General features: G+C 70.2%; 35 protein-coding genes, 2 tRNA genes and 1 riboswitch (1 of these 38 running past the window's edge). Of the genes, 25 read left to right on the top strand and 12 right to left on the bottom strand.

Features of this window, described 5'->3' with window-relative positions; all coding sequences use genetic code 11:
* From CS062_RS08910 to CS062_RS08895, 4 genes are all read right to left on the bottom strand, one after another.
* Positions 1-718: the 5' portion of a transporter substrate-binding domain-containing protein gene (locus CS062_RS08910; protein ID WP_099861297.1), read on the bottom strand. The gene continues 74 nt to the left of window position 1, outside the view; only the first 718 of its 792 coding nucleotides appear in the window; it begins with the start codon at positions 716-718; its stop codon lies beyond the left edge, outside the window.
* A gap of 105 nt (positions 719-823) precedes the next feature.
* Positions 824-1921, bottom strand: coding sequence for a porin (locus CS062_RS08905; protein ID WP_099861296.1), 1098 nt, complete (start codon positions 1919-1921; stop codon positions 824-826).
* A 28-nt stretch (positions 1922-1949) separates the two neighbouring features.
* Positions 1950-3290 (bottom strand): CPBP family intramembrane glutamic endopeptidase, encoded by a 1341-nt coding sequence (locus CS062_RS08900; protein WP_233217992.1) that lies wholly within the window; start codon positions 3288-3290, stop codon positions 1950-1952.
* A 421-nt stretch (positions 3291-3711) separates the two neighbouring features.
* Entirely contained in the window at positions 3712-4770 is a 1059-nt protein-coding gene (locus CS062_RS08895; protein ID WP_099861294.1) for a response regulator, read from the bottom strand.
* A 198-nt stretch (positions 4771-4968) separates the two neighbouring features.
* Here CS062_RS08895 and CS062_RS08890 point away from each other — a divergent pair, with 198 nt between their 5' ends.
* From CS062_RS08890 to CS062_RS08880, 3 genes are all read left to right on the top strand, one after another.
* Entirely contained in the window at positions 4969-5676 is a 708-nt protein-coding gene (locus CS062_RS08890; protein WP_099861293.1) for a SapC family protein, read from the top strand.
* A gap of 77 nt (positions 5677-5753) precedes the next feature.
* Complete coding sequence (locus CS062_RS08885) at positions 5754-26087, top strand: leukotoxin LktA family filamentous adhesin (RefSeq protein ID WP_099861292.1); 20334 nt, start codon at positions 5754-5756, stop codon at positions 26085-26087.
* A gap of 38 nt (positions 26088-26125) precedes the next feature.
* Positions 26126-27775, top strand: coding sequence for a ShlB/FhaC/HecB family hemolysin secretion/activation protein (locus CS062_RS08880; RefSeq protein WP_099861291.1), 1650 nt, complete (start codon positions 26126-26128; stop codon positions 27773-27775).
* Here CS062_RS08880 and CS062_RS25750 read toward each other — a convergent pair.
* Complete coding sequence (locus tag CS062_RS25750) at positions 27759-28151, bottom strand: response regulator (protein ID WP_143742295.1); 393 nt, start codon at positions 28149-28151, stop codon at positions 27759-27761. The two genes, CS062_RS08880 and CS062_RS25750, sit on opposite strands and share 17 nt — an antisense overlap.
* A 165-nt stretch (positions 28152-28316) precedes the next feature.
* Here CS062_RS25750 and CS062_RS08875 point away from each other — a divergent pair, with 165 nt between their 5' ends.
* Complete coding sequence (locus CS062_RS08875; protein ID WP_158238717.1) at positions 28317-30689, top strand: hybrid sensor histidine kinase/response regulator; 2373 nt, start codon at positions 28317-28319, stop codon at positions 30687-30689.
* Positions 30690-30720: 31 nt separating this feature from the next.
* Here the strand turns inward: CS062_RS08875 and CS062_RS08870 are convergent, their stop codons facing one another.
* On the bottom strand, positions 30721-31242 hold the full coding sequence (locus CS062_RS08870) for an SH3 domain-containing protein (RefSeq protein WP_099861289.1): 522 nt from the start codon (positions 31240-31242) through the stop codon (positions 30721-30723).
* A gap of 127 nt (positions 31243-31369) precedes the next feature.
* Positions 31370-32323, bottom strand: a complete 954-nt coding sequence (locus CS062_RS25745) for a hypothetical protein (RefSeq protein ID WP_143742292.1) — start codon at positions 32321-32323, stop codon at positions 31370-31372.
* A gap of 387 nt (positions 32324-32710) precedes the next feature.
* On the opposite strand from CS062_RS25745, the gene CS062_RS08860 reads away from it, so the two are divergent.
* Both CS062_RS08860 and CS062_RS08855 read left to right on the top strand, forming a co-directional pair.
* Positions 32711-33583 (top strand): restriction endonuclease, encoded by an 873-nt coding sequence (locus tag CS062_RS08860; protein WP_099861287.1) that lies wholly within the window; start codon positions 32711-32713, stop codon positions 33581-33583.
* 103 nt (positions 33584-33686) lie between these two features.
* The gene (locus CS062_RS08855) at positions 33687-34640 is read left to right on the top strand and encodes an HNH endonuclease (protein ID WP_099861286.1); all 954 of its coding nucleotides are present in this window, start codon (positions 33687-33689) and stop codon (positions 34638-34640) included.
* A gap of 50 nt (positions 34641-34690) precedes the next feature.
* Here the strand turns inward: CS062_RS08855 and CS062_RS08850 are convergent.
* Positions 34691-34767 (bottom strand) — tRNA-Ile (locus CS062_RS08850).
* Positions 34768-34875: 108 nt separating this feature from the next.
* Positions 34876-35889 carry a heat-inducible transcriptional repressor HrcA gene (hrcA, locus tag CS062_RS08845; protein ID WP_099861285.1) on the bottom strand — a complete coding sequence of 338 codons (1014 nt, stop codon included), beginning with the start codon at positions 35887-35889 and terminating at the stop codon, positions 34876-34878.
* An 82-nt stretch (positions 35890-35971) separates the two neighbouring features.
* On the opposite strand from hrcA, the gene CS062_RS08840 reads away from it, so the two are divergent.
* Genes CS062_RS08840 through rapZ form a run of 3 tightly spaced genes read left to right on the top strand, consistent with a single transcriptional unit; the run spans position 35972 to position 39467 of the window.
* The gene (locus tag CS062_RS08840; protein ID WP_099861284.1) at positions 35972-36847 is read left to right on the top strand and encodes an NAD kinase; all 876 of its coding nucleotides are present in this window, start codon (positions 35972-35974) and stop codon (positions 36845-36847) included.
* The gene (gene recN / locus CS062_RS08835; protein WP_199174203.1) at positions 36847-38544 is read left to right on the top strand and encodes a DNA repair protein RecN; all 1698 of its coding nucleotides are present in this window, start codon (positions 36847-36849) and stop codon (positions 38542-38544) included. The genes CS062_RS08840 and recN overlap by 1 nt, the downstream gene beginning before the upstream one ends.
* Positions 38541-39467 (top strand): RNase adapter RapZ, encoded by a 927-nt coding sequence (gene rapZ / locus CS062_RS08830; RefSeq protein WP_099861283.1) that lies wholly within the window; start codon positions 38541-38543, stop codon positions 39465-39467. The genes recN and rapZ overlap by 4 nt, the downstream gene beginning before the upstream one ends.
* Positions 39468-39503: 36 nt before the next feature.
* Here the strand turns inward: rapZ and CS062_RS08825 are convergent, their stop codons facing one another.
* The 3 genes from CS062_RS08825 to mutM all read right to left on the bottom strand — a co-directional run bounded on the left by CS062_RS08825 (position 39504) and on the right by mutM (position 42161).
* The gene (locus CS062_RS08825) at positions 39504-39863 is read right to left on the bottom strand and encodes a hypothetical protein (protein WP_099861282.1); all 360 of its coding nucleotides are present in this window, start codon (positions 39861-39863) and stop codon (positions 39504-39506) included.
* 220 nt (positions 39864-40083) lie between these two features.
* On the bottom strand, positions 40084-41139 hold the full coding sequence (mutY, locus tag CS062_RS08820; protein WP_099861281.1) for an A/G-specific adenine glycosylase: 1056 nt from the start codon (positions 41137-41139) through the stop codon (positions 40084-40086).
* A gap of 170 nt (positions 41140-41309) precedes the next feature.
* Positions 41310-42161 (bottom strand): bifunctional DNA-formamidopyrimidine glycosylase/DNA-(apurinic or apyrimidinic site) lyase, encoded by an 852-nt coding sequence (gene mutM / locus CS062_RS08815; protein WP_099861280.1) that lies wholly within the window; start codon positions 42159-42161, stop codon positions 41310-41312.
* 91 nt (positions 42162-42252) lie between these two features.
* On the opposite strand from mutM, the gene CS062_RS08810 reads away from it, so the two are divergent.
* From CS062_RS08810 to CS062_RS08730, 16 genes are all read left to right on the top strand, one after another.
* Positions 42253-44067 carry a tetratricopeptide repeat protein gene (locus CS062_RS08810; RefSeq protein WP_099861279.1) on the top strand — a complete coding sequence of 605 codons (1815 nt, stop codon included), beginning with the start codon at positions 42253-42255 and terminating at the stop codon, positions 44065-44067.
* Positions 44067-44651, top strand: a complete 585-nt coding sequence (locus tag CS062_RS08805; RefSeq protein ID WP_099861278.1) for an outer membrane lipoprotein LolB — start codon at positions 44067-44069, stop codon at positions 44649-44651. The genes CS062_RS08810 and CS062_RS08805 overlap by 1 nt, the downstream gene beginning before the upstream one ends.
* Positions 44652-44762: 111 nt before the next feature.
* The gene (gene ispE / locus CS062_RS27420) at positions 44763-45857 is read left to right on the top strand and encodes a 4-(cytidine 5'-diphospho)-2-C-methyl-D-erythritol kinase (RefSeq protein ID WP_438270468.1); all 1095 of its coding nucleotides are present in this window, start codon (positions 44763-44765) and stop codon (positions 45855-45857) included.
* 38 nt (positions 45858-45895) lie between these two features.
* Positions 45896-45972 (top strand) — tRNA-Gln (locus CS062_RS08795).
* A gap of 67 nt (positions 45973-46039) precedes the next feature.
* Positions 46040-47002 (top strand): ribose-phosphate pyrophosphokinase, encoded by a 963-nt coding sequence (locus tag CS062_RS08790; protein WP_091721334.1) that lies wholly within the window; start codon positions 46040-46042, stop codon positions 47000-47002.
* A gap of 116 nt (positions 47003-47118) precedes the next feature.
* On the top strand, positions 47119-47736 hold the full coding sequence (locus CS062_RS08785; protein WP_091721331.1) for a 50S ribosomal protein L25/general stress protein Ctc: 618 nt from the start codon (positions 47119-47121) through the stop codon (positions 47734-47736).
* 112 nt (positions 47737-47848) lie between these two features.
* Complete coding sequence (gene pth, locus CS062_RS08780; RefSeq protein WP_099861277.1) at positions 47849-48589, top strand: aminoacyl-tRNA hydrolase; 741 nt, start codon at positions 47849-47851, stop codon at positions 48587-48589.
* A gap of 1 nt (position 48590) precedes the next feature.
* Positions 48591-49169 carry a hypothetical protein gene (locus tag CS062_RS08775; protein ID WP_099861276.1) on the top strand — a complete coding sequence of 193 codons (579 nt, stop codon included), beginning with the start codon at positions 48591-48593 and terminating at the stop codon, positions 49167-49169.
* Positions 49165-49431, top strand: a riboswitch (cobalamin riboswitch). Its footprint overlaps the gene before it by 5 nt.
* A gap of 109 nt (positions 49432-49540) precedes the next feature.
* A complete protein-coding gene (locus tag CS062_RS08765) occupies positions 49541-51544 on the top strand; it encodes a TonB-dependent receptor plug domain-containing protein (RefSeq protein ID WP_143742291.1) in 2004 nt (667 codons plus the stop codon).
* A gap of 99 nt (positions 51545-51643) precedes the next feature.
* Complete coding sequence (cobU, locus tag CS062_RS08760) at positions 51644-52312, top strand: bifunctional adenosylcobinamide kinase/adenosylcobinamide-phosphate guanylyltransferase (protein WP_099861273.1); 669 nt, start codon at positions 51644-51646, stop codon at positions 52310-52312.
* Positions 52309-53262, top strand: a complete 954-nt coding sequence (locus CS062_RS08755; RefSeq protein WP_099861272.1) for an ABC transporter substrate-binding protein — start codon at positions 52309-52311, stop codon at positions 53260-53262. The genes cobU and CS062_RS08755 overlap by 4 nt, the downstream gene beginning before the upstream one ends.
* Entirely contained in the window at positions 53262-54311 is a 1050-nt protein-coding gene (locus CS062_RS08750) for a FecCD family ABC transporter permease (RefSeq protein WP_099861271.1), read from the top strand. The genes CS062_RS08755 and CS062_RS08750 overlap by 1 nt, the downstream gene beginning before the upstream one ends.
* Before the next feature lie 89 nt (positions 54312-54400).
* Positions 54401-55204, top strand: a complete 804-nt coding sequence (locus CS062_RS08745; RefSeq protein WP_099861270.1) for an ABC transporter ATP-binding protein — start codon at positions 54401-54403, stop codon at positions 55202-55204.
* 118 nt (positions 55205-55322) lie between these two features.
* Positions 55323-56852, top strand: coding sequence for a cobyrinic acid a,c-diamide synthase CobB (locus tag CS062_RS08740; protein WP_099861269.1), 1530 nt, complete (start codon positions 55323-55325; stop codon positions 56850-56852).
* A gap of 7 nt (positions 56853-56859) precedes the next feature.
* Positions 56860-57321 (top strand): hypothetical protein, encoded by a 462-nt coding sequence (locus CS062_RS08735; RefSeq protein ID WP_099861268.1) that lies wholly within the window; start codon positions 56860-56862, stop codon positions 57319-57321.
* Positions 57318-57671: DUF2149 domain-containing protein (locus CS062_RS08730; protein WP_099861267.1), on the top strand; the 354-nt coding region annotated here is incomplete at its 3' end. The genes CS062_RS08735 and CS062_RS08730, both read left to right, overlap by 4 nt.

Here is a 57671-nt window from a genome sequence, read left to right as displayed (position 1 = left end):
CCTGGAGATCGGCGATCGCCTTGTCGATGGCGGCCTGGAACTTCGGGCTGCCCTTGCGGAACGGGATCGCATTGGTGGCGGGCTTGCCGATGGCGGCGCCGGCCTTGATCGGCAGCTTGGTCTTTTCCTTCAGGTAGGGGATCAGCAGGCTGTCGTTGAGGGCGGCGTCGATGCGGCCGGTGGCCAGGTCCTGGAGGTACTCGGTGGCGCCGGGATAGGTGCGCACCTCGGCGCCTTCCCAGGTCTTGGCCAGGTCGGCGAAGTTGCTGCCCTGGCCGACGCCGATCTTCTTGCCCTTGAGGTCGGCCGGCGACTGCAGCGGACGGGACTCATTGGCGCGGACGATCAGCTGCGGATAGGAGGTGACGTAGGGCGCGCTGAAGTCGAAGGTCTTGCGGCGCTCGTCGGTGGCGGCCACCTGGTTGACGATGACGTCGTACTTGCCCGCCTGCAGGCCGGCGAGGATGCCGCTCCATTCGGTGGTGGTGAATTCCGGCTTCACGCCGAGCTTGGCGGCGATCGCCTTGGCGATGTCGACATCGAAGCCGTCGAGCTGGCCCTTGGCGTCCTTGAAGTTGAACGGCGGGTAGGTGCCCTCGACAGCGACACGCAGCGTGCCGCGCGACTTCACATCGTCGAGCAGGTCGGCGGCCTGGGCCGCGAGGGAGGCACCGGCGAGCAGCGCGGCGGCGATCAGGGAGGTGCGGAAGGCTTTCATGAGGCCCCTCGTTGTTCGTAGGAAGGGGCATGTTGCCACCAGTCGCGTGCCGTCCCTCGCATATGGATATGCCTGGCTGCAATGAGGGACAGCGATCGCGAAGCCTCAGAAGCTGTGCCGCATCCCCAGCGCGACGACGGTCGGCGTCTCGCCGGCGCCGACGCCGAGCGGGTTGATGGCGAAGTCGTAAGCGGCGCGCGCCTGGTTGTCGATGCGCGAGACATACGCATAGAGGCCGGTGCGCGGCGACAGCGTGTAATCCGTGCCCAGCGTCCACTGCCGCGCGCCGGTCGCGTCGCCCGCCGAGACGAATCCGACCCGAGCGCCCGCCGGGCCGTGGCCCTGATCGGCATCGGTGAAGCTCGCACGCAGGTTGAAGCGAGCGATCTGCCAGGTGGCCGCGATGAAGAACGCGTTGCGCGTCAAGGCGCCGAGCGGCGTTTCATAGCGCAGGTGTTCGATGGCGCCCGTCAGACGGGCCGGGCCGGCGCGGTAGGCGGCGCCCAGCTTGGTCGCGGTGTCGGTGAGCCCCGGGCCCTGGTAGCCGCGGTGCGCCTCGTGCGCGAGCGAGAGACTCCATGGGCCGCCCTCCCAGCTGAGCGACGCGGACCACAGATCGGGCCTCGAGCCGTTCGGCCCAGTCTCGCCGTCGTTCAGCGCGTAGGCCACACGGCCGGCGAAGCCTTGCCAGGCGGGCGTCCAGTACTGGACCACGTTCTGCTGGCGTCGGTCGAAAGATGCGGTGTTGCCGAGGTGGTTGGTGCTGGGCGCCGAGCCGTTGGCCATCAGCGCCATGTAGCCGGCGGTGGTGGGGTACCAGGGGTCGAGGGTGCTGGTCGACAGCAGGTAGGGGGTGCCCCAATGACCGACGAAGACGAGCCCCGCAGGCGTCTGCAGTCCCACGCGGGTGTCGCGGTTGGCGAGCGACGGACCGGTGCCGGTGTCCAGCGCCAGCGAGCCCTCGATCTGAAACACGGCCTGGTAGCCGTCGCCGAGGTGCTCGGCGCCGCGGAAGCCGATGACGGAGCGGTTGTTGGATTCACGGCTGACGGCGCGATCGCGCGGGGCGCCACTCGCTTCGGCATGCTCGAGCGAGACGTTGAGGCGGCCATAGATCGTGGCGGTGGATTGCGCTTGGGCGGCCGAGATGGTGGCTACGGTGAGCGCCGCCAGCGTGAGCGGTGGGAGTCGTCGGTACTGCATGGCATCGGCGTGACTGGAATCCCGGCGATCATGGCGCGAGGGACGCCGGAGCGGCTCTCTCGTTCGGGAGACCGGCCGGGCCGCGCCGGTGGGCCGACCATCGCCAGACGCCTTCGAATGCGGCCGTGAGGACCAGGATCAATCCGCCGACGGCGATGCGCTTGGCATCGCTGTTGTCCGGCGACAGGAACAACGAGCGCATGGACTCCGCGGTGTGGAGCAGGTGCGTTGCGATGTTCAGGGTGAGATGCAGCAGCGTCGTGCACACGATGGATCGCGTGCGCATGAAGACGAGACCAAAGAGCAGCCCGCCTGGCAGGACGAATACCGCGCTCTCCAATGGATGAAACGCCGCGAAGTGCAAGGCGCCGAGCACCAGCCCCACCCATTCACTCCGGAACAGCCGGCTGAGCAGCGATTGCACCAGCGCTCGATGCACCAGTTCCTCCTGCAACGCAGCCACAACGAGCGGCAGCGCCGCGCCCAACCAGGCTCGCGGGTTCGCCGTCAAGGGACTCAAGGAGGTGAAGGCGCCGACGCGAAAAGCGTCCGGTATCGCGATCGCCGCGGCGATCGCCGGTATCCAGGCGGCCACGCCGACCAGCCCCAGACTCGCCACCGGCCAAAGGGCCAGGAGCTCGCGCAGCGATGGACCTCGCCGCAGCCAGGCCAACGCCATCACCGGCACGGCGGCCGAGACGAGAAGGGCCATGCGAACGACCGCCGATTCCTTCATCCATTCGCCGCGGCCGATCACTGCTTGCCAGAGGGGCGCCAGCAGGATCGCTGTGAGTTTGTAGAGCGCATAGGCGAACGCCATCAGCAACAGCGTCCTGGCCACCGCCTTGATCGACTGGAGCAGCCGAGGCGACCGCCGGTACCAGAGCTCCACGGCGACGGCGAGTGACAACAACCCGAGGAGCAGCGGCGGCTTCATCAGCAGGAAGTCGCCGCGTGCGAGGAGGCCCTCGGACGCCAGCGGGCCGCCTTGGAGCATGCCCAGCGGCAGGCCCACCGTCAGACTCACGGCGGTGGTGGACAACACCGATCGCGTGCGGATGAAGACGACGCCGAGAAGCACCGCCGAACATAGCGCGAAGCCTTGCTGGCCCGACGGCTGCAGGCTGCTGATCAGCACAGCCGTGGAGGCGAGTCCGAGCCACCGGTTTCCCCATAGGCGAGACAGCGCCGATTGAAGGAGTGCGCGCTGCCAGATCTCTTGCTGAAAGCTGAAGGCCAGCACCGGAAACACGGCATTGACCCAGATGGAAGGGGTCTGGATCGAATCGGGCCGATGGAAGGGCCACCGCAGCTTGTCTCCGTGGATCCCGAGTGCAATGCCAGCAATGAGCGCCACGGTGGCGATCATCAAGGGAATAGTGATCCGAAACGACGGACGAAATAGTTTCCGATTCGATGGAAGCGCTCGAACGCCAATCAACATCCAAAGAAGTGCCAGCCCAGACACCGCCCATTCCGCGATTCGCCATGGCGGGATTCCCGCCAGACCTTCCGGCTCGTAAATGCCAAGCCCGCGTCCGACTCCAAGAATCAACAGAAGACACGGCACCCCACGGCGTAGCCGATTCAACCTTCCAACAATGAATCGGGGCCGGAAATTGGGGGCGCGGTGGTCGAGCATGAAGCTGATGGGGAGCCGATTGGAATCGCCCATCGTTCAGCGCCGGTAGGCCCACCGACACACGCAAGTTTCTGCCGACTTATAGAGGCGATCGTCAGGGATCGGCCTTGCCGAGAGCGATCGGCGGCGTGCAGTTTCCGCGCGGCGCTCAGCCGCCGCCCGGCAACTCCCGCCCCTGCTCGTCCACGAACCTCACCGCCACCTGCCTGAGGTGTTCCCTGAGGTCCGAGACCCGGCGGCGCACTTCCTCGGGCCCGAGTTGCGGCCCTTCGTGCTCCAGCCGATGGCAGGTCCGTGCGGCCTCGCTGAAGCCATACAGCGCGAAGCTCCCCGCCAGCCGATGCGCGATCCGGAACACCTCGTCCCGAGTGCTCCCGCCGATCGCCGCCTCCATCTCGTCAAGCGCCTGAAACCTTGAGGACAAGAACCCCGGCAGCCAGGGCTTCAACTCGCCCGGCACGCGCGCGATCAAGCCATTGGTCGCATCCGGCGCCGGCGCTTCCTGCGAGGTCTCCGGCCCGACCTCGAAGCGGTAGCCCTGCCCGTACACCGACCGGATCAGGTTGTGTTCCGGCAGCAACGCCGCCAGCTTCTTGCGAATGTTCTTGACGTGGCTGTCCACCGCGCGATCGAACACCCCCACCGCGTCGTCATATGCCAGATCCAGCAGCTGCGCCCGGCTGAACAGCCTCCCCGGGTGCTGCACCATCACGGACAGCAGCCGGTACTCCTGCGGCGTGAGCTCCAGTTCCTGCCCACGGCAGCGAATGCAGCGCCGCAGCGAATCGACCTGCACCAGCGCGTCCTCGTCGACCACCGGTGCCAGGCGTTGCGCGCCCCGTCGCGCCAGCACCTTCACCCGCGCCACCAGCTCCGCGGCGCTGAACGGCTTGCAGAGGTAGTCATCGGCGCCCGCATCGAAGCCGGCCAGCCGATCCGCCTCCTCCGCCTTGGACGTCACCATCAGCACCGGCGCCTGGCTGAAGCTCCTCAGCCGCCGGCAGACCTCGACGCCATCCAGCCCCGGCAGGACCACGTCCAGCATCACCACCGCCGGCGCGATCGCCCGCACCACCGACTCCGCGGCATCCCCCCGCTGCAGGTGCCGGACCTCGAATCCCGCCGCCTCCAGGTGGCGCCGGATCAGCTCAGCAATCGGGTCCTCGTCCTCGACGACGAGCACCAGCGGACGGGAAGGCGCGGACATGGGCAATGCAGGGGCTCGGAGCGGACCAGGAAGCCGAAGAAGTCTTCCAAAAGATTGTGTAGCAATTGGGGAGGCCCCCTCCCACCTCGGCCAATCGCATTTGCCCCCCATTCCCTCCCTAGACTCGCGCCCCCCGGCAATACATCCAGAACATCCGCACCGCAGTCGGGGCATCGCGGGCATCGAGGGAAAAGATCCATGGCTGAACTGCTCTTCTATCGCGAGCCGACCTTGCTCGACCGCGCCGGCCACGCCGCGCTCCGCTATACCCCCAGCCCCGACTTCGGGTTCTCCCGCGACGTCAACTCCGTCCCCCTCCTGGCGGTCGAGTTCTTCGAGGCCAGCCGCAGCCTCCCCGTGTTGTTCGCCGACGACGCCCAGGACCGCCGCTTCCCGCTCGCCCTCCTGTCCCTGGCCAACGACCACAACGCCCAGCTCGCCACCGACGGCCGCTGGACCGGCGGCTACACCCCCGCCTTCGTGCGCCGCTACCCCTTCGCGCTCGACGGCGACAAGAACGTCTGCTTCGACCGAGCCGCCACCCATTTCGCCGGCGAGGGCCAACCGCTCTTCGACGGCGGCGTCCCCTCCTCCACCCTCCAGGGAGTGATCGGCTTCCTGCAGGAATTCGACGCCGAACACGCCCGCACCCGCGAGTTCTGCGACGCCCTCCAGGCCAAGGACCTCTTCAAGCCCTTCGTGCTGCAGGTCATCACCGCCGACAAGCAGACCGCTCGCCTCGGCGGCCTCAGCGCCATCGACGAGACCCGGCTGCAGCAACTCGACGCCGCCACCGTGGACGAGTGGTTCCGCCGCGGCTGGCTGGCCTGGATCTACGCGCACCTGCACTCCCTCGGCGCGCTGAAGCGCCTGGGCGACCAGCTCGACACGCGCGCCGCGGCCTGACCGCCGCACCGCCGCCTCCCCTTCGTCTCGCCGGTCCCCGGCCTCCCGTCCCTCTGCCGCCTTCCGCAGGATCCGCCATGTCCAAGCGCCGCGCCCCCGCCTCCCGTCGTCCACAGCGCCGAGCCCCCGCCGCGCGCCAGGTGAGCCGGCCGCTGCGCTGGCTGCTGTCGGCGGCCTCGGTCAACGCGTGGGCAGCGGGACCGGCCCACAACATCGACCCGGTCAGCGGCTTCTCCACCGTCACCACCACCGGCACCAACGTCCAGCAGGTGGTGAACAACCACGCGACCGGCGGTGTCGCGGTCAACGTCTTCAACCACTTCATCGTCGGCGACGGCCACACGGTCAACCTGCAGGTGCCGACCGGCTCCAAGCTGGTCAACATCGTCCGCAGCAGCCGCCCCCAGGTCTGGGGCGTCCTCAACGCCTACCAGAACGGCACCCTCGGCGGTGACGTCACCTTCGCCAGCGCCGACGGCTTCCTCGTCGGCGCCACCGGCGTCGTCAACGTCGGCAAGCTGACGCTGCGCACACCCTCGCAAACCGACATCGACGACTTCGTCAGCGGCAACAAGCCGATCGGCGACCTCGCCACCGGCACCTACTCGCTGTCGGCCAGCGGCCTCGTCACGATCCAGGGCAAGGTCAACACGCGCGACGGCGTGGTCATCGACGCCGATCAGGTCAGCGTCGACGCCACCGGCGTGATCACCGCTGGCAACGCGAAGTCGGCCAGCTACGTCAGCGACGCCGCCGTCAACACCGGCGACCTCACCGCGCCGAAGACGCTGCAACAGGACGGCGGCACGATCTCGATCGTGGCCCAGGGCAAGTCCGGCACCGCGGTCGCCGTGTCCGGCCAGTTGCTGGCCGACGGCGGCATCACCATCGAAGCGCCGACGATCGCGCTCAACACCGGCTCCAGGCTCAACACCGAGCGCACCAACGGCGCGGCGACCGGCGCCGTCACCCTGACCGCCACCTCGACCGAGAAGGTCGGCATGGGCCAGGCCACCGCCGCGACCTCGATCACGCTGGACGGCAATATCGTCGCCACCGACTTCAGCGCCACCGCCAGCTCGCAGGCCCGCTCGTCCTACAGCGAGGACTACGGCATCTGGGCCGCCACCATCGCCCTGGGCGCGGTCAGCGGCCTCAACGCCAACTGGGTCGGCGCCAATGCCGATGCGACCCTCACCGTCGGCAGCGGCGCCTCGGTCACCGCCTCCGGCAACCTGACCCTCGCCAGCCAGGCCCGCGCCCTGGCCGACGACCCCGCCATCACCCTCAACGGCAACTCGCTGATCGGCGCCGCCGTGGTCTACGGCAAGGCCACCTCCGACAGCACGACCAAGGTCACCAGCGGCGCCACCCTCAGCGCGGGCGGCAAGCTCTCGGTCACCGCGCACAACGAGAACACGCTCAGCGTCAGCGCCCTCACCTTCGTCGCCACCAACGACAACACCGCCGTGGCCTCCGTCGCCATCGGCGAAGCCAGCTCGCATTCGAAGGCGCTTGTCGAAACCGGCGCAACCGTCACCGCCGGCAGCCTGGCGGTGAACGCCGAGAACCAGAATTCCTTCTACGTCGGCGCCACCGCCTACGGTCTCGCGGGTACCGCGCTGGGCGCCACCGTCGCCTACGGCAACCTGGTGACCAGCGCGATCGCCGATCTCGGCGCCAGTGTCGGCACCCCGGCCGCCAAGGTCGGCGACGTCGAGGTCCTCGCGCTCGACCGCACCACCAAGCAGCGCGTGCACAGCAGCTCCACCGTCGGCAAGAGCCTGCTGTTCCGCACGCTGGGCGCCGCGCCGCTGGCCGCGATCGGCGCAGCGCAGAGCTTCGTCAACAGCGCGATGTCGCGCGTCGTGCCCGTCAACGCCGCGGCCGACCTGGCGCGCAACGCCGACGGCTCGATGGACTTCCGCGTCGGCGCGGCCTTCACGCTGTCCGAGTACGACCACCAGGCCGTCGCCCATGTCGGCAACAACGTCGCCGGCAAGAGCGCGCCCACGCTCGTGTCGTCCGGCAACGTCGTGGTCGGCGCGCGCGCCGACGTGCGCGAGATGCGGACCACCAGCGAGAGCAGCGTCTCCGCCCGCACCAGCCAGGGCAGCGGCACCGCGTCCGACCCCGAAGTGGCCAACAGCGCCAGCGTCGCGATCAACCTGGCGATCGGCGACACGCGCGCCAGCGCCGAGATCGGCGACCACACCGACATCACCGCCGCGCGCATCGGCGTCGCGGCCGAGCAGTGGCAGCCGCTGGTCAGCACCTACAACCGGTGGGACAGCTTCAGCGACTACCTCGACCACCTCACCCCCACCGCCGGCCTGGGCACCAGCCTGCTATCCGGCTTCGCCAACGCCGCCGGCGAGGCCGAAGAGAACGCGATCGCCTTCTCCTTCAACCTGCAGGCGCAGACCCACGAGACCAAGGCGTGGGTGGGCAGCCGCGCCAAACTCACCAGCACCGCTGCCGCTGGCGGCTGGACCGCCAACCACACGCTGAAGGATCTCGGCGACTTCGCCGACGCCGCCACCAGCTTCACCTTCGGCGGCGCCACCGCCGTCTACGCCTACAGCCAGGCGCAGACCATCGACATCGCCGGCAACATGGGCGCGCTGCTGATCGGCGCCGCCGTCGGCGCGGGCGACGACGGCAGTTCCCTCGGCGCCTCGATCACCTACGTCGGCAGCCAGAGCACCACCGTGGCCGGCATCGGCAGCGCCGCCACCGTCAACGCCGGCGCGGGCGACCTGGCCGTCAAGGCCACCAACGACGACGCCCACATCGTCGTGGCGCCGACCTCCGGCATGGGCTCGGGCACCGCGTTCAACGGCATCCTCGGCGTGTTCTCGATGGCCAACGACACGCGCGCGTCGATCAGCAACAGCGCCCGGCTGACCGCCTCGGCCATCGGCGTGGAAGCGCACCAGTACGCCGGCAACTGGGCCGCGGCCGGCAGCTTCGCCTACACCGACTCCAAGGCCATCGGCGTCGCCATCGCGATCAACGACAGCGAGGGCACCACCCGCGCCCGCATCGGCGACAACAGCGACGACGACGCGCTCGTCACCGGCTACACCCCGGTCAGCACCGCCTACACCGGCAGCGCCCCCACCGCCGGCATCACGACGGACCGGCTCACCGTCCACGCGAGCACCGACGGCACCAGCAGCTCGATCGCCGCCGCCGGCGCCGCCACCACGCCCAAGACCGGCGAGCCGGGCTACGGCCAGCAGTTCGAGGACAAGTGGGCCGCGCTGCAAGGCAAGCTGACCTCCGCCTTCGGCGGTTCCCAGTCGCAGATCAGCAGCCAGTCCAAGAGCGGCCAGCAGGACAGCGGCTCGGGCGACAGCGTGGCCCAGAACCCCGATGCCGGCCTCGGCATCTCGGGCAGCCTCGCCGCCAACCTCACTGACCTTGACACCCAGGCTCAGGTGACCGGCGTGACGGTCAGCGCCCGCACCACGCGCAGCGCGATCGACGTGCAGGCGCTCGAGAAGACGGTGCAGGTCGGCGCCGCCGGCTCGGCCGCGTTCATCATGGCCGCCAAGGACCCGGCCGCCAGCAGCACCACCGCCTTCTCCGGTGCCGCCGCCTACCTGCTGAGCAACAACGACGCCGAAGCCGTGCTCACCGGCGTGACGGCGCTGAACGCCGGCGACGTGACGGTGCAGGCCGCGCAAGCCGGACAGCGGCTGGGCATCGGCCTGGGCTTCTCCGTCAACACCAACAACGCCAGCGGCAAGAACTACAGCGTCGGCGTGTCGGCCTCCGCCGCCCAGGTCAACGACAGCGCCAGCGCCCGCATCGAGGACAGCACGCTGGACGCGCAGGACACCAGCCGGACCCTGGACGTGCAGGCCTACACCCGCACCGACATCGGCGTCGGCGGCGGCTCGCTGTTCGGCGGCGGCAAGGGCGGCGTCGGCCTGGCCATCACCTATGCCGAGATCGGCAACGGCGAACGCGACGCCACCGAGGCGCTGATCTCCGGGTCCGTTCTCACCGACTTCAACAAGCTCACCCTGAGCGCCACCAACGCCAGCCGCATCGCCTCCGGCGCGGCCAGCCTGGGTGGTGGCAACGACGCGCTGGGCTTCGCCGGCAGCTTCGTCATCAACAAGGTCGGCGGCACGCACGGCGCCAGGCTGGTCAGCTCGACGGCGGCCAACACCGGCACTGTCAGCCTCGATGTGCGCGGCGCCGTGAATACGGCGCTCGACACCACGCTCGATGGCCTGGGCAGCGGCAGCGAGAACGGCAACTTCGACTTCAGCGGCGCGCTCGTCGCCGACTTCGCCAGCCCGGGCGGCAGCTTCGACGGCACCGGTTCGCGCGTGCTCGGCGTCGCCGGCTTCCTGCAGTACGGCAAGTCCAACGTCGGCATCGCCTACGCCCACAACGACATCCAGCAGACGCATGAGGCCGCGATCACCGGCTCCACCGTCACGGCCACGTCCGTGAAGGTGAACGCGCAGGACGAGAGCGCCGCCATCGCCGTCTCCGCCGGCGTGGGCGTCTCCACCGGCACACTGTCGGGCGTCGGCTCGGTCGCGGTCAACGAGGTCAACAACACGCTGTCGGCCCGCATCGGCGACTGGAACGCCACCACCGCCAGCGGCGCCATCACCGCCAGCACCATCAGCGTGACGGCGCAGAACCGCGCCGACATCGTGGCCGGCGCCGGCGCGCTGGCCGTCTCCAAGGGCAGCTCCGGCGGCCTGGCGCTGGCGCTCAACCTCATCGGGACGCGCGAGCACGCCACCACGGCGCAGATCGGCTGGACCGATCTCTACACCAACGGCACCGTCGACGTCTCCGCCGCCAGCGGCACCAGCGGCGACCCGAACACGCTGATCGCCTTCTCCGCCGGCGTTGCGCTGTCGCAGGGCGGCCTGGCCTTCGCGGGCGCGCTCGGCATCAACAACGTCGACCAATCCGTCGACGCCGGCCTGCGGGCCGTCAACACCGTCGGCGGCAACACCACCTACCGCCCGGTCAGCCTCTCGGTGAAGGCCTCCGACGACACCGAGAACCAGGCCTTCGGCGTGATGGGCGCCGGCTCCGAGAACGGCATCGCCGCCGCCATCGGCGTCGGCACCAACCGCATCGACAGCGACGTCACCGCGCAAGTGCTGGGCGGGCGCTCGACGACGATCTACACGCAGAGCCTGCTGGTCGACGCCAGCCGTCGCAACGACCTGTACACGTTCGACGTCGGCGTCTCCGGCGCCAGCGGGCTGTCCGGCGCGGCCTCCATCGGCACGAGCGTCACCGACGGCCATGTGCTCGCGCAGATCGCCGGCGCGGCCAAGGTGGACGCCACCAACAACGTGCGCGTGTCCGCGCAGGCGGACACCTTCCATGCTGTCGGCAGCGGCGCCATCGGCCTGGGCACCGGCGCCGCCGCCGGCGCGCTGGCCGTGAGCACCGCGGTCGACACCGGCATCACCGAAGCGCTGGTCGACAACGCCGAGGTCAAGGCCCTGGGCCGCAGCGGCAGCGTCGCGATCCGCAGCGGTCAACTCGCCAACGGCCCGGTCTCGCCCGACCTCTCCACCGCCGGCGACAGCGTCGACACCGGCGCGCTGAGCCAGTCCTTCCAGGACCAGAGCCTCACCGAAGGCAGCACCACCGTCAGCGGCCTCGCGGTCAACGCCACCAGCGCGCAGAAGATGCGCACCGTCGATGTGGCCGGGTCCGGCAGCACCGGCGCGGCCGCGGTGACGATCAACGTCACCACCAACGACTTCGAAGGCCGCACCAGCGCCCGCGTCACCAACAGCACCGTCAACGCCGGGGTCAGCGGCGAAGCCGGTGCCGACGTCACCGTGCGCGCCAGCGGCCACAGCTTCGGCCTGGGCATCGCGGCCGGCCTGGCCGGTGCCAGCCAGGGCGCCGGCATCGCCGGCCTGGCAATGAACCTGCAGACGCACGATGTCGACGCGCGCGTCGAGGGCAGCACCGTGAAGGCGGATGCGTTGACGCTCGATGCGGCCGCCACGCAGACGGCCCAGGCCGTCGCGGCCGGCGGCGCTGGCGGCGGCACCGGCGCCGGTGCCGCGTCGATGGTGGTCACCACGCAGTACGGCGACGTGACCGCCTGGCTCAAGGGCGGCACCACCACCGCCAACACGCTGACGGTGAACGCCGATCGGCAGCAGGAGAGCGACGTCGCCGCTGGCGCGGTGGCCGGGGCCGGCAAGGTCGGCGTGGGCTTTGGCCTTTCCGTCAGCCGCATCGGCGGCGAGACCCGCGCGACCATCGGCCGCGATCCCGACGACGACAACGCCACCACGGTCACCACGGTGAACGCCGGCACGGTCAGCGTGGACGCCGCACGCGCCACCGTGATCAACAGCTACGCCTTCGGCGCCGGCATCGGCGTGGCTGCCACCGGCATCGCGGGCATGGTGAACGTCAGCGACCAGACCGGCGACACACGCGCCGGCATGTACGACACGGTGCTGCGCGCCGCTGACGGCAGCAGCGCTGCCACCTCGCTGGCCATCACGGCCCAGGACATCTACAGCGCCAACCAGCACGCGGCCGGCGCCGGCATCGGCCTCGTGGGCATCGGCGCCACCTTCAACGTGGCGCTGTCGAGCGCCTCGACCGTCGCCGAACTTGTCGGCAGCGACGTGAAGGCGGGCAGCATCGACGTCCAGGGCTATGCCGATCGCGAAGTCGGCATGAGCAGCGTCGCGGGCGGTGCCGGCAAGTTTGCCGGCGCGGTCAGCCTGGGCTTCATCAAGTTCGGCTCCGGCGATGCCGGCGGCGCGGACGGCGAGCTGACCGACACCGCCGCCGCGGCGGATGCCGCGGTCAACCAGAGCCACGCACAGCAGAACAGCCAGCTCACCAGCGCCGAGCAGAGCCGGCTCAACGCGCAGAGCGGCGGGCTGAGCCTGTCCAGCGGCGTTCAGAACACGTCGGCCGCCGCGAACGCGACGACCAACACCGGCGATGGCACCGCGCTGAAGGTGGCCGACGCCAGCCTGCTCGCGGCCCGTGTCTCGGGGGGCACCGTCGTCGCCGACTCGCTCGATGTCGCCACCGATGGCCGCACCCACACCTACACGCTGGCCGGCGCGGTGCAGGGCTCCATCGCAGGCCTGTCGGGCGGCTTGGGCATCACGCGCCAGTACTTCGTCAACAGCGCCGTCGTGGACGGCAACGTGCAGGCCCATGCCGTGACCGTGAGCGCCCTCGAGCGCGACGGCGCCGGCGGCGCGGCCGGCGAGATCGAGGCCTTCACCGCCGGTGCCGGGGGCCTGGTGATCGGCGTCGCCTACTCCGACGTGCTGGTCCAGAACCGTGTCGTCGCGGGCGTGAACCGCGCGGTGGGCAACGACACCGGCGCGCTCGTCGTCAGCGCGCGCGACACCACGACCGTCAAGGTCGGCGGCGACAACGAGAACAGCCCCGAGAACGTCAGCGTGGGCGTCGGCGTGATCGGCGCCAGCGTCGTGCGCGCGGAGAAGAACAGCGACATCGACGCCTGGATCGGCAAGACTGGCTACACGCTGGACGGCTACGGCGCCATGACCGTCGGCGCCAGCGTCAGCGGGCTGGTCCGCGCCACCGGCTTCTCGGTGAGCGCCGGCGTCCTCAACGTCACCGGCGTCAGCGCGAACGCGGAGGACAACTCCAGCGCCGATGCGCAGCTGTTCGGCACCGTCGATACCGGCACCACCGGCACCGTGACCGTCAATGCCAGCGCGCGGCCGGAGACCTACGCCCGCGCCTACGGCGTTCAGGCGGCGCTGGGCGCCTCGGTCGGCGGCTCGTTCGCGTTCGCCACCGCCAATACCAGCGCCACCGCGGCCGTCGCCAACAACACGGTGTTCACCGGCAGCGGCCAGGTCAAGGTGACCGCCACCACCGGCGAGACCAGCGCGGCCCTGCAGGGCAGCTACTTCAGCGCCGACGCCAAGGCGGTCGCCGCATCCGGCGGCCTGCTGCTCGGCCTGGCCGGGACCGAGGTCACCGCCTCCAACAGCAGCAAGACCGTCGCCCAGGTGGGCGACCATGTGACGCTGCCGCTCGGCGACCTCAGCGTCAGCGCCAGCGGCTACTCCGGCCAACGCGCGCAGGGCGATGCCTACTTCGGCGGCATCCTGGCCTTCGGCGGCAACGTGTCCACCGCATCGTCCAGCACCTCGACGCAGGTGCTGCTGGGCGTCGACCCGATCGCCGGCGTCAGCCGCACGGGCGACCTGACGCTCAGCGCCGTCGGCCTCGACCGCAACGAGGCCTTCGCCATCGGCGGCAGCGGCGGCGTCGTGAGCGGCGGCGCGGCGGAAGCGGTGGTCAAGGCCACCGACACCGACGACCGCCCCGCCGTGCTCGTGCAGGTGAAGGACTGGACCAGCGGCCGCAACATCGTCGGCACCGGCGGGCTCAAGCTGCTGGCCGAGCACACGACGCAGTTCTTCGGTGGCGCCGACACCACCGCCGTCTCGGTGATCGGCGGCGCCGCGGCCAACTCGACCACCACGATCGACGTCGACGCGAAGGTGAAGCTCGGCACCTACGCCGCCTTCGAATCGCAAGCCATCGACATCGCCGCGGTGAACGCCGTCGAGCAGCTCACCACCCCATCCGTCTCGGGCTGGGAGGCGTCGGTGAACGCCGGCGCGGGCGGCGGCATCAACGGCTACGCGGCCGGCTCCACCGTCAACGTGACCCAGGGCTCGCAGATCAGCCTGGGCAACAACGCCAGCCTCGACGTGTTCGCGCTGTCGGCGCACGAGACGCTGGGCAACCGGCTGCGGCTGGACGCGTACAGCACGCTCAGCCTCTTCGACAAGGCCCAGATCTCCACCGGCGGCGCGATCCAGCGCGCCGATGCCGGCTCCACCATCACCAGCACCGCCAACAACGCCATCACCCTGGGCAACGCGGTGACGCTGGAGAACGAGGTCGACACGGTGCAGCTCGGCACCTACGCGCTGCAGAACGTGTGGGCCACCGCCAACGCCAAGACCTACGGCGCGGTGGGCGGCGCCGGCGGCACCGCCGTCATCAACGCCACCGTCAACAACACCGTCACGCTGGGCACCGGCGACCTCATCACCGGCTACGGCAGCGTCAGCCTCTACGCGGGCCGCAGCGCGGACAGCATCACCGACAACACGATGTCGCTGAGCGCGGTCTCCGACGTCTACAACTGGACGCTCGCGTCCATCAGCACCAACGTGAAGGCCGACGCCAACGCGGTGGTCAACAACAACATCGACATCGGCAGCGGCGCCTCGGTCACCAGCGTGCGCAACATCTGGCTGCAGGCGGACGAAGGGCGCGTCGTCGTCAGCGGCACCGGCCGCGGCCACAACCCCTACCTGGAACTGCTGAGCACCGAGACCAAGGCCGGATCCGGCACCAGCACCACCAGCTCCACGGTCACCTTCCAGGGCACGGCCACGGTGGAGGCTGGCACCCGCCACAACCAGTCCGTCACCATCAACGCCGACGGCAGCTGGACCAAGGGCACCGGCACCCAGGCCACCGTCTACAACATGCCGAGCTTCAGCTCGCGCGACAGCCTGCAGGACTACATCGACCAGCTCAGCGCCGAGCGCAAGGTCACCGACGACTACGTCGCCACGCTGGACGCGACCGCGCGGGACGCCTACGTCTACTCGGCCCGCTACCAGGAGATCGAAAGCCAGCTGAGCTTCCTGACGCCGCTGCTGAGCGAGCTTGCCGCCGGCACGGTGAACGCCGTGGTGGTGTCGGGCATCACCGCCGCCGGCGGCGACGTGCACCTCGCCGCCGACAAAGTGACGGTGAAGGCCGGCGCGCCGACGATCACCGCCCACGGCGACCCGACGATCACCATCGTCAACAACAGCGCAAAGGCGCTGATCGTCGACACGCTCAGCATTCCCAACGACGCCGGCGGCCAGGTGCTGGTGACGGGCGGTGCCGCCAACAGCCTGCCCGCGGCGCTGAAGGTGTCCGAGGGCGGCAACGGCACCGGCAGCCAGATCACGATCTCGCACAACCCCGGCGTCGATGGCGCCGACCTGGTCGTGCAGGGCGACATCACCAACCTCGGCGGCAAGGTCACCGTCGACGTCGCCCGCGGCAGCATGCTGCAGACGGCCAGCATCTACGCCAAGGAACTGGACCTGACCGTCGCCGACGTCTACCTGGTCAACACCAGCGGCATGCAGAGCTACGGCTTCTCGCCGCTGTCGCTGTCGGGCTACGTGACCAGCGGCCGCGGCTGGAAGCCGGCCTCCGCCGAAGAGGCGGTGATGTGGTTCATCAGCGATCGCTACGAGAGCCAGATCAAGAGCAAGGGCATCACCGATTTCAACAAGTACTTCTACGGCACCGACTACGCCACCGCCTACGGCTCCGGGGCCACCGTCACCACCAACGTCTTCCTGAACTGGGGCTTCAACGACGCGGACGAGTGCAAGACCAACTGCACGACCTTCTCGTTCCGGAACGACGCGGGCGGCGACACCCGCGGCAACGGCACCTGGGGCTTCGACAACGTCGGCGACTACACCGGCAAGCTCACGCTGCGCGCCAGCTACGACACGATCAAGAACAGCGGCTTCCTCGGCACGGCGGTGACCAAGGATGCGCTCAACGCCTCGCTGATCGCGGTGAACGCCGGCACGATCGACATCAACGGCACCATCCGCGCAGGCAACTTCAACAACTGGTCGGTGAACATCGGCGCGAGCTTCGACACCGCGATCGCCACCTACATCGAGAAGAAGGGCCTGAAGGCCGGCGACACGGTCAGCATCACGCCGGGCCAGCCGCTGCAATACACCGAGAACGCCTATGTCTGCGTGTTCGGCAACGTCGGTTGCAGCTGGAGGCCCAAGACCTACAGCATCGACACCGGCGTGGCGCTGGCGAACGGCGGAGACGCCGGCATCGGCCTGACCTACGACGTGGCCACCGGCAAGCTGTCGCTGGCCGACGTGAACGCCAGCGGCAACGGCATGGTGATGCTGCGCGGCAAGATCGTCTCCACCGGCCAGGACGGCAAGATCCTGGTCGACGACGGCCTGGGCACGATCAAGGTCAACAACAGCTCGAGCAAGGCCCTGGTGGTCAACGACCTGAACGCCGGCAACCAGTCCACCGGCATCATCAGGATCACCGACACCAACTACGACAACCGCACCGACTGGTATGTCCATGAGGCGGGCCAGTCGATCAAGCATTACGTCACCGGCAGCAGCGCCACGACGTACAACAACGTCAACGGCCTTGTCGACGGCTGGTTCGAGGGCGGCAACGCCACCACCAGCTACCAGCCGATGCAAGGCCAGTGGTACACCTGGACCGAGAGCACCCGCGTCAAGCGCAGCTACTCGGGTCGCAGCACCAACGACCTGGCCACCATCTGGCCCACCGGCGACTGGAAGTTCGTCAACCAGGACACGCCGTGGACCGCGAGCAGCGGCCGCATCGTCACCTCCTGCGCCAGTTGCGGCAGCGACTACCTCACCGGCGTGTTCAGCGCCGGGTCGGTGCGCTCGGTCGACAGCTTCCACGTGGGGTGGTCGTACTCGCCGTACTACGGCGGCACCTTCGTCGATCGCTACTGGCAGTACTACGTGCCGTACGACCTGACGATGTCGATCGAGTACCACGTCAAGGCCGACCACGCGATCAAGATGCAGTTCGTCGGCGCGGCGCAGGGCACCGTCGCGATCGGCTCGAACACCAACGTCGCGCTCAACGGGACGATCAGCAATTCGCTGGGCAGCACCAGCATCAGCACCGCCGGCCATCTCACCGCCGACGCGGCGGCGGTCGTCAACAGCCAGAGCCTGAGCCTGACGGCCGGCGGCAACCTGGGCACGAGCGCGCAGGCGATCAACGCCATCACCAGCAACATCAGCGCCACCGCCGGCGGCCTAGTGAACCTGGACCTGACCGCGCAGTCCTCGTCGATCGCACTGCAGAAGATCAGCGGCGGCGGCGATGTGACCGTGGTCTCGGACAAGTCGCTGCTGCCGGTCGGCAACGGCACCCACCTGGCGGGTCGCAACGTCAACCTGACCAGCAGCTTCGGCGGCCTGGGCGACGTGTCGAGCAGCCAGGTCGTCAACACCGCCGTCACCGGCACGCTGACCGTCAACACCCGCGGCGACATCGCGCTGCGCCAGGCCAGCGGCGACCTGACGCTGAACACCCTGACGGCCGAAGGCGGCGACGTCAGCATCACGCTGGACAACGGCCGCCTGCTCAACGGCATCGGCAGCAGCCAGCGCAGCGCGGAAGAGACCGCCTACCTGTCGGCGCTCTGGCAGTCGCTCAACATGACCGGCGCCGACGCCGGCCAGGAGACCGTCAAGGCCTTCGAGAACCAGGTCAGCGCGCGCTACCAGCAGTACCACCTGATCAAGCAGCGCCTGAGCGACGCCAGCGATGCCGGCTTCGCGATCGCCCCCGCCTACCTGGAGGCGATGCGCACCCGCGTCGCGCTGCAGCAGGGCGTGAGCGCCGCCAGCCTGAGCGATGCCGCGGTGACCGCGGCGGTGAAGGCCGAGTACCAGGGCATCACCAGCTTCTTCAGCGCGCAGTTCGGCAACGCCTTGCCCTTCGACACGGCCGCGGCCTTCGACACCGGCTGGCGCTACACGCTGGACACGAACTCCGCGCTGTACGCGAGCCTGGTCGCGGGCGCGAAGTGGAAGCAGAGCCAGCTGGAGGTGGCGATCAGCGAGGCTGCGCTGACCCCGGTCACCTCGACCTACATCAGCAACCGCGCCGCCAACATCAGCGGCAACAACGTCACCCTCAAGACCACCGGCGGCAGCGTCGGCAAGGACGCCGCCAGCCTGGCCATCGCGATCGCCCGCGCCAACCCGGTGCTCAGCGACGCGGAGAAGGCCGCGCTGGTCAACGCCGGCCCGGGCGACCTCAGCTTCGTCACGACCGACGCGCAGGTGCTCGCCACCGTCAAGCAGCAGGATCCGCTGAAGGTCAACGCGTCGGGCGTGTTCAAGGCCACCAGCCGCGACGCGCTGTATGTGGAGTCCGACCAGGCGATGGCGCTGGGCGGCGTGCAGTCCACGCAAGGCGACGTGCGCCTGAGCGCGGGCGGCAGCCTCACCAGCACCACCGGCACGGGCACCACCATCACGGCCCACGGGCTGAACCTGGCGGTGTCGCAAGGCAGCATCGGCACGGCCGCCGCGCCGATCCGGCTGGCACTGAGCGACGCGCTGCGCGTGGCCAGCGCGCCGGGTGACGTCTACATCTCCCAAGGGGGCGGCAACCTGGCGCTGGGCAGCCTCGGCGCCGGCGGCATGCTCAGCGTCACCGCGGGCGGGTCGCTGACGAACTGGGCGTCCAACGGCAGCGGCCATCACCTGCTGGGCGACAGCATCAGCCTGCTGGCCGGTGGCGCCCTGGGCACCGCCGACCGCGCGCTGCGCCTGCGCCTGACCGGCGGCACGCTGACGCTGGCCGGCACCGCCGCCAACCTGGAAACGCAGAGCAGCAACCGCTGGCGCCTGGGCCAGGTGTCGTTGTCGGACGGTCTGGCGCTCGACGCCACCGGCGACGTGGAACTCGCGGGCACGCTCACCGCGGCCAGCGCCACGCTGCACAGCGCGGGCGCCGTGTCGGCAACCGCGGCGGCGAACTGGCTCACCAGCGGCGTCACCACCTTGACCGGCACCAGCCTGTCCCTGGAGAGCGGACGTTTCTCCGCCTCGGCACTGGCGCTGCAGGCCACGGCCGGCGGGCTGGAGGTCGGCGAGCTGAATGCAGGCGACGGCGGCATCGATCTGCTGGGCACCGCGGCGATCGGCCTGCGCGGTCCGATCTCGACTTCGGGCCAGCTGCTGGCCGACGGTCAGTCGCTGCTGATGGGCGCAGGAGCCGGCGCCTCGGCCGGCGGCAGCATCCGCTTCACGACCGCGGGCGCCATGGACCTGAGCTTCCTCGAGGCGGGCGGCGACCTGCGGCTCAATTCCAGCACGCTGAGCGTGTCGCAGCTGCTGCGCAGCGCGCGCATCGAGGTCGACGCCACCCGCATCGACCTCGCGGCCGGCAGCCTGTTGCAGGCCGGGCAGGACGCCCGCCTCGACGGCACGCAGCTGACGATGGGCGACGGCGCGCTGCTGTCGACCGGCGGCCGCCTGGCGGTCACCACCACCGGCGACCAGCAGCTCGCGCGCTTGAGCGTGGGCGGCGAGCTGGCCCTGACCGCCGCCGGCGCGCTGTCCCTGAACGGTGAGGCTTGGGCGCAAGGCCCGGCCACCCTGCAGGCGAGCAGCGCTTCCATGGCCGCGGGAGGCTCGCTCGGCACGGCCGGCGCGCTCACGGTCACCACGACCGGCGACCAGTCGCTGCGCTCGCTGCAGGCCGGCGAGTCGCTGGTGCTTCAGTCCGGCGGCGCGCTGAGCCTGGACGGCGTGTCGACCTCGGCGCTGGACACGCGCCTGACGGCGCAGCGCGCGATCCAGATCGCGTCCGGTGCCAGCATGCAGTCGAACGGCGCGCTGTCGCTGCAAGGTGCCAGCCTGAGCGCCGGCACCGGCGGTCTGCTGCAGTCGGCCAGCGACGCGTCGATCACGACGACCGGCGACCTGCAGCTCGCGCAGCTGATCGTGGGCGGTCGGCTGGACCTGCGCGCGGACGGCCAGGCCCGCCTGACCGAATCCGGCTGGGTCCAGGGCAATGCACTGCTGCAGGCCGACGGCCTGCGCCTGGACGGGGAGCTCGGCTCGTCCAACACCGTGGGCCTGATCGCCGCGCGGGATGTGGACCTCCATCACTGGGTGCGGGCGCGTGACATCACGGTCGATGCCGGCAAGCTGCTCGTCGCGAGCGGCGCTGGCCTGCAGGCGGCCGGCTCGCTGCGGGCCAGCGCCGGCAGCCTCGACATGGCCGCGGGCAGCGGCCTGGTCAGCGGGGGCGACCTCGGCCTCTTCGGCCGGTCCGACGTCTCGCTGGCCCAGGTGTCGGCCGGCGGCAGGCTGACGCTGCAGGCGGGTGGCACGCTGTCGCTCAAGGACGCCGTCCACGGCAGCCAGTCCATCGTGATGGCGGCCGACCGCCTGGCCATCGATGCCGGCGTGGCCGTGACCTCGGGCGGATCGCTGACGGCGCAGGCCGCCGAGATGACGGCGGGCGCGGGCAGCCAGCTGGCGGCGACGACCGACCTGCAACTGTCCAGCGACGGCCACCTGCAGCTGGCTCAGCTGACGGCGGGCCGCCATCTGCAACTGCAGGCGGCCGGCGATGCCCGGCTGACGGAGGCGACGCAGGCGACCGGTGATGCGACCTTGCGCGCGGCGCAGCTGACGATCGACGGCGGCCTCACCGCCGGCGGTGCCCTGCGCTTGCAAGGCGATCGGGACCTGACCATCGACAGCACGGTCTGGGGGGCGAGCACCACCGCGGCCGGGCAGGCCGTCACCTTGTCGGCGGCCGGCTCGCTGTACAGCGGTCGATCGCTGGCCGTGACGGCGGACACGCTGAGCATGGCGGCGGGCAGCCGCATCGACGCGGGCGCCACGCTGACGCTCACGACCACCGGCGCCCAGCAGCTGGCGCGTCTGCGTTCCGGCGGCGCGACGACGGTGCAGGCCGGCGGCGCCCTGTCGATCGGTGAATTCGCCACCGCCAATGCCGGCATGAGCCTGCGCGCTGGCGGCGCGCTGTCGCTGGCCGATGCCTCGCTGGTGCAGGCGCGCGGCGCGCTCGACCTGCAGGCGGGCAGCGTGACCGCGGGCCACGGCAACCGCCTGGTGTCGGGCGGAGACCTCCAGATCACCAGCCTCGGCGGCGCGGCCCTGGACGCGCTGCAGTCGGGCGGCCAGCTGCTGCTGAGCGCGGGCGGCGCGGCAAGCGTCGCTGGCATCACCTCGGTGCAGGGCCTGGGCCGTCTGCAGGCCGACAGCCTGAGACTCCAGAGCGCCTGGTATTCCGCCAACGACCTGCAACTCACCGCGACCCAGGGCGTGGCGATCGAGGCGCTGTTGAAGGCCCGGACGCTGAGCGTGACCGCCGACTCGCTGGACCTGGCCGACGGCGTGCATGCGACAGCCACCGGGTCCATCGCGGTGGACGCCGGACGCATCGGCATGGGCGCGCACAGCCAGCTGCAAAGCGGCAGCGACCTGCACCTCACCACGACCGGAGACCAGACACTCGCCACCCTCTACGCCGGCAACGACCTGGTGCTGGAGGCGGGCGGCGCGCTCACGCTGCGTGAAGCGGCCTATGCCAACGGCGCGGTGGCCCTCTCCGCCGGTGGCGCGATGCGCCTCGACGCGGCGGCCACCGTGCAGTCGGGCCGCGCGCTCAGCGTGCAGGCGGATGCGCTGCAGGCGGGCGCCGGCAGCCGCTTCCTGTCGGCGGGCGACATGGCCCTGTCCGCGCGCGGCGACCTCGGCCTCGCGCAGGCGGTGTCCGGTGGCGCGCTGGCGCTGTCGGCCGGCGGCGCGCTGCGCACCGACGAAGGACTGAGCAGCCAGGCCGGTGCCCGCGTCGACGCGGGCGAGCTGCAGGTTGCCGGCCGCTGGACGGTGAACGGCGATCTGGAAGCGCATGTGGCCCGCGGCGTCGCGCTCGACGCCGATGTCCAGGCCTTCAATGTGTCCCTGTTCGCCGACAGCCTCACGCTCGGCCATGGCGTGACGCTGACCAGCGGCGGCGCGCTGTCGGTGGACAGCGGCCGTCTGCTCATGGGCACCGGTAGCCTGCTGGACAGTGCCGGCGGTGCCCGCCTCGTCACGCTGGGCGACCAGACGCTGGCCCGGGTGAATGTCCTGGGCGACCTGCTGCTGCAGAGCGGCGGCGCGCTGCGGCTGGCGGAGTCGGCGGCGGTGCAGGGTCATGCGCAGGTGAATGCGCAATCGCTGGCCGTCGACGGCGGCTGGTTCTCCAGCGGTGACCTGCGTGCCTCGGCGACGCGGGGCCTGACGCTGAACAGCGGCCTGTATGCGGCGAACCTGACGCTGAACGCGAGCGACCTGAACTTGGCCGATGGCGTCGCGGCGAACGCCGCGGGCGCGCTGACGGTCAACGCCGGTGGCATCGCGATGGGCGCCGGCAGTGCGCTGGAAGCCGCCGGCGCGATGCAACTGATCTCGCAGGGCAGCCAGTCGATCGCACGACTGAAGGCCGGTTCCGACCTGCTGCTGCAGGCGGGCGGCGATCTGTCGCTGCGGGAGCAGGCGGTGGCCGGTCAGTCGCTGATCGGCATGGCCGGTGGTGCGATCGAGGTGGCCCCTGGCACGCTGGTTCAGGCGGGCGGTTCCCTGTCTCTGCAGGCGGCCAGCCTGCAAGCCGGCCTGGGCAGCCGCATCGCCTCGGGCGCGGACATGCAGCTCGTCAGCGACAACGGCGTCACGCTGGCATTGCTGGACGTGGGCGGCGCGCTCGCGCTGCAGGCGGGCGGCGCGGTGACGCTGACCGACCGCGTCGGCGTGAATGGCGACGCGCAGTTGCGCCTGCGGGACCTGAGCGTCGACGGCGACTGGAACTCGGCCGGAGCGCTGCGGGTGCGCGCGGACCGGACGGTGGCGCTGAACCGCGCGGTCCAGGCCGGCAGCGTGTCGGTCGACGCGGAGGCGGTGACGATCTCGGCGGATGTGCCGCTCTCGGCCGCCGGCGGCTTGAACATCGACGCGGGCTCGCTGGGCATGGCGACCGGCAGCCGCATCGCCGCGGACGGCGACCTGGTGCTGCGCACCCGCGGCGAGCAGGTCCTGGCGCAGGTGACGACCGGCGGCGCGCTGTCGCTGGCCGCGGGCGGCCGCGTCTCGTTGAACGGCGAGATGCTGGCTTCACGCGATATCGCCCTGGTGGCGGGCGATGCGCTCCTCCTCGCGCCGGGCGTGACCCTGGGCGCCGGTGGACGACTGGACGTTCAGGCCCGCACCCTGGAAGCCGGCGACGCGAGCCTGCTGCGATCGGGCGGCGACATGATGGTCGTCGCCGATGGCGATGTCCGGCTGGCGCGGCTGGAAAGTGGTGGCGGTCTCGCCTTGCAGGCACGAGGCGCGGTGCAAACGCGGGACGCCGTGTCGGTGCAGGGCTCGGCCTCGCTGCTGGGGGACCGCCTCGCGGTCGATGGCGGCTGGATCTCGCAAGGCGCGTTGACGGTGCAGGCATCGGGCGGGGTCGCGCTGAACAGCGGCATGCAGGCGGGCCAGGTGTCGATCGACGCTGGGGCCGTCCAACTCGCCGCCGGCGCGGCGCTGCGCAGTGGGGACACGATCACGCTCAACGCCGCCACCGTGACGATGGGCGTGGACAGCGCCATGACGGCGGGCGGTGCGACGCAGCTGAAGGCCGACTCGCTCACGATGGATGCAGGCAGCTCGATGACCACGGGTGGCGCGCTGTCGCTCTCCACCACGGGTGCGCAGACGCTCGCGGCGCTGAGCGCTGGCGGCGACCTGGCGATCAAGGCCGGCCATGGCGTGAGCCTCGACGGACAGGTGACGACGAAGGGCGAGCTCGCGCTGCAAGCCGGCGGCGACGTGCGCGTCAACGAGCAGGTCAACGCCAGTGGCGGCCTCGCGCTGCGAGCCGGCGGCGACGTGCACGTCAACAAGCAGGTCGACGTCGGCGGCGACCTCGCGCTGCAGGCCGGTGGCGACGTGCGCGTCAACGCGCAAGTCAATGCCGGTGGCAGCCTCGCGCTGCACGCCGGTGGCGACGTGCGCGTCAACGAGCAAGTCAATGTCGGTGGCGGCCTCGCCCTGCAAGCCGGTGGCGACGTGCGCCTCAACAAGCAGGTCGACATCGGCGGCGACCTCGCGCTGCAAGCCGGCGGCGACCTCCACATCGGCGAGCAGCTCACCGTCGGCGGCAACGCCGCGGTCGAGGCCGGGGGCGAGGCTCGCCTCGGCGCCGGCCGCGCGATGCGCGTGGGCGGTGCCTTGCAGCTCGGCGCCCACGCCGTGGTCATGGAAGCGGGCAGCCTGCTCGCGACCGGCCGCGATGCCAGCCTGCGGGCTGTGGGTGGGGCGCAGCTGGACCAGCTCCACGTCGGCGGCGACCTGTCTGTCGCTGCGGGCGAGGACCTCGCGCTGCAAGCCGGCGTGGCCGCGGGCGGCGACGTCGCCTTGAAGAGCGGCGGCGCGACGCAGCTCGCCGACGGCCGCGACCTCACCGCTGGCGGCGCGTTCAGCAGCGAGTCCGCGGCATGGCGGATGGGCCAGGGCAGCACCTTGCAGGTGGCAGGCGACCTGCGGCTGCAGGCCAGCGGCGACGTGCTGCTGGCGGCCGTCACCGGGCATGGCGATGCGCTGTCGGTCCAGGCCGGCGGCAAGCTGCTCGGCCGCCCCGATGCCGCGGTGCATCTGCGGACCTCCGCCGGCACCCGCACCGACCTCAAGGCCGGCCTGGGCATCGGCGATCCGCTGGTGGTCGACCTGCCGTGGCTGAGCGTGGCCACCGGCAGCGGCGACATCCACCTGGTCGTCGAGCGCGATCTGTACTCGCCGCTGATCAGCGCGGCCAATGGCACCGTCACGATGACGGTGAAGGGCAGCCTCAGCGTCGACCACCTGATCGGCAATCCGAACCTGTGGATCGACGGCCGTCTCGCGGCCGGCCAGATGACGCTGCGCGGCGGCTCGCTGAGCTCGCGCGACTCGCTCGAGGTCGGGGGCCTCACGCTGCTCGACGGCGGACCGCTGACGGTGGAAGCGCCACGCATCGCGCTGGGCGTGGACGGCGCCGGCGCGCCGGTCACCACGCTGTCGCTGACCGGCCGCGACGGCACCCGCGCCGAGGAGATCGCGCTGACCGTCACCGGCACGCAGAAGGTCGACATCACCCGGCTCTCCACCCGCGACGGCCAGCTGACGCTGCCCGCCGAGGTGGCGCTGCGCGATGCCAGTGCGAGCGGCGAGCTGAGGATCAAGACGCCGGCCGTGACCATCAGCCTGGACAACGTGAGCGCCGCCGCGCGTCCCGCCGACGCGCAGCTGATCACGCCCCAGGACCGGTTCTGGCTGCAGTTGCAGGGCAACGCGCTCTACACCGATGCCCTCGTCACGCGCTTCCAGTCCCCGCTGGCGCTCTACTTCCACCGCGCCACCGAAGACAAGCTGGTGGCCCAGCAGGCCTTCTACCGCATGAGCACCGAGCACCTGTCGCAGGAAGTCGCCGGCAACAGCTGGCGCGTGCCCGCGCCCTCGCTGCCGCCGGTCACCGGCATGCCGCTGTTGAGCTGGGGCGGCACGCTGGTGCCCGCGGTGAACCTCGAGGGCATGCCCGCCCTGGCGGCCGCCCTCGCGGCGGCACGCGCCGCCGATCGCCTCGCCGAGCGCACCGATCGCAACGCCACCGCCCGCGATGCCGGCGGAGACGCCGCGCGTGACGGCCACCGCGCCACCGAGAACCGCGACGAGATCGTGATCGGTGAACCGATCGCCTCGCGCTGATCCGGATGATTCAGATGTTTGGAAGAAGGCCCTTGCCCGTGTCGAAGTTCTCCCGTTCCTGGCCAGCGCTGGCGCTGGCCGGCGCCGCCCTGGCGCCCGCTGTCCTGCCGACGATCGCCCGCGCGCAATCCGCGCCGCCGGTGCTGCCGCCCGCCGCCGATCCGGCGCTGCAGGAGCAGGAGCGCCTGCGCCGCGAGCAACAGCTGCAGCAGCGCGAGGCCGCGCCGCCGGCGAAGCGCGACGGCAAGCCCGCCGCCGCGACCGACGACGGTCCCTCGTTCGTGCTGCAACGGGTGCGCTTCAGCGCCTCCCGCCATCTGCAGCGCGAGCAGCTGGCGACGCTGACCCAGCCGCTGCTGGGCAAGCCGATCCGCTGGAGCGATCTGCAGGCGCTGCTGGAGCGGGTGAACCAGCTCTATCGCGACCTGGGCATCTACACCGCCGCCGCGACGCTGCCGGAGCAGCAGGTGCAGGACGGCACGGTGGTGGTGCAGCTGGTCGAGGGGCGGGTCGGCCAGGTGCTGGTGGCGGAGAACCGCTACCTGTCGGACGGCTGGGTGCGCGGTTGGGTCGGCGGCGTCCAGCCCGGTGGCGACGTGGATGCGCGCCGGCTGGAGGCCGACCTCGCCCGCTTCAATCGCGTCAACGACGCGCGCCTGCAGGCCTCGCTGAAAGCGGGTCAGGCCTTCGGCGAGACCGACCTGGTCCTGGCGGTGCAGGAGCCGGCCCGCACCAGCGGCCAGGTCTTCGTCGACAACTACGGCTACGCCAGCACCGGCCGCGCCGAGGCCGGTGTCGTGCTGCGCCGCCAGGCGCTGCTCAGCGAAGGCGACCGGGCGGTGGGCCATGTCAGCGGCTCGCGCGGGACGCGGGCGCTGTCCCTGTCGTACTCGGCCCCGGCGGGCACCAGCGGCTGGCGCTTCGGCGGCTCCGCCTCGGCCAGTAGCACCCGCATGGTGGCCGGCGACTTCGCCGCGCTGAATGTCAAGGGCAGCGGCCACAGCGTCGGCCTGGACGCCAGCGTGCTGGCGCACTCCGCCGACACCTGGTGGTGGAGCGCCACCGGCAGCGTCCAGGTAGCCGACTCCGGCAACGACGTGGCCGGCGCCGCGGTGAGCCGCTACCAGGTGACGCGGCTGAACATCGGCGCGCCGCTGACCGTCACCGGCGCCGGCTGGCAATGGAACTTCAACCCGGTGCTGACGCAGGCGCGTGCCCGCAACAAGCTGCTGCCGGATCAATCGATCAACGCCACCCTGTTCACCGGCGACAGCACCCTCGCCTGGCGCTTCGCTCAGGATTGGTACGTGCTGGGGCAACTGAGCTGGCAGCTCAGCAACCGCAAGAGCCTGCCCGGCGCGCTGGCCTTCTCGGTGGGCGGGCCGGTATCGGTGCGCGGCTATGAGCCCGGCCAGATCAGCGGCGACGAGGGCTTCACCACAGGCTGGGAACTGCACGCCGACGGCTGGTCGCCGGGAGGCACGCGGGTGGATCTGTTCGCCTTCGTCGACACCAGCCGGGTGCGCTCGATCAATCCCAGCGTGCGTCCGACCGCCGCGGGCCTGGGCGCGAACTGGTCCGGCTGGCAGGGCCTGACGCTCAGCCTGACCGCCGGCCGCGAGCTCAGCACCGTGGTGCCGGAGCAGCGCGGCTGGCACGCCTACGTGCGCCTCAGCCGGTCCTTCTGAGCGCGGCGTCCACCTCGGCGTGGACGCGGGCGACGATGTCGCCCAGCGGCGCCTGCTTCGACTGCCCGGGATGGCCGTCGAGCGCATCGCCCCGGGCGCTGAACTCGGCCGGCGTGTAGGCGCCGGTCAGGAACATCAGCGCGACCGACGCGGTGTCCGGCGTCTGGGCGAGGGTGCGTGCCACGTCGCCGCCGTCCATGCCCGGCATCTCCAGGTCACAGACGATCAGGTCGGGCCGCTCGCGCCGCACGGCCGCCAGCGCCTGCTCCGGCTGATGCAGCACCGCCACGTCGTAGCGGCCGCCCAGCACGATGCACAGGCAGTCGGTGATGGCCTGGTCGTCGTCGATCAGCAGCAGCTTGCGGCGCGAGGTCATGGGGCTGGGCGGGAGGAGGCGCACGGCCGCAGTGTGGCGGCGAAGTGTGTAGGAATCGCGGAGAGCGCGGTCGTCGCGCTGCGCGCGGCGCGCCGCCGTTGCTATCCTGCCCGCGCCGCCTCCGCCTTCATCCGCCGCTTCGTCCGCTGTTTCGTCCGCCCGCCCGTGCACGCCCTCCTGCCATCTGTCGTCGCCCGCCTGCTGCCCTGGGTCCTGCTCCTGCTGGGCGCCCTGACGGCCCTGCCCGCGCGCGCGGACGCCGGCTTCTGCGCCGACTGGGTCGCCCAGGACCTCCCCGTCGCCGCCCTGCCGCCCGCCGGCACTGCCCTGACGCCCCTGGGCTGCGACGTAGCCGCCATACGCGCCACGCTGCCCGACCGCGATCGCGGCAGCTGGGTGCAACTGCGCTTCTCCTCCGCCATGCCGCAGGCGCCGGTGCTGATGGTGGAGACACCGCTGGCGCCCCGGGTAACGCTGGTGCTGCCCGACGGTCGTCGGCTGGTACGCAGCAAGCTGAAGGTGCCCGCGGACGGCGAGGCCTCGTCGCTGGCGCTGTCCTTTCCCCTACCCGCCACGCTGAAGGCGGGCGAGGTGCTGTGGCTGCATGTCGAGGACCGCCTGCCGACGCCGCTCACCCTGCGTCTGCTGGACGGCCCGACCTGGGAAGCGCGCGACCGCAACAAGCTGGTGCGGATGTCCGTGCTGTCGGCCTTGCTGGGCGCCTTCGCGCTGGTGGCGCTGGGCTACTGGGTCGTGCTGCGCCAGCGCATGTTTGGCTTCTACACGCTGCATGTGGTGACGCTGCTGCTGTTCATCGGGGCGAGCGTGGGCTTCCTCTATGCGTGGCCGGGCGCCGGCGTGCTGGCGCCCTTCGGGCACCGGACGCAGTGGGCGCTGGGCGCGTGGTCGGTCGGCTGCGTGGTGGCGTTCGCGCGGGACTTCCTCGGCCTGCGCGCCGCCTTGCCGCGCGTCGCCCGCGGCTTCGACCTGACCGCCGGGGTGCTGCTCGCCGGCGGCCTGCTGGTGCTGCCGCTGGACTGGGACTGGTTCGGCATGGCGCTGTCCGTGGTCAGCCTGAGCGTCAGCGTGCTGCTGCTGCCGGTGGCTGCGGCGGTGGCGCGGCGCGGCAGTCGCTACGCGTGGTACTTCCTCGTCGGCTGGGGGCCGCTGGCGGCGGCCGGCCTGATGCGTGCGCTGCAGGGGCTGGGCGTCAGCGTCCCGCCCGATGTGCCGCATCTCTACGCGGTGGGCGTCGTCTGCGAGGCGGTGGTGCTGACGTTGGGCCTGGCGGACCAGGTGCTCTCCATCCGGCGGGAGCGCGATCATGCCTTGCTGGCGGCGGCGCAGGCGCGTCAGCTCGAGCTGCAGAACGAGATGCTCAAGGAGAACGTGAAGCTGCGGGAGCAGGTCGACCGCATGAGCCGGCACGACCTGAAGACGCCGCTGATCAGCATCGTCTCGACACCGCGGCTGCTGCACGAGCTGGGTCCGCTGAGCCCCGAGCAGCAACTGCTGTTGCGGCGGGTGGAGCGTGCCGGCTATCGCGCGCTCAACATGGTGAACCTGTCGCTGGACCTGATGAAGATGGAGCAAGGCTGCTATGACTGGCAGCCCGGCCCGGTGGACCTGGCGGCGGTGCTGCAGCGGGTGCGCGCCGACCTGACCTCGCTGGAAGCGGCGCATGGGGTGCGGGTGAGCGTGCAGCGCCACGGGGGACTGTGGCCGGTAGCGCGGGCCGAGGAGACGCTGTGCTACTCGATCCTGGCCAACCTGCTGAAGAACGCGGTGGAGGCGGCGCCTTCGGGCAGCGAGGTGCGGGTGTGGTTCGACACCGTCGAGACCGGCTGGGTCGGCCTGCACATCCACAACGAAGGCGCGGTGCCGATCGAGGTGCGGGAGCGCTTCTTCGACAAGTACGTCAGCCACGGCAAGCGCGACGGCAGCGGCTTCGGCACCTACTCGGCGCGGCTGATGGCGCGCATGCAGCAGGGCGAGGTGCTGCTGCGCACCAGCGAGCGCGAGGGCACGACGCTGATCCTGCGCCTGAAGGCGGCGAGCGCGGAGGAGACGGAGTTCCTCGAGACCGGCCCGGCCTCGCTGGCGATGCCGCTGGCGCCGCTGCCCGAGCCCGAGGGGGCCTTGCCGCAGGTGAGCGTGCTGCTGGTGGACGACGACGAGTACAACCTGCTGGCGCTGCGCCGCTGCTTCCCGTTCCCGGGCGCGGAGGTGGTCACGGCGACGCAGGGGCGCGAGGCGCTGCAGGCGCTGTCCGAGCGGGCTTTCGATGCGGTGTTCCTGGACCTCGAGATGCCGGGCATGAGCGGGTTCGAGGTCGTGCAGGCGCTGCGGCGCCACGAGCAGCTGAGCGGCGAGCCGCCGTGCTTCGTGGTCGCGCTGTCGGCGCATGACGGCGCGGCGATGCGGGAGCAGGCGCTGGCGCAGGGGTTCGATCGGTATGCCACCAAGCCGGTGTCGCCGGAGGAGGTGCGGCAGTTGTTGAGGGTGGCGGCGAGAGGGATGGGGAGGGAGGCGGTGTGAGAGGGCTTGTGGCGACGCCGCCGCGGCGTCTCTACAAGCCGTCGCAGACCGTTTCCTGAGACCCGCAGATCTTGTCCACCCAGAGGCGGAAGCGACCTGGAGGCAGGCCGGCGCGGGCAGCGGGAGCGATGTTCAGCGCCTTCCGCTCTTCCGCGGGGAGCTTCGCATCGACGTACTCCACCTGCGCCCACGGCCCGTGGCACGCCGCGAGCGAACTGGCGCTGACCATCACGTCGCTGTCGAACATCTGCTCGTCGTCGAGCTTGAGCCAGACCGGTGCTTGAGCGTCGGGGCGAGCGCGGCCGACACGGGCCTGAGGCTTCACCACGAGCTTCTTGCCCGAGACCCAGCCTTCACCCGCGAATGTCGGCCGCGGTGGTTGGCCGGTCAGGTCCTCGTCATCCCGCGCATTTCGGATTCGGAACCAACCGGCGTCGCTCGCGGTGATCTCGACACGGATGCGGATCCAGCTGCCGGAGGCCTTGTCGACCCAGACGGGCGGCAGCGTGCCCAGCACGCGGGCTTTCGCATTCGGCGCGGCGCGGACGTTCAAGCCGGCAGGGTCGGTTTCCTCGACGAAGGCGACGATCGAGCACGGCGTGGCGGGCGGCGGTGCGTCGGCGTGAGAAGCACCGGCGAATGCAGCGAGTGAGAGCGTCGCGAGGACGCGCAGCGGGGATTCAGCGGCAGTCGACCAGGACATAGAAGAACTTGGGGCGTGCGCCGAGTGAGCCAAGGAAGCGAGGATAGTGGTTCTGAGGCACCGTCTGGCAGCCTGCCGACCAGGTGTTCACCGCCGGGTTGGTGGTTGGACCTCCCTGGTGGATGTACATGGTCCGTCCGACACCATGACGATCGATTCGATCACGGTCCGCCAAGGTGAAGCGCCCGTCTCCATCGGTATCGCGCTCGACCGTCTGATCCGTGGTGGCCCAGAAGGCGCGGTCCTTCAAGAAGATCCTGGGAAGCTCGGTGAAGAAGTAGGTGCCGGCGGCGAGCCGGCCCGCGTCACGGATGCCGTCCCTGTCCACGTCGGCACCGTGGGCCTCCTTGAATCGGACGTCCTTGTAGCGGGCATCGACGCGCGCTCCGCTGGCGGTGACCGATGCCCGCTGAGCGTATTGCGCGGTCGGCTCGGTGGTCGCCGGAAAGAGATGGGCATGACCTCGCTGCCCCCACGCGTTCAGGACCACGATGTAGTCGTCGTAAATGCCGCGCCCCTTGTTTGCGAGCGTCGACGTGTCTTGACGCAGTCCAAGCAAGACGACGCGCCCTTCCCTGATCGCGGCACTCGCGGCTGGCTTCCCGCGTTGACGAACGAGAGCCTCACAGAACGCGTAGGCCACAGACGATGAAAAGAACTGCGTTCGGGGGAACGCTGGGCGGTCCTGTCTGTCGAGGAACCAACGCAAGAGCAGCGCATTGCCGTCAGGCCGAGCGGTCAGCGTCGCGCGTGCCGAAGGCGAAAGCGACGGATCGGCGAAGCGACCGACTGTCGCTGAAAGAAGAGACGGAAGAGGCGCCACCTCGGTCCGCCACAGGTTCATGGCGGCCTCCGGCTCCTGCTGCGCGAGGGCAGTGAATCGAGCGGCAAGCGCTCGAAGATCGGGGGTATATCGGTTCGCGACAGCCATCGGCATCCATCCCTGTCCGTGTGCCATGTGGGCATGGCGTTGTTTGGGACGACTATAGGGACGAGGCTTTCGACGGCGGTGGACGAAGGTCATACGGGGCACGCGAGGCCTCCAGCCCTTCTCGCCGGGGCCGGCACGGGCAAGGCAATCCAAGGGTGGCGGCGGGAGGCGCTGCAAACGCCGCGGCCGCAGACAGGAATGCCTCATTGGCCGGGGTCGTCTGGACCTTGTTGCTTTGGACAGGCGCGTCGGGGAAGGGATTCCAGCCGACGGCCGGCGGCGAAGGTGTGCAGTCGATAACGGTTCGGGCGGCTTGTCGCGAAAGCCCGATGGTCCTCGGGAGAGGCGGTCACGATACTCGGCGGACATCTTCCGGGAGAGAGCCGAATGGCCAGAAGAAGAACGAAGTCCTCGGGAGAGGGCTGGATTGATCTGTTTGCGCTGATGCCGTGGTGGGTCTGCGTCGGGTTAGCCATTACCGCTTACGTCGCACTACACGCATGGGCGGAGCGGCCGGCGCCAAAGCTGCAACCTGGGGCACTCGCCCCGCAGCTCGATACGGTGATGATCGGCGCGACATTGAAGGGATTCGCCGCAGTTGGGCAGTACGTCTTACCGATCGCTTTGCTTGCGAGCGCGGTCGTGTCAGCCGTCCGCCGCAAGCAACGAAAAGAGCTGTTGGCCCAAGCCGCGGAGGGTCAGGACCTCTCAGCCGTCGATGGCATGAGTTGGCTTGAATTCGAGCTGCTCATCGGAGAGAGCTTTCGTCAGAAGGGCTATGTCGTGATCGAAACCGGCGGTGGCGGTGCCGACGGCGGAGTCGACCTCGTGCTGCGCCGACCCGCGTCCAATGGCAGCGAAACCTACCTGGTTCAGTGCAAGCACTGGCGCGCCTACAAGGTTGGCGTCGACGTTGTGCGTGAGCTTTACGGCGTGATGGCCGCACGAGGGGCCGCTGGCGGGTTCGTGGTGACCGCGGGGAGGTTCACGAAGGAGGCAATGGCCTTCGCCTCGGGACGGAACGTGCGGTTGATCGACGGGGCGAAATTGAAGGGGATGCTCGCCGAGGTGCCGGCGTCTTTGGCGAAGCCCGAGCGGCAGCCAGAGGCAACGGACGCCTCGGCGCTCACAACGATGGTGGTCTGCCCGTCCTGCTCGCAACCAATGGTCAAGCGCTTGGCCAAGCGTGGACCAAATGCGGGACAGGCTTTTTATGGTTGCTCGGCGTATCCCGTGTGCAAAAGCACAAGGCCGATGTGATCGTGCGGAGCGGTGTCCCTGCGGCTCCGCACGATCAAACGCCCTACCGCTGACACATTGGTGCTAGTTGGAGGCTACATTCCGCTCCCAAGGGAGCAAAGGAATGTCAGCAAAATCAAGTGCGCATTGGTGGGTCAATCACAAGCAGACCTTCCAGCAAGAATTCGAAGGCGGCTACCTCTGGAGTCCGAAAACTTCAGCCTCCGGTGCCAACAATGAGTTCTATAACAACATGCGCCGCGCCCAGCCTGGCGACACCGTGGTGTCGTATGCCGACGGACGCATTCGCGCAGTGGGTGTCGTTAGCGACACAGCCACCACAGCACCAAAGCCGACAAGCTTCCGTTCCGTCGGATCGAATTGGTCCGAATGGGGATGGCTTCTGCCTGTGCAATGGCAGCCCGTTCAAGTCGAAGCGCGCCCAACGGATGATCTTGCGCGGCTATTACCTGCTCTGCCACGAAAATACTCCCCGCTGAGGACATCAACGGGAAAGGGTAATCAGGGCGCTTATCTGTCCGAGATTGGCGCCGATCTCATGGCACTGGTAATGGAATGGACGCAGGGACTTCGCGGACTGCCTCAGCCGCCTTGTGACACTGCTGTGATCCTGGAACAGGTCGAAGAGAAAGAATGCGAAGAGATTCAGAGCGATTCTTCGCTGTCGCAGTCGGAGAGGGCCACGCTGATCCTTGCCAGAAAGGGCCAAGGGGCGTTTCGGGATCAAGTGATCCGCCTTCACGAAAGATGCGTCGTGACTGGCGTCAGAGATCTCCGTCTACTCCGAGCAAGCCACATTAAACCTTGGCGACTGTGCACGACATCGATGGAGCGTCTTGATCCTCGAAATGGTCTTTTGTTAGCACCTAATCTGGATCAGCTCTTCGACAAGGGCCTGATTTCGTTCGGTGAGGATGGCTCATTAATCGTGTCGTCAACGCTCGATGAGCGGGATGTGAACGCGTTGGGGCTACGTCAATACATAACCGTGAAAGTCCCACTCGCGGCGCATTCGAGCTTTATTCAATACCACAGGGAAGAAATTTTCATCCCGTAGAGTCAATGGAGTCCCAATCGGGCGATCAAGGACCATCGGGAAAAGGATATTGGTAGGCCGTACAGGACTTGAACCTGTGACCAAAGGATTATGAGTCCTCTGCTCTAACCAACTGAGCTAACGGCCCCCTGGGGGTAATGCGCATATACGAACCCTGGCGGATTCGTGCTCCGGCCTTGCACCGGAGCGGCGGATTCTAACGGTGCGCCAGCGCGCTCCCGCCGAGCACCCGCCTCTACTTCTGCGACAGCGCGTTGCTCACCATCCTCGACGTGATGTCGACGATCTCGATCATCCGGTCGTATGCCATCCGCGTCGGCCCGATGACCCCCAGCGTCCCGACCACCTCGCCATCGACCTCATACGGCGCCGACACGATGGACAGTTCCTCCACCGGCACCACCTGGCTCTCGCCGCCGATGTAGATCCGCACGCCCTCCGCGCGCGACGACACATCCAGCAGCCGCATCAGCTGCGTCTTCTGCTCGAAGAGGTCGAACATCCGCCGCAGGCTGCCCATGTCGTGGCTGAAGTCCTGCACCGTCAGCAGATTGCGCTCGCCGGAAATGATCATCGGCTCGTGTTCCTGCAGCCCCTGCTGCCCCACGTCCACCGCCGCGCTCATCAGCTTGGCGATCTCCCCGCGCAGCTGGTCCACCTCCGAGCGCAAGCGGTCCCGCACCACGTCCAGGCTCAGCCCCGCGTAATGCGCATTCAGCCGGTTGCTCGCCTCCGTCAGGTCCGACTGCGACAGGTCCTGCGCCGTGAACACCAGCCGGTTCTGCACGTCCCCGTCGGGCGACACCATGATCACCAGCACCCGGCGCTCGCCCAGCCGCAGGAACTCGATGTGGTGGAACACCGCCGTCTTGCGCGGCGACGTCACCACGCCCACGAAACTCGACAGGCTGCTCAGCAGCTGCGCCGCGTTGGCGATCACCCGTTGCGGCTGATCCGGCAGCAGCTGGCTTTCGAAGGAACCCGCCTCGCGCGGCATCCCCGGCTTGGCCGTCAGCAGCGTGTCCACGAACAGCCGGTAGCCCCGCGCCGTCGGAATCCGCCCCGCGCTCGTGTGCGGGCTGGCGATCAGACCCAGCTCCTCCAGGTCGGCCATCACGTTGCGGATCGTCGCCGGGCTCAGCTCCAGCCCCGACGCCTTCGACAGCGTGCGGGAGCCCACCGGCTGGCCGTCGGCGATGTACCGCTCCACCAGAGCCTTCAGCAGTGTTTTCGCGCGGTCGTCGAGCATGGTTTTCATTCTAGTGAAGCCATCAGCGGCACCCCTTCCCAGCCCCGGGCCCCGCCACCTCGCTGTGGTGTAATTCCGCGCTATGTCCAAGCGCTTCCGTCACGTGGCCATCGTCGGAAAACCCCAGGCCCGGGGTATCCGGCCCATCCTGGAAGAGATTGCCGATTTTGTCGCCTCCCAGGGATTGGATGTTTCCCTGGAACAGGAAACCGCCGACAGCACCGGCATCACCGCCTTCCCCGCATTGACCCATGCCGAACTCGGCACCCAGTGCGACCTGGCGATCGTCGTCGGCGGCGACGGCACCATGCTCGGCTTCGCCCGCCAGGTCGCCCGCTACGGCCTGCCCCTGGTCGGCATCAACCAGGGCCGCCTGGGCTTCATCACCGACATCTCCGCCGACCAGTTCCGCGACGCCCTCGCCCCCATCCTCGCCGGCGACTTCGAGATCGAGCACCGCTCCCTGCTCGAAGGCGCGGTCTTCCGCGACGGCGAGCAGATCTTCTCCGGCGTGGCCCTCAACGACGTCGTCGTCTCCCGCGGCGCCACCGCCGCCATGGTCGAGCTGCGCGTCGACGTCGGCGACGAGTTCGTCGCCAACATGCGCGCCGACGGCGTCATCGTCGGCACCCCCACCGGCTCCACCGCCTATGCGCTGTCCGCCGGCGGCCCGATCCTCCATCCCGGCATCGCCGGCTGGGTGCTGCTGCCGATCGCGTCCCATGCGCTCTCCAACCGCCCGATCGTCCTGCCCGACAGCGGCGAGGTGCGCCTCACGATCGTCGCCGGCCGCGACGCGTCGGTGAACTTCGACATGCAATCCCTCGCCTCGCTGCTGCACGGCGACTGCATCACCGTGCGCCGCTCCCAGCACCGCGCGCCCTTCCTGCATCCGCGCGGCTGGTCCTACTACGCCACGCTGCGCCGCAAGCTCCGCTGGAACGAAGGAAACACCTGATGCTGCGCCGTCTGAGCCTCAAGGACTTCGTCATCGTCCCGGCGCTGGAGCTGGACTTCGCCGCCGGCTTCTCCGCCCTCACCGGCGAAACCGGCGCCGGCAAATCCATCCTGATCGACGCGCTGCAGCTGGCCCTGGGCTCGCGCGGCGACGCCGCCGTCGTGCGCGAGGGCGCCGCCCGCGCCGAGATCTCCGCCGAGTTCGACCGCCCCGCCGCCCTCGCCGCCTGGCTGGAGGAAGCCGGCTTCGACACCACCGACGGCGCCGAGGACACGCTGCTGCTGCGCCGCGTCATCGACGCCCAGGGCAAGAGCCGCGCGTGGATCAACGGCGGCACCGCCACCGTCGCCCAATTGCGCGAGCTGGCCGAGCACCTGCTCGACATCCACGGCCAGCACGCCTGGCAAGGCCTGACCCGCCCGGCCAGCGTGCGCGAGCTGCTGGACAGCTTCGCCCAGATCGAGACCCGGCCGATGGCCGCCGCCTTCGCCGACTGGCGCCAGGCGAGCGAGGCGCTGGCCGCCGCGCAGTCGAAGCAGGCGGACCTGGCGCGCGAGCATGAGCGCCTGAGCTGGCAGATCGGCGAGGTCGACCGCCTCGCGCCCGGCGCCGACGAATGGGACGAGCTCAACGCGGAGCACCAGCGTCTCTCGCATGCGCAATCGCTGATGGATGCCGCGCGCGGCGCGCTCGAGCGCATCGCCGAGGCCGAGATCAATGCCGAGTCGCTGACCGACGAGGCCCTGTCCGCGCTGCAGGACGTGGTCGGCTATGACGCCGGCCTGCAGGACACCGTCAATGCGCTGCTCGGCGCGCAGGCCCAGTTGCAGGACGCCGCCCACAGCCTGGGGGCCTACCTGCATGCCGCGGACCTCGATCCGGACCGGCTGCAGCAGCTCGACGACCGGCTGTCCGCCTGGGTCACGCTCGCCCGCCGCTATCGCCGCCAGCCGGCCGAGCTGCCGGCCCTGCTCGCGGAATGGAAGGCCGAGCTCGCGCAGCTCGACGCCGCCTCGGATCTCGACGCGCTGCAGGCCCGGCAGGCCGCCGCGCTCAAGCGCTATCAGAAGGAAGCCAAGGCGGTCAGCACCGCGCGCGCCAAGGCGGCGCCGGCGCTGTCGAACGCGGTGTCGCAGGCGATGCAGCAGCTGGGCATGGCCGGCGGCCGATTCGAGGTCGCGCTGCTGCCGCAGGACGAGCCGCAGAGCTTCGGCCTGGAGTCGGCCGAGTTCCTCGTCGCCGGCCACGCCGGCAGCACGCCGCGCCCGCTGGCCAAGGTCGCCTCGGGCGGTGAGCTGTCGCGCATCGCGCTGGCCATCGCCGTCACCACCAGCCAGCAGAACAGCGGCGCCGGCACGCTGATCTTCGACGAGATCGATGCCGGCGTCGGCGGCGCGGTCGCGGAGACCGTCGGCCGCCTGATGAAGCAGCTCGGCCAGCGGGTGCAGGTCCTGGCGGTCACCCACCTGCCGCAGGTCGCCGCCTGCGCCGATCACCACTTCCTCGTGGCCAAGGCGCTCAAGGACGGCAAGACCAACTCCGAGGTCCGCCCGATCGCCGGCGAGGCCCGCACCGCCGAGATCGCCCGGATGCTCGGCGGCGAGCGCCTGTCGTCGACCTCGCTGGCGCATGCGCAGGAGATGCTGGACCTGTCCGCCTCCGCCGTGCCCGCCGCCGGCAGGAAGGTGAAGCCATGAGCGCGCCCCACACCGCGCCGGTGCCGGCGCCCCAGGCCACGCCCAACGCCAACTCGCCGCGCGGCGAGGTCGTGCTCGTCACCGGCATGTCCGGCGGCGGCAAGTCGATCGCGATGCATGCGCTCGAGGACGCCGGCTTCTTCTGCGTCGACAACCTGCCGCCCGAGCTGCTGCCGCAATTCCTCGACCTGGAGCGCGAGCGCGGCTGGCGCCGTGTCGCCATCGCGGTGGACGTGCGCAGCGCCGGCTCGCTGCCGCAGCTGCTGGGCCACATCAAGACGATGCGCCAGGAAGGCGTGTCGCTGCGCTCGATCTTCCTGGACGCCGACGACGACACGTTGATGCGCCGCTTCTCCGAGACCCGCCGCCCGCATCCGCTGCGCGTCGGCAACGAGGACAGCGACACCCACCGCGCGCTGCAGGAGGCGATCGCACTGGAGCGCGAGCTGCTGACGCCGCTGCGGATGGAATCGACCGTCATCGACAGCAGCCAACTCCGCCCGGCGCAGCTGCGCGGCTGGCTGCGCGACCTGGTGCATGTCAGCGGCGCCTCGCTGACGCTGGTGTTCGAGTCCTTCGCGTTCAAGCACGGCGTGCCCAGCGACGCGGACTTCGTCTTCGACGTGCGCGTGCTGCCCAACCCGTATTACGACCGCGAGCTGCGCCCCTTCACCGGCCGCGACGAGCCGGTCGCGGCCTACCTGGAAGGCCAGCCGGAAGTGCGGCTGATGCTCAGCCAGATCGGTGCCTTCATCGCGCAGTGGCTGCCCAATTTCGCGCAGGACCAGCGCAGCTACCTGACGGTGGCCATCGGCTGCACCGGGGGCCAGCACCGCTCGGTCTATCTCGTGGAGACGCTGGCCAGGCAGTTCGCGTACCACGGCCAGGTGCTGAAGCGGCATCGGGAGCTCGACGCCCGCTGAGCCGCGCTCAATCGGAATGGCGCGGGGGCGACCGGCTTACGCCGCGCTCGCCCCGCCCTCCTCGCGGCCCTGCTCCATCTCCTGCACCTGGTTGAACAGCAGGATGCCCAGCACCACCGAGGCGAAGGGCATCAGCACCAGCATCAGGAGCAGCCACAGGACCACATTGCGGTCCGCGCGCTTGAGCGCGATGCCCATGTAGGCGAAGTGCGCGCACAGGCCGGCGAACAGGCCCAGGCCGAACATGGTCAGCTTGGCGGGATCCCCCTCTCCGGGCACCTGCGTCTCGCTGATCAGGAACCACAGGCACACGCCGCTGGCGAGCACGGCGATGAAGGCCGATTCCAGTGCGCTCTTGAGGGCCGCGGCCCGGCCCGGCTTGACGTCGTTCGACATGGTGTCCCTGAATGCGGTGGTGGCGTGCGCGGGCTTTTCGCGGCCCGTTCTGTCAATCGCGGGAGCATAACGGAGCGGCGCCCGTCAGGGACCGGCGGAACCCCGCGGCCGACCCGGAAACCGCGGCGCGGATCGGCCGGGTGAGGCGCCGATCGGCCGCGCTCCCGCTCCTCGGCGCCGGTCGCGCCGCCCGCCCTGCCCCGGCCCGGCGCGCCGCGCTTCAGTCCAGCAGCTTCTTCAGCGGCGCCGGCAGCGCGTACTCGCCCAACCGCTCGCGCGCGACCCACACGCCCTCGCCCGCCGGCCGCGTCTCGCGCGGCAGCAGCGCCCGGCGCGGATGCAGCAGCCAATCGAAATGGGTCAGCACATGCTTGACCCGCGGCAGCGGCTCCGGCGCCGCCACGCCCAGCGCGGCGCTCTGGGCCGTCAGCGCGGCCTCGTCGTCGAACAGCGGCAGCGTCCAGAGCCCGCCCCAGACGCCCTCGGCCGGCCGCTGCTGCAGCCAGACGCGGCCCTCGTGCTCCAGCCACAGCCACCAGCTTTCCCGCTGGCCGCGCTTGAGCTTCTTCGTCTTGACCGGATAGCGGGTGGGCTCGCCTTCCGCCAGCCCGGTGCACAGCGCCGCCACCGGGCACAGCAGGCACTGCGGGCTGCGCGTCGCGCACAGGCTGGCGCCGAGGTCCATCAGGCCTTGCGTGTACGCGGGCATGTCCTCGGGCGACGACGGCAGCAGCGCCTCGGCCCGGCGCCACAGGCGCTTCTCCTGCGCGGCCGAGGACAGGTCGCCGTCGAAGGCCAGCAGCCGGCCCAGCACGCGCTTGACGTTGCCATCGAGGATGGCCACGCGCTCGCCGAAGCAGAAGGACGCGATCGCCGCCGCCGTCGAACGCCCGATGCCGGGCAGCTCGGCCAGTTCGGCGGCGCTGCGCGGGAAGGCGCCGCCATGGCGCTCGACGACCGCCTGCGCGCACTTGTGCAGGTTGCGGGCCCGGCTGTAGTAGCCCAGCCCGGCCCAGGCCGCCATGACCTCGTCGTTCGGCGCCGCCGCCAGCGCGGCCACGTCGGGGAAGCGCTCGAGGAAGCGCTTGTAGTAGCCCAGCACCGTCGTCACCTGCGTCTGCTGCAGCATGATTTCCGACAGCCACACCCGGTACGGGTCGCGCGTGTTCTGCCACGGCAGGTCGTGCCGTCCCTCGCGGCGCTGCCAGGCGAGCAGCCGCGGGGCGAAGTCGCCGCGCAGCGCCGCCACGCGGGCGTCGAGGTCGGCGTCGGACATCGGGGAATCGGGATTTCTCAAGGCGGGCTTCTTTGCTGGCGGGTCGTCACAAGGCGGCGTCGGCGTTCTTGCGGTGTCTCTCACGGGGTCCCTCGCGGCGTCCGTCACGGCGTCGGCGCCAAGGCGGCTGACGGCGGGCTTCGCGCTCGGCCGGGCGGGCGTTCCCGGCTTCATCGCTTCTGGCAGACCGGACAGAAGAAGGTCGAGCGCTGCCCTTGCACGATGCGCCGGATCGGCGTGCCGCAGGCCCGGCAGGGTTCGCCTTCGCGACCGTAGACACGCGCCTGCATCTGGAAGCTGCCCGCCACGCCGTGCGCGTCCTTGAAGTCCCGCAGCGTGCTGCCGCCGGCCTCGAGCGCCTCGCCGAGCACCTGCCGCAGCGCCGCCGCCAGCTTCGCCGCGCGCGGCCGGCTCAGCTTGCCCGCCGGCAGCCGGGGGTCGACGCCCGCCAGGAACAGCGCCTCGCACGCATAGATGTTGCCCGCGCCGACGACCACGTCCCCGGCCAGGATCGCCTGCTTCACCGCGACACGCCGGCCGCGGAAGCCTTCATGCAGGTAGGGGCCGTGGAATTCGATGTCGAAGGGCTCCAGCCCGATCCGGGCCAGCAGCTTCGCCGCCGGCTCGACCTCCAGCCCGTCCGACCAGACCACCGCGCCGAAGCGCCGCGGATCGGTCAGCCGCAACACGCCGCGGTCGGTGACCAGCTCGAAGTGGTCGTGCGGCCCGGCGGCCGGCGGCTGCTCGCGAAAGGCCAGCGAGCCCGACATGCCCAGGTGCAGCAACAGGCCGCCGCCAACCTCTTCCGGATGACCGGGCTGCTCGGCCGTCGCGACCAGCGGCAGCCAGATGTACTTGCCGCGGCGCTGGGCCTCGCCGACGCGCCGCCCCACCAGCCGTTCGGCCGCCACGCCCAGCGGCCAGCGCAGCGGTTTTCCCAGCCGCACATCCAGCACGCGCGCGCCGGCGATGGCCGGCGCAAAACTTCGTCGTGTAACTTCAACTTCCGGTAACTCGGGCATCCCGGAATCATAGGCGCGGCGTCTTCGCCGCTTCCCTAGAATGGTCCGCGGCTTGCCCGTCAGGCCTTCCCGCCCAGTTCAGGAGTTCCTCATGCCCGCCCTCGTGCGCCACCGCTGGTGGCTCTCCGCCGCCCTCGCCCTGAGCTGCGCCGCCCAAGCCCAGACCCAGACCCCGGAGACGCCCGCCGCGGCCGACGCGCCCGCCTCCGCCGCCTCGGCGCCGGTCGTCAATTCCGACCTCGACGCGCCGATGTTCTATCAGCTGCTGATCGGCGAACTCGAGCTCCAGGGCGGCCAGCCCGGCGTCGCCTACCAGGTGCTGCTCGACGCCGCCCGCCGCAGCAACGACGAGGAGCTGTTCCGCCGCGTCGTCCAGATCGCGCTGCAGTCGCGCGCCGGCGACCAGGCCGCCATCGCCGCCCGCGCCTGGCGCGAGGCGCTGCCGACCTCGCTGGAGGCGCACCGCACGCAGATCCAGCTGCTCGCGCTGCTGAACCGCCCGGCCGAGATCCCGCCGGTGCTGCGCTCCCTGCTCGCGCTGACGCCGGCCGACGGCCGCGGCCCGCTGATCGCGGCGCTGCCGGGGCTGTTCCAGCGCAGCCCGGAACCGGCGCGGGTGCAGGAGGCCTTCGAGCCGCTGCTGCGCGAGACCGCCGCGAAGCCGGAGACGCGCTTCGCCTCGCTGCTGGTGCTGGCTCTGCTCGCCAAGAACGCCGACCGCTACGAGACCGCGCTGATCCACGTCCGCGCCGCCGCCAAGGACTTCCCCGAGCGCGAGGAACCGCTGCTGATGGCGCTGGAGCTGCTGCCGCGCCGCCCCGAGGCCGAGGCGCTGGTCACCGCCGAGTTGCAGGCCAAGCCCGACAAGCAGGCGCTGCGCCTGGCCTATGCCCGCGCGCTGGCCCGTGCCCAGCGGCCCGGCGACGCGGCGCGCGAGTTCCGGGTGCTGACGCAGGAGTCGCCCGACGACGCATCCCATTGGCTGGCGCTGGGCGCGCTGGAGCTGGACCTGCAGCATCCCGACGCGGCCGAGACGGCGCTGCAGCGCTACCTGAAGCTGGTGGACAAGCCCGGCGGCGCGTCATCGTCGCTGGCCGAGCGTGCGATCGCGGCGGCCGGCCTGGACAAGGCCGACAAGGAAGCCCACCTGCAGGGCCAGTTGCTGCTGGCCCAGGCCGCCGAGATGCGCGGCGACTTCAAGACCGCCGAGAAGCGCCTGGCCGGCATCGAGGCCGCACCGGGCAACCTGGACATCGCCTACCGCCGCGCCTCGCTGCTGGCGCGCCAGGGCCGGATCGACGAGGGTCGCGAGTTGCTGCGGCAGCTGCCCGCCGATCGCGACCAGGACCGCCGCGCCCGCGTGCTGGCCGAGTCCCAGCTGCTGCGCGAGAACAAGCAATGGCAGGCCGCCTACGACCTGCTCGGCCAGGCGATCAAGCAGGCGCCGGAGGATGCGGACCTGATCTACGAGCAGTCGATGATGGCCGAGAAGCTCGGCCGGGCGCAGGAGATGGAAGCGCTGCTGCAGAAGGTGATCCAGCTCAAACCCCAGCATTACCACGCGTACAACGCCCTCGGCTACTCGCTGGCCGATCGCAACGAGCGGCTGCAGGAGGCGCGTGACCTGATCTCCAAGGCGCTGAGCTTCGCGCCGGGCGAGCCCTTCATCGTCGACAGCATGGGCTGGGTGGAATTCCGCCTCGGACGGCTGGGCGAGGCGGAGCGGCTGCTGCGCCAGGCCTACGGCTCGCGCCCCGACGCGGAGATCGCCGCCCACCTCGGCGAGGTGCTCTGGGCCGCCGGCCAGCAGGACGAGGCGCGTCGCGTCTTCGCCGACGCTGCCAGACGCGATCCGCGCAACGAGGCGCTGCAGTCGGTGATGCAACGCCTGCAGGTCCGTCCCTGATGCGGCGGCGGCAATTCCAGTTCGGCGCGCTGGCCGTCCTCGGGACGACGACGCTGGCCGGCTGCAGTTCGGTGCCCAAGGCCTCCGGCGGCGATGCCGCAGCGCTCGCCCAGGCACCGCGCCTGACCGGCAAATTCGGGCTGATCGTTCCGGCCGGCCCCGGCGGCCAGCCGCGCGGGCAGAACGTCAACGCCAGCTTCGAGCTGCTCGGCGACCCGCGCCGCGGCCAGCTCGAGATGAGCACGCCGATGGGCAGCCTGGTCGCGCGGGTGTCGTGGCAACCCGGATCCGCCTGGGTCAAGACGCCCGACGGCGACCGGGCCTATGACGACATCGACGCGCTGACGCAGGAACTGCTCGGCGAGACGCTGCCGCTGCAGGCGCTGTTCGACTGGCTGCGCGGCCGGCCTTGGCCGCAGGCCCCCTCCCGGGCGGCCGACGGCACCGGCTTCCAGCAACTGGGCTGGCAGGTGGATCTGCGTCGCTTCGGCGACCAGCTGATCTCCGCCCAGCGGCTCAATCCGAATGGATCCGAACCGCTGGCGACGCTGCGCCTGAAACTCGACGCGCCGGTCACGCCGTGATATCCCGGCGTCGCGCCAGGGTATTTTTCGAGCACTTTTCACGAGGGAATCGCGCGCGGCTCGTTAATCGCACGTGCGGCCCTTGAATACTCGGCGGCATACTGCGCCGCCATGTCGACGCCCATGACCCCGATTTCCCCCGCCGCGCCCTTGAAGGCGCTCTACGACGTGCCGGCGCCGGCCAAGCTCAACCTCTTCCTGCATGTGGTGGGCAAGCGACCGGACGGCTATCACCTGCTGCAATCGCTGTTCGTGCTGATCGACTGGGCCGACACGCTGCACTTCGACCGCCGCGACGACGGCGCGCTGCACCGCCACGATCGCGGCGACGCGCTGCCGGCGGACGATCTCTGCCTGCGCGCCGCGCGTGCGCTGCAGCAGGCCAGCGGTTGCGGCTTCGGCGCCGACATCCACATCGAGAAGCGCCTGCCCTCGGGGGCGGGCATGGGCGGCGGCTCCTCGGACGCGGCCAGCACGCTGCTGGCGCTGAATCGGCTGTGGGGCTTGAACTGGTCGCGCCAGCGGCTGCTGCCGATCGCGCTTCAGCTGGGCGCGGACGTGCCGTTCTTCGTCGGCGGGCGCAATGCCTTCGTCGAAGGCATTGGCGAGGTCCTGACCCCGCTGGACGTGCCCGAACTGCGACTGGCGGTGGTCAAGCCGGCGGCCAGCATTGGCACCAAGGAAATTTTTTCGAGCCCGCTGTTGCAAAGGTCGGAAAGCGTGGCTATAGTAGCGGGCTTTCCTGCAGCGAACGGCAGACGCAGCGAAGACAGTCCGGCAACGGATTTTCCGAGCGACGAAGCCAATAGCTCGGGTGAACGCAAAGGCAGTATCTGCCGCGATCACCAAATGCAAGAAATACTCGTGCAGCAGTTGTACGAAGGTTGGGGCAGAAATGATCTGCAACCTCCCGCGGAAGCTGCCAGTCGCGAAGTATCGACAGCGCTTGAGTGGTTGCAAACCCGCTACGAAAATTCTCGGATGACGGGTTCAGGCAGTGCAGTTTTTGCTATAGTTCGGCCCTCGCGAATTGCAACGCAAACAGCAGTGCAAAACGCGGCGCAGGAAAAGGACACGGTCACCGGCCTGGAGAGCAATCTCAAGGCGACACCGGAAGGCGAGTTCCAGGAACTCCCGGACGGTTGGGTCGGAAGGATGTGTCGCAGTCTGTCGGTCCACCCTTTGCGGGGCTGGGCGGAAGACTGAAGGTTGTAGGGTGTTGTTCCTCGAACAATGTCCGGTGTAGGGGAGTCGCCAAGTTGGTTAAGGCATCGGATTTTGATTCCGACATGCGAGGGTTCGAGTCCTTCCTCCCCTGCCAAATTCTCAGTTTCAATCCGGGACCCGCTGGGTTGGCCACCGGGCCATAAATCTAAGGATGGCCCGTCGTGCTGCTCAATACCGTCCTCTTCACGGGTAACGCTAACCCGTCCCTCTCCAAGGAAATCGCCTCGCATCTGGGCCTCGAGCTCGGCAAGGCCGTGGTTGGTCGTTTTTCCGACGGTGAAGTGACGGTCGAGATCCAGCAGAACGTCCGCGCCCGCGACGTGTTCGTGATCCAGCCCACCTGCGCACCCACGAACGAGAACCTGATGGAACTCCTGATCATGGTCGATGCGTTGAAGCGCGCCAGCGCGCGCCGCATCACCGCCGTGATCCCCTACTTCGGTTACGCCCGCCAGGACCGCCGCCCGCGGTCGACGCGCGTGCCGATCTCGGCCAAGGTCGTGGCCAACCTGCTGGAGACCGTCGGCGTCGAGCGCGTCCTGACGATGGACCTGCACGCGGACCAGATCCAGGGCTTCTTCGACATTCCCGTCGACAACATCTACGCCTCGCCGGTGCTGCTGTCGGACCTGAAGGCCCGCAACTACAGCGACCTGGTGGTGGTCAGCCCCGACGTCGGCGGCGTGGTGCGCGCCCGTGCGCTGGCCAAGCAGCTGGGCTGCGACCTGGCGATCATCGACAAGCGCCGCCCGGCCGCCAACGTCTCGGAAGTGATGCATGTCATCGGCGAGATCGACGGCCGCAACTGCGTGATCATGGACGACATGATCGACACGGCCGGCACGCTGGTGAAGGCCGCCGAAGTGCTGAAGGACCGCGGCGCCAAGAGCGTCTTCGCCTACTGCACGCACCCGATCCTGTCGGGCCCCGCGATCGAGCGCATCGCCGGTTCGCACCTGGACGAGGTCGTCATCAGCAACACGATCCCGCTGTCGGAAGCCGCCAAGGCCTGCGGCAAGATCCGCCAGCTGTCGGTCGCCTTCCTGTTCGCCGAGACCATCCGCCGCATTTCGGACGGTGAATCGGTGACCTCCCTCTTCAGCGAGCAGAACAACAACTTCTGATCGCATTGCAGTTCCGGCCGCTGTTCGCAAGGACAGCGGCCGTTTCGTGAAGGTGCCTGGTCGCGGGGCCTTCAACCGGAGCGCCATGGGGGTGCTCCGTCACTTTGGAGTCAGATATGAAATTCGTCGCTTTCGAGCGCAAGCAGCAGGGGACCGGAGCGAGCCGCCGCCTGCGTTTCGCCGGCAAGGTGCCCGGCATTGTCTACGGTGCCGGCGAGCCGGCCCTGGTCGAGCTGGATCACAACGCGCTGTACCACGCCATGAAGAAGGAAGCTTTCCACAGCTCCATCCTCGACATGGAAGTGGACGGCAAGACCACGCAAGTGCTGCTGCGTGACTTCCAGATGCACCCGTACAAGCAGCAAGTGCTGCACGTGGACTTCCAGCGCGTCGACGCCACGACCCGCATCACCAAGAAGGTGCCGCTGCACTTCGTCGGTGAAGCCGAGTCGCCGGCCGTCAAGACCGACAAGGGCACCGTGAACCACGTGCTGACCCAGCTGGAAATCACCTGCCTGGCGCAACAGCTGCCCGAGTTCATCGAGGTGGACCTGAGCAACCTGACGATGGGTCATTCGATCCATGTGAACGACCTGAAGCTGGCCGATCACATCAAGGTCGTCACGCACGGCAAGCCGAACCCGGTCGTCGCCACCCCGGTGCCCCCGGTCGTGGAAGAGATCGTGGTGGCCGCCGCTCCGGCCGCGGACGACAAGAAAAAGAAGAAGAAGTAATTTCTTCCTCTGCGACGGACACGCACCTGACGAGGCGCATGTCCATCGCCCCGAAGAAGGCCCCGCTCGCGGGGCCTTCTGCATTTGGGCTCGACGCTGATAATCCCGACCCATGATTCGTCTCTTTGTCGGCCTGGGCAATCCCGGCCCCGAATATGAAGACACCCGGCACAACGCCGGGTTCTGGTGGATCGACGCGCTGGCGCGCGGTCTCAAGGTCACGCCGCAGCTGGACACCAAGTACTTCGGCCTGGTCGCGCGGGTCAACGACGCGCCGGGCGCTGCCGGTCCGATCTGGCTGCTGCAGCCGATGACCTACATGAATCTCTCCGGCAAGTCGGTGGCGGCGCTGGCGCGCTTCTTCAAGATCGCGCCCGAGGAGATCCTCGCGATCCACGACGAACTCGAGATCGCGCCGGGCGAGCTCAAGCTCAAGCAGGGCGGCGGCAATGCCGGCCACAACGGCCTGAAGGACATGCAGGCCCAGCTGGGCAGCGCGAACTTCTGGCGCCTGCGGCTGGGCATCGGCCATCCGGGCCACAAGGGCGAGGTCGCCGGTTATGTGCTGCGCAAGCCGCCGCTGGCGGAACGCCAGGCGGTGGAGGACTGCATCGCCAAGTCCTTCGAAGCCTTCAAGCTGATGACCGCCGGCGACATGGCCAAGGCCGTGGCGCTGCTGCACGCCAAGCCGCCCAGACCGAAGCCGCCCCGCCCCGCCCACCTGCCGCCAAAACCGGGCACCCCCACAGGCGTTCCAACAGGCGCCGCACCGGTGGGGGCGTCGGCCGCCGCCACGCCGGCGACGCCCGCTCCCTCCATTCCCGATCCCGTTCCCCCGACCTCCGGAGCCTGACATGCCGACGCGCGCCGCCTCGATCCTGACGACTGTTGTGCTGGTCCTCATGTTCGGCGCGGCGCACGCGCAGCAAGAGAGCGCCAAACCCAAGCCGACGCAGGAACGCACCTTCGGCTACTACCGCTGCGGCCCGCAGGGACTGGACCTGCGCGACAGCCCCTGCCCCGAGGGCCCGTCGCAGGCGATCGACCTGCCGCAGGACCGCGTCGATCCGAAGGAAGCCGCCGCCGCCCGCAAGCGCGCGGCCGACGAGGCGAGCGAACTCGCCTCGCGACAACGCGAGCGCGACCGTCTGGCGGCGCAATCGCCACCGCCCGCCGCCGCCGGCATCGACGGCTCGGTCTCGCCCCGGCCCCCGAAGGCGTCGACACGCCCGTCCAAGCCCGCCGATCCGAAGAAGCCCAAGCCCAAGGATCCGAAGCAGCCGCCGAAGAAGAAGCCCAAGCTGCCGAAGTCGCCGGAACCGTCGCTGCCGCCGAAGCCGACGACCAAGCCTGGCAAGAAGGCACCGGCGATGGTGGGCGACGGCGCGCTCCAGCCCCTGCCCAGACGCGGCGAGGCCGAAACACCTCGCTAGAATGCGCGCCGTTGGTGCTCGCGCGGACATTGCGTCCGAGCAGTTAAACGGGAATCAGGAAGCGGGCGCATCGCCGATGCGCGAGCCAACCTGAGCTGTCCCCGCAACGGTAAGTGGCCGCCGGCCGCGCGCCCCGGATCCTGAGGAAGGACCGGGCACGCCGCCGGCACTGCCTGTCCCCATGTCCACTGGTGCGCTCGCGCTGGGAAGGACACAGGCAGCGGCCACCAGCCCGGATACCGGCCAACAGGTGGTGCCCGCCAGCCGATCCCGACCCGTCCCTGCGACGGATCGACGACGCAGCCGGCGGCATCGTTCCTCAGACGTCCTGCGGGTGAGCAGGGCCCTGAACCCGTCGTTGGTCCGTCCTCATGCTTCCGTTCGTTTCGCGCGCGCGCGCCACTGCCCGCTCGCTGCTCGTCCTCACGCCGCTGGCGCTGGCCGCCACTGCCTTCGCGCAGTCCGCGTCCTCCTCAGCGTCCGCGTCCTCCTCTGCGCCCGCGCCCTCCTCCTCTGCGCCCTCCTCCTCTGCGCCCTCTTCCGCGCCCGCCTCCACGCCGGCCTCCGCCCTCGCCCTGTCAGCGGGCTCCGGCCCGGCGAGCCGGCTCGACGAGGTCACCGTCACCGGCTCCCGCAGCCCGATGCGGCTGGGCGACATCGCCGCCGAACTGACCGTCATCACCCGCGACACCATCGAGCGCCAGGGCTTCGGCAACGTCGCCGCGCTGCTGCGCAATGTCGCCGGCCTGCAGATGACCAACAACGGCGGTCCCGGCAACACCACCTCGGTCTTCGTGCGCGGCGCCGAGACCCGCCACACCGTCGTCCTGATCGATGGCGTGCGCATCGACGGCCAATCGACCGGCGGCGCGCGCTGGGAGAACCTGCCGGTCTCGCTGATCGATCGCGTCGAGGTGCTCAAGGGCCCGGCCAGCGCGCTGTACGGCTCGGATGCCATCGGCGGCGTGGTGCAGATCTTCACCCGCCAGGGCAGCGGCCGGCCGCAGCTGGGCCTGGGCATCGGCGGTGGCAACCTCGGCCAGATCAAGGCCGACGTCTCGCTGCTGGGCGGCAATGCGGACTTCGACTACGCCGGCTCGCTGGCCGTCGATCGCGGCACCGGCTTCAACGCCTACGGCCTCACGACCAGCAAGAACTTCAATCCCGACAAGGACGGCTGGCGCAACTACAACGGCAGCCTGCGCCTGGGCGCCCGTCTCGCCGAGGGCCAGCGCCTGGAGCTGCTTGGCCTGAAGAGCCGCAGCGACGTCGGCTACGACGCCGGCAAGAACGCCGACGACCGCGGCATCACCGAATCGATCGCCGCCAAGCTCAGCCTGAAGTCGATCTGGTCGGAGGTGCTGTCGACGCAGCTCTCCGTCGGCCAGTCGGAAGAGAACTACGAGACGCGCCCCAGCGCTCCCTACCTGACGAGAACCCGCATCCGCAGCGCCTCGCTGCTGGGCTTCTACCGGATCAATGCCGAGCACCAGCTCAATGGCGTGCTGGAGCGGCGCGAGGACCGCCTCGTCAATGTCGATCTGGTCGCCGGCGGCGCCGGCACCCGCAGCCAGAATGCGGTCGGCCTGAGCTACCTCGGCACGCTGGGCGCGCTGAGCCTGCAGGCGCACGGCCGTCACGACGACGACAGCGAGTTCGGCGGCATCGACACCGGCAGCCTGGCGGCCGGCTACCGGCTCGGCGGTGGCTGGCGGGTGACGGCCTCGACGGGCAATGCCTTCCGCGCGCCCACGCTGTTCCATCGCGGCAGCGTCTACGGCCCGGACACCAGCAAGGGCTTCCCGGAACTGCGGCCGGAGCGCGGCCACAACCGCGAAGCCGGTCTGGCCTGGGCCCAGGGGGACCTGGACTTCGCCATCACCACCTTCCGCAACCGCGTCAGCGACCTGATCGCGTTCGGGGCGGCGGGCAGCTGCCGCTCCACGACCGGCTGCTACACCAACGTCGCCCGCGCGATGCTCAAGGGCACCAGCCTGAAGGGGGGCGCGACCCTGGGCGCGGTGAAGTTCAGCGCCACCGCCGACTTCCTCGACCCGACCGATGCCAACACCGGCCGCCAGCTGCAGCGCCGCGCCAAGCGCTTCGGCACGCTGCGCGCCGAGACGACGCTGCGCACCTGGACGCTGGGCGCGAACCTGGTCGGCTCCGGCGAGCGCTTCGACGACGCCGCCAACAAGACCCGACTCGGCGGCTATGGCCTGCTCAACCTGGATGCGCAACTCGCGTTCGCCAAGGACTGGCGCCTGCAGTTGAATGTCGACAACGCGTTCAACCGCCAGTACCAGACGGCGAATTTCTTCAACCAGGCGGGCCGGACCTGGTTCGTGATGCTGCGCTACGCGCCGACGCTGTGACCGCCGCCCGCCTCGACGCCCGTCCTCATCCGCGCGGAGCCGCGCGGTAAGGTCGCACTTCCACCTCGCTCTTCCACTTCGCACCTCCCGGAGCCTCGGATGCCTGCTCATCATCTGATCGTCGGCGGCCAGCGCAGCGGCAAGTCCCGCCATGCGGAGCGCCTCGCGCTGCGCTGGGCGCGAGTGCCGGGCCATCAGGTCACCGTGGTCGCGACCGCCGAGGCGCATGACGACGAGATGCGCGAGCGCATCGCCCGCCACCGCGCCGAGCGTCCGAGCGGCTTCGACACCGTCGAGGCGCCGCTGCGACTCTGCGAGGCGCTGCGAGCGGCGGCATCGCCCCGACGACTGCTGGTCGTCGATTGCCTGACGCTGTGGCTCACGAACTGGCTGATGCCGATGGCCGGCGCGCCGCGCCTGGACGACTGGCGCGCCGAGTGTGCCGAGTTGCAGCGCCTGCTGCCGGCACTGGCCTCGCCGGTGGTCTTCGTGTCCAACGAGGTCGGATGGGGCGTCATGCCGATGGGCCGCGAGGTGCGCGCCTACGTGGACGAACTCGGCCGGCTCAATCAGCAGGTCGCGCGGCAGTGCGGCGAGCTCACGCTGATGGTGGCTGGCCAGCCGTGGACGCGGCCGGTCGAGCCGCTGGACGAGGCCAGGAACGCGGACACCATCGTGGACACCCGCGCGGACACGAACCGCGCCGGCCACGAGGTACCCGCCGGCGAGCATGTCGACGCCACGGACAGCAAGGAGAACCACCAATGAAGTCGAAGGGAGCCCTCCGCCGCGTCGATGGCGTGCGCATCGCGCTGTCGCTGGTTGCGCTCGTCATGACCGCGACCGCGGCGCGTGCCGTGCCGATCACGATCCAGGACGATCGTGGCCACACGGTGACGCTGCCGGACGTGCCTCGGCGCATCGTCAGTCTGCTGCCCTCGCTGACCGAGACCATCTGCGAGCTGGGCGATTGCGCCAAGGTCGTGGGCGTCGACCGCTTCTCCAACTTCCCCGCCAGCGTGCAGAAGCTGCCCCGGCTCGGCGGCCTGGACGACACCAGCATCGAGTCCCTGGTCGCGCTCAAGCCCGATGTCGTCGTGGCGGGTGTCTCGGCGCGCGTCATCGATCGCCTGGAAGGCCTGGGCCTGCGCGTCGTGGCGCTGGAGCCCAAGAGCATGAACGACGTCCAGCGGGTGCTGGGCAAGATGGGCCGCCTCCTGGGCAAGGAGGACGACGCGCGCCGCCTGTGGAACCGGGTCGACGGCCACATCGCGCAGAGCGCGGCCACGCTGCCGCCGGCCGCCCGCGGGCTCAGCGTCTATTACGAGGTCGATGCCGGCCCCTATGGCGCGGGCACCGCGTCCTTCATGGGCGAGATCCTGGCGCGGCTCGGCGCGAAGAACATCATCCCGGCCGAACTCGGCCCCTTCCCCAAGCTCAATCCTGAATTCATCGTCCGCGCCGACCCGCAGGTGATCATGGTCGGCCAGCGCAATGCCGCGGGTCTGCCGCAGCGGCCGGGCTGGTCGGCGATCCGCGCGGTCAGGAACCAGCGCATCTGCGTCTGGGTGCCGGCCGAGTCCGACGTGCTCGTGCGTCCGGGGCCGCGCATGTCGGAAGCGGCGGCGCTGATGGCGCGCTGCCTGCGCGAGGCGGCGCTCGGTCCGGTGGCCTGGCCGACGACGCCCTTCAACGCACCGCCCGGAGGCATGCGCTGATGCACGCCCGGTCCGCGTCGTCCACTTCTTCGGCGTCATCGGCCACGTCCGCCAGGACCGCCGCGCAGTTGGTCGCGCTGCTCCTGCTGGGCGCGGTGCTGCTCGCGCTGGGCCTGGCGATCGGCAGCCTGGGCTGGAGTCCCTGGACCGAAGCCGGCGACACGATGCGGTTGATCCTCTGGGACATCCGCGCGCCGCGCTCCATCGGCGCCTGGTTGGCAGGCGCGCTGCTGGCGCTGGCCGGCGCGATCGCGCAGGGCCTGTTCCGCAATCCGCTGGCCGACCCCTACCTGCTGGGCTGCTCGGCGGGTGCGTCGCTGGGCGTGGCCGCGCTGCTCTTCATCATGGGCATCTCGCCGGCGGCGGCCGCGCTGGCGCTGCGCGTCGGCATGACCGGCGCGGCCTTCGTCGGCGCCATCGGCGCGGTGCTGCTGACGCTGGTGCTGGCGCGCGGTGTCACGCAGAGCCTGCGGCTGCTGCTGGCCGGCGTCGTCGTCGGCGTGGTGCTGGGCTCCGGCTCGGCCCTGTTGACGCTGATGAATCCCGACATCCTGCGCGCGATGCAGGCCTTCATGCTGGGCAGCACCGGCTACGTCGGCTGGAGCGCGGTGCAGGTGATGGTCGTCTCACTCGGCCTGTGCCTGCTGACCGCGCTCGGCTGCAGCCGCACGCTGGACGCGCTGACGCTGGGCGAGGACACCGCCCGTTCCCTGGGCCAGCGCCTCACCCTGATCCGGCTGGTGCTGATCGCCGCGCTCTCGCTGGCCACCGGCGCCGCGGTCGCCCAGTGCGGGCTGATCGCCTTCGTCGGCCTGGTCGCGCCGCACCTGGTGCGCAGCTGGGGACCGACCACGCACGGCGCGCTGCTGCTGCTGTCCGCGCTGACCGGCGGTGCGCTGCTGCTCGCGGCCGACATCGCCGCCCGCTGGGTCATCGCACCGCAGGAGCTGCCGGTCGGCATCATCACCGCACTGCTGGGCGGCAGCTACCTGCTGTGGCTGATGCATCGGCGCAAGGCGCATTTCGGCGGCGCGGGAGGCAGCCAATGAGCGCCGCCCGGTTCGACGACGAAAGCCGCCCAGGTCGTGGCGACGCATCCGGGGCATCCTCGGCATCCTCGGCATCGGACGTGTCCGGTATGCCCGGCGCCGCCATGGCGGCCGACGCGGTGACCCTCGGTCCCGTGCCCGCGTTGCGCATCGAGCTGCAGGCTTTGTCGCTCGGCCACAGGCAGGTCCTGCACCCGCTGACGCTGGCGCCCGCGCCGCGCGCGTGGACGGCGATCGTGGGGCCGAACGGCGCCGGCAAGTCCACCCTGCTGCGCGCGATCGCGGGCTTGCTGCCCTTCGACGGCACTCTGACGCTGGACGGCAAGCCATGGCACGCATGGCCTGCGAAGGCGCGCGCGCGCCAGGTCGCCTGGCTGGGCCAGAACGAGGCTGCATCCGAGGACCTGACCGCCTACGACATCGCAATGCTCGGCCGCCTGCCCCACCAGCCCTGGCTGGCGCCGGCGAGCGCGGCCGATCACGCGACGGTCGAGCATGCGATGCGCCAGACGCAGAGCTGGGACTGGCGGGACCGCGCGCTGGGCAGCCTCTCTGGCGGCGAGCGCCAGCGGGTGCTGCTGGCGCGGGCGCTGGCGGTGCGCTCCGGCGTGCTGCTGATGGACGAACCGCTGGCTCACCTCGATCCGCCGCACCAGAGCGACTGGGCGCGCATCGTGCGCGGACGCGTCGCCGCGGGCGGCGCGGTGGTCAGCGTGCTGCACGAGCTCAATGTCGCGCTGCAGGCGGACACGCTGGTCGTCATGGACGGTGGTCGCATCGTCCATCAGGGTGCGCCGCATGACCCCGCCACGCACGACGCGCTGCAGCGCGTGTTCCACCACCGGCTGCTGATCCTGCAGGTGCAAGGTCGATGGGTGGCGCTCAATGAATGACGGTCGGACACCCACCCCGGCCATCGACGCGGTACCGCCGGTGGAAGACCCTCACCCCTCCCTCTCCCGCGCTGCGGGAGAGCGGGAAAGACGCGACAGCGATGGAGCCGATGCCGTGATGACCGACTGCCCCGCCTTCCTCATCAGCGCACCGGCCTCGGGCCAGGGCAAGACCAGCGTCACCGCGGCCATCGCGCGCTCGGCGCGTCGGCGCGGCCTGCGCGTGCGCGTCTTCAAGACCGGCCCGGACTACCTGGACCCGATGGTGCTGGCGCGCGCCAGCGGACACACCGTCTACCAGCTCGATCTCTTCATGGGCGGCGAGGCGCATTGCCGCGAGCTGCTGACGCGGGCCTCGCGGGAAGCGGACCTGGTCCTGGTCGAGGGCGTGATGGGCCTGTTCGACGGCAAGCCCAGCAGCGCGGACCTGGCGGCCACCTTCGACCTGCCGGTGATCGCGGTGATGGACGCCTCCGCGATGGCACAGACCTTCGGCGCGCTGGCGACGGGCCTGGCCCGCTTCCGTGACGACATCCAGGTGGCGGGCGTGGTCGCCAACCGGGTCGGCAGCGACGCGCACGCCCGCATGGTGGGCGAGTCCCTGCCCGCCGACCTCCCATTGATCGCCGCGCTGAAGCGCGACGCGGCGCTCTCGCTCCCCGAGCGCCACCTCGGCCTGGTGCAGGCGCTGGAGCTTCCGGAGATCGACGCGCAACTGGACGCCTGGGCCGACGCCTGGGACGCCGGCACCGCCTTGGCCGCCCCGGCGTCCGCATCCGCAGATGCCTTCGAACGCGTACCGGCTCCGGGTTCTGCTGCTGCATCGTTGGAGGTGGTCCTCGGTGGTTCGGGGACGGGCGACCGGGGGCCTCTTTTCGGAACTCAAGGGAGGAATTTGCTTGCCGGCAGGCAAGCAAAGGAAGGAGATGGAGAAAAGGGGCCCCCGGTCGCTCGTCCTGCGCTCGGTCTCCCGCGCGACCCAGCCCCGCTTGCCGGCCGACGCATCGCCGTGGCCAACGACGCCTGTTTCTCCTTCATCTATCCCGCCAACCTCGACCTCCTGCGCGCGCTGGGCGCGGAGGTCCACGAGTTCAGCCCGATCGCCGGCGATTCGCTGCCGGCTTGCGATGCCTTGTGGCTACCGGGCGGCTATCCCGAGCTGCATGCTCCGGCGCTGCGGGCTCATCCTGTTTTCTTCCGCGACCTGACCGCGCACCTGGCCGCGGGCAAGCCGATGCTGGCCGAGTGTGGCGGCATGCTGGTGCTGCTCGACGCGCTGGCTGATGGCGAGGGAGCGGTCCATGCGATGGCGGGGTTGATGCCGGGTCGTGCGTCGATGCAGAAGCGGCTGGCGGCATTGGGCTTGCAGTCGATCGACTGGCCGGAGGGCGAGTTGCGCGGCCACACCTTCCATTACTCGACGCTGGAGACGCCGTGGCTGCCGCGGGCCACCGCGCGCAATCCCAACGCGGGTCGCGCGGCCGAGCGTCTGTACATCGAGGGCTCGCTGCGCGCGAGCTATGTGCACCACTACTTCCCGTCGAACCCGGCGGCGATCGCCGCGTTCTTCGGCGGGGCGGCCGCCGCTGCCACCACCGCCGATGCCGCTGCGACCTCCGCCGGCGCCCACCCCATTGCCACGAACTGAGTTCCCCATGCTGCTCGAATCCGGATTCGCCCACATCGCGCAGGCCCTGCTGTGGCCGGTGCTGATCCTCGTCGCCCTGGGCTTCGTCTATGCGCTGTGGAGCGCGGGCGCCACGCTGATGGAGGCGGTGCAGCGGCGCCGTCCCGGCTACCGGCTGCTGAAGGTGCAGGCGGGCAGCTCGCTCGAGACACTCGAGCTGCAGGTCGTGCGCAGCCTGGAGGCGCCGCGCCTGCTGGGTCGCGTCGCCCCGCTGCTGGGCCTGATCGCGACCATGGTCCCGCTGGGCCCGGCGCTGCAGAGCGTCGCGGCCGGCCAGGGCCAGCAGGCACTGGCGGTGTTCAGCTCGGCCTTCTCCGGCGTGGTGCTGGCGCTGGCCGCGGCGGCGATCGCGCTGGTCGTGTACTCGATCCGTCGCCGCTGGCTGCTGGCCGAGCTGCTGGCGATCAAGACCGAGCAGGGCTGGACATGAGCACCGGCCGCCGCCTGTCCATCCTCGCCGAGGAGGATGACGACCCGATGCTGTCCGCGGTGAACCTGGTGGACGTGTTCCTGGTGCTGGTCGTCGCGCTGCTGACGGCGGTCGCGCTGCAGCAGCAGTCGCAGGCGAACGAGACGGTGATCCGCAACCCCGGCCAGCCGGGCATGGAGATCGTCGTCCGCAAGGATGGCCAGGAGATCAAGTACCGCGGCAACGGCGGCAGCGCCGAAGGCCAGGGCGAGCGGGCCGGCGTCGCCTACAAGATGAAGGACGGCTCGATCATCTACGTGCCCGAGGCGGGCGAGGCCGGAAGCCCGGGCGGCACGCCCGCGGGTGTGCCC

The sequence above is a fragment of the Roseateles chitinivorans genome, assembly GCF_002761755.1.
Classification (GTDB): Bacteria; Pseudomonadota; Gammaproteobacteria; order Burkholderiales; family Burkholderiaceae_C; genus Roseateles; species Roseateles chitinivorans.
The sequence above is the reverse complement of the archived record's forward strand: the minus strand, read 5'-3'. Positions and strand labels throughout refer to the sequence as shown.

What these genes read in the sequence shown, in the direction of transcription:
- CS062_RS08905 (WP_099861296.1), bottom strand. Translation starts at nt 1,921, where the DNA reads ATGCAGTACCGACGACTCCCACCGCTCACGCTGGCGGCGCTCACCGTA.
- CS062_RS08900 (WP_233217992.1), bottom strand. Translation starts at nt 3,290, where the DNA reads ATGATCGCCACCGTGGCGCTCATTGCTGGCATTGCACTCGGGATCCAC.
- CS062_RS08895 (WP_099861294.1), bottom strand. Translation starts at nt 4,770, where the DNA reads ATGTCCGCGCCTTCCCGTCCGCTGGTGCTCGTCGTCGAGGACGAGGAC.
- CS062_RS08890 (WP_099861293.1), top strand. Translation starts at nt 4,969, where the DNA reads ATGGCTGAACTGCTCTTCTATCGCGAGCCGACCTTGCTCGACCGCGCC.
- CS062_RS08885 (WP_099861292.1), top strand. Translation starts at nt 5,754, where the DNA reads ATGTCCAAGCGCCGCGCCCCCGCCTCCCGTCGTCCACAGCGCCGAGCC.
- CS062_RS25750 (WP_143742295.1), bottom strand. Translation starts at nt 28,151, where the DNA reads ATGACCTCGCGCCGCAAGCTGCTGCTGATCGACGACGACCAGGCCATC.
- CS062_RS25745 (WP_143742292.1), bottom strand. Translation starts at nt 32,323, where the DNA reads ATGGCTGTCGCGAACCGATATACCCCCGATCTTCGAGCGCTTGCCGCT.
- CS062_RS08860 (WP_099861287.1), top strand. Translation starts at nt 32,711, where the DNA reads ATGGCCAGAAGAAGAACGAAGTCCTCGGGAGAGGGCTGGATTGATCTG.
- CS062_RS08855 (WP_099861286.1), top strand. Translation starts at nt 33,687, where the DNA reads ATGTCAGCAAAATCAAGTGCGCATTGGTGGGTCAATCACAAGCAGACC.
- hrcA (WP_099861285.1), bottom strand. Translation starts at nt 35,889, where the DNA reads ATGCTCGACGACCGCGCGAAAACACTGCTGAAGGCTCTGGTGGAGCGG.
- CS062_RS08840 (WP_099861284.1), top strand. Translation starts at nt 35,972, where the DNA reads ATGTCCAAGCGCTTCCGTCACGTGGCCATCGTCGGAAAACCCCAGGCC.
- recN (WP_199174203.1), top strand. Translation starts at nt 36,847, where the DNA reads ATGCTGCGCCGTCTGAGCCTCAAGGACTTCGTCATCGTCCCGGCGCTG.
- rapZ (WP_099861283.1), top strand. Translation starts at nt 38,541, where the DNA reads ATGAGCGCGCCCCACACCGCGCCGGTGCCGGCGCCCCAGGCCACGCCC.
- CS062_RS08825 (WP_099861282.1), bottom strand. Translation starts at nt 39,863, where the DNA reads ATGTCGAACGACGTCAAGCCGGGCCGGGCCGCGGCCCTCAAGAGCGCA.
- mutY (WP_099861281.1), bottom strand. Translation starts at nt 41,139, where the DNA reads ATGTCCGACGCCGACCTCGACGCCCGCGTGGCGGCGCTGCGCGGCGAC.
- mutM (WP_099861280.1), bottom strand. Translation starts at nt 42,161, where the DNA reads ATGCCCGAGTTACCGGAAGTTGAAGTTACACGACGAAGTTTTGCGCCG.
- CS062_RS08810 (WP_099861279.1), top strand. Translation starts at nt 42,253, where the DNA reads ATGCCCGCCCTCGTGCGCCACCGCTGGTGGCTCTCCGCCGCCCTCGCC.
- CS062_RS08805 (WP_099861278.1), top strand. Translation starts at nt 44,067, where the DNA reads ATGCGGCGGCGGCAATTCCAGTTCGGCGCGCTGGCCGTCCTCGGGACG.
- ispE (WP_438270468.1), top strand. Translation starts at nt 44,763, where the DNA reads ATGTCGACGCCCATGACCCCGATTTCCCCCGCCGCGCCCTTGAAGGCG.
- CS062_RS08785 (WP_091721331.1), top strand. Translation starts at nt 47,119, where the DNA reads ATGAAATTCGTCGCTTTCGAGCGCAAGCAGCAGGGGACCGGAGCGAGC.
- pth (WP_099861277.1), top strand. Translation starts at nt 47,849, where the DNA reads ATGATTCGTCTCTTTGTCGGCCTGGGCAATCCCGGCCCCGAATATGAA.
- CS062_RS08775 (WP_099861276.1), top strand. Translation starts at nt 48,591, where the DNA reads ATGCCGACGCGCGCCGCCTCGATCCTGACGACTGTTGTGCTGGTCCTC.
- CS062_RS08765 (WP_143742291.1), top strand. Translation starts at nt 49,541, where the DNA reads ATGCTTCCGTTCGTTTCGCGCGCGCGCGCCACTGCCCGCTCGCTGCTC.
- cobU (WP_099861273.1), top strand. Translation starts at nt 51,644, where the DNA reads ATGCCTGCTCATCATCTGATCGTCGGCGGCCAGCGCAGCGGCAAGTCC.
- CS062_RS08755 (WP_099861272.1), top strand. Translation starts at nt 52,309, where the DNA reads ATGAAGTCGAAGGGAGCCCTCCGCCGCGTCGATGGCGTGCGCATCGCG.
- CS062_RS08750 (WP_099861271.1), top strand. Translation starts at nt 53,262, where the DNA reads ATGCACGCCCGGTCCGCGTCGTCCACTTCTTCGGCGTCATCGGCCACG.
- CS062_RS08745 (WP_099861270.1), top strand. Translation starts at nt 54,401, where the DNA reads ATGCCCGGCGCCGCCATGGCGGCCGACGCGGTGACCCTCGGTCCCGTG.
- CS062_RS08740 (WP_099861269.1), top strand. Translation starts at nt 55,323, where the DNA reads ATGACCGACTGCCCCGCCTTCCTCATCAGCGCACCGGCCTCGGGCCAG.
- CS062_RS08735 (WP_099861268.1), top strand. Translation starts at nt 56,860, where the DNA reads ATGCTGCTCGAATCCGGATTCGCCCACATCGCGCAGGCCCTGCTGTGG.